A 56,254-nucleotide genomic window follows, 5' to 3' on the forward strand; every position below is an offset into this window, starting at 1 on the left:
GGCATGCCTCGCCCCGGCGTGCGGCCGGCATGCCCCGCTCAGCTCGTGGTGGCATGCTCCATTTCCGGCCCGCCCAGCTCCGGTGTCTCCGGGCTGAGCTGGCGGGTGGTCGGCAGGTCGCGGGCGGGTGGTCGGGTCGGTCGCGGGGGTTGCCTTCCCACCCAGAGCGAGTCGGTGAGCGCGGGGTGCGTTCAGGCGCTACCGTCTCGGGCCATGACTGGTGTTGCGCTGGCCGAGGAGTTGCTGCTCCTCGCGTATGACGATGAATCCGGCAAGGCGACCATGCCCCGGATCAGTCTTGACCTGGGGATGGCCGCCGCCGTCCTGGTCGAGCTGGCCCTTGCCGGCCGGATCGCGTACGTCGACGGGAACCTGGTGGTGACCGACCCGACGCCGGTCGGCGAGCCGATCCTGGACGGGGTGCTGGGCCGGATGGCCGCCGACACCCCGCACAGCCCGTCCTCCTGGGTGCAGCGGCTGCGGCACGGCCTGCGCGACCGCATCCTCGGCGACCTGGTCGACCGTGGCGTGGTGCGTGACGTCGAGGAGACCGAGCTGGACTTCATCGTGGTGCACCGCTACCCGACCACCGACCCGTCCGTGGAGCAGGACAGCCGGCGGCGGCTGGCCGAGGCGCTGGCCGGCGAGCAGTTGCCCGACGAGCGGACGGCGGCGCTGGCCACGCTGGTTGCGGTGCTGCGGATGGAACCGGCGCTCGGCCTGACCGGCAGCGCGGCGCAGGACGCCCGGCGTCGGCTGGAGGAGATCGCGGGCGGGGCCGGTTTCTCCGGCACGATCAGCCTGGAGGAGTCGGTGGTCCGCCCCTCGGTGGCCCTGGTCGTCACCGCCCTCGGTCAGGCCGTCGACCACGCACTCGGCAAGCGCGCCGTGAGCTGACCGCCACCACCGCACGCGACCCCGCTGGTCGCGGAGGAGCCTCGCAGTTTCCTGGTTGTAGTGGCATCCATCCCGCTCGGATGCCACTACAACCAGGAAACTGAGTCGATCATGCAGCGCGGTGCGTGGCGGGCAATGCGGTGCGTGGGCGGTCAATGCAGCGCGGCGCGTGGCGGAGAATGCGGCGCGGCGCGTGGTGGGCGGGGTCAGATGCCGAGGGCGGTGGCGATCTCGGTGCGTAGCGTGGTGAGCGCCGCCGCCGCCCGGGTGCGGGCCGCCGGCACGTCCCCGTCCGCGACCGGCTCCACCACCTCCAGGTACGCCTTGAGCTTCGGCTCGGTGCCCGAGGGGCGGATCACCACCCGGGCGGCGGCGGTACGCAGGATCACCACGTCGGCGGCGGGCAGCAGGTCCTGCGCCTCGGTGACCGGTGCACCGAGCAGCGTGGTCGGGGTGGCCGCCCGGACCCGGGCCATCGCGTCGGCGATGATCCGCAGGTCGTCCACCCGGACCGACAACTGGTCGGTCTGGTGCACGCCGAACTCGGCAGCTAGCTCGTCCAGCCGGTCGGTCAGGGTGCGCCCCTGCGCCTTCAGCCCGGCGGCCAGCTCGGCGACGGTCAGCGCGGCGGTGATGCCGTCCTTGTCGCGTACGTGCTCGGGGGCCACGCAGTAGCCGAGGGCCTCCTCGTAGCCGTACGCCAGCGGCGGCGTCCCACCCCCGGCCCGGACGATCCACTTGAACCCGGTCAACGTCTCGTCGTACGCCCGGCCCCGGGCCGCGCACATCGCCCGGAGCAGGGACGACGACACGATCGTGGTCGCGTACAGGCCGTCGACGCCGCGCCGCATCAGGTGGTCGGCGAGCAGCACCCCCACCTCGTCCCCGCGCAACATCCGCCACCCCGTCCCGGTGCCGGCCGGCTCGCGGACCACCACCGCGCAGCGGTCGGCGTCCGGGTCGTTGGCGATCGCCAGGTCGGCGTCGGTGGCGTCGGCGAGGGCCACCAACCGGTCCACCGCGCCGGGCTCCTCCGGGTTGGGGAAGCTGACGGTGGGGAAGTCCGGGTCCGGTTCCGCCTGGTCGGGCACCACCCCCGGGGTCGGGAAACCCGCCCGGGCGAAGGTCGCGGTCAGCACCGCCGCCCCCACCCCGTGCAATGGCGTGTACGCCACCCGCAGGTCACGTGGTCCGCCCGCTTCGATCACCGCGACGGCCCGTTCCACGTACGCGGCGACCAGGTCGTCGCCGAGCACCTGGCCGGGCGGCCCCAACGGCACCTGCGCCAGCGGGCCGACCGCCCGGATGGCCGCCTCGATGCCGGCGTCGGCGGGCGGCACGATCTGCGCCCCCGCGCCGAGCGCCCCACCGAGCTGGGCACCCAGGTAGACCTTGTAGCCGTTGTCCTGCGGCGGGTTGTGGCTGGCCGTCACCATCACCCCGGCCACCCCGCCGAGCCTGCGCACCGCGTACGCCAGCACGGGGGTGGGCAGCGGCCGGGGCAGCAGCAGCGCCGGCCGGCCCGCGCCGGTGGCGACCTGGGCGGTGCGCTCGGCGAACTCCCGGGAACCGTGCCGGGCGTCGTACCCGATCACCAGCGGACCCTCGCCGCCCTCGGCGGCGAGCCAGCCGACCAGCCCGGCCGCCGCCCGGGTGACCACCGCGAGGTTCATGCCGTTCGGCCCGGCGCGCAGCGGGCCGCGCAGCCCGGCCGTGCCGAAGGTCAGCGGGCCGGCGAACCGGTCGGCCAGCTCCGGCGCGCTGGCCGGCAGCCGGTCGAGCACGGCCCGCAGCTCGTCCCGGCTGGCCGGGTCGGGGTCGTCGTCGAGCCAGCGTCGAGCCTGGTCGCGCATCCGGTCGAGGTCAGTGCTTTCCGCCACCATTGCCTCTTGATAGCACGACGGCGGATCACCGCGTCCGGTCGACCCGGATCACCTTGCCGGGCGGGCCGGTCCGGCCCGCCCCACGAGCCGGCTCAGTCGGCTCTCGCGAGCCGGCTCAGCTGGAGCCGGTGAGCTGGAACGACTTGACCATCTCGTCGAAGATCGGCTTGCTCTCGGCGAACTTGGCGTCGTTGGCGGTGAGGTAGAACGAGTAGACCTTCCCCTCGTGCACCACCCCACGCCACACCCCGTGCCGCTTGTCGCCGCCGTCGCCGCAGGTGTACTCGAACTCGGCGGCCGACTTGCCGGCCAGGTTCTTCTCGCCCATCGCCAGCTGCTCGTAGGGCCTGGCGCAGGAACTCGTCCGCTTGCGGAGGCCGTCCGCTGCCACTTCGACCCAGCGGCTCGAGGAGCCGCCGAACTTCTCGGTGAGGATGCGCACCTTGCGCCCCTTGTCCTGCGGGTCGACGTAGTCGATGTAGACCCCGCCGGTCGCCCGCTGCCAGCCCTTCGGCACGTTCACCCGGATGCCCCGGGCGCTGTGCTCCTGCATCGGCGGCAGCTCGCCGCCACCCGCAGCCGGTGCGCTCGGGCCGGCCTGCGGGGGTGGGGTCGACTCCGGGTCGCCGCCGCTGAACAGCGCCACCGCTCCGATCAGCAACACCACGGCCAGGCCGCCGGCCGCCGCAAGCTGGAGCTTGCGCGGCCAGCCCTTGACCGTGCCGACGAGTCGACCGCCGGCACCCTTCGCCCGGCCGAGCGCGCCACCGTCGGCCCCGCCCGGCGGCGCGGGTGGCGACGTCCACGACTGGCCGGTGCCGGGGATGGACCACTGTCCGCCGTACACCGCCTGGGTCTGCTCGGAGTTGCCGCCACCGCCGTAGATGGCCTGGGTCGGCTCCGCCGTCCCGTAGCCGGCCCGGGCCGGCTCGGGGCCCCCGCCGATGCGCTGGGTGGCGTCGGTGGTGCCGCCACCGATGCGCTGGGTGGCCTCCGGGGCGGCGCTCGGGGTGATCCGCTGGGTGGCCTCCGGCCGGCCGTACGTCCCGGCGGTCGGGCGGGTCGGCAGCGGGTCGACGGTGGGCCCGCCCGATGCCGGCATCGCATCGGTCGGGGTGTGCAGCGGGCCGGCGAACGCGTCGGCGCTGGTGTCGTCGAGGGTGGCGGCCGAGGTCGCCACCGGCTCGGGGCGTTCACCCCGGCGCAGCTTCGCCAGCCGGTCGGTCAGCGACTCACCGGCGGCCAGCATCGCCCGGCCACCGATCTGCCCGCTCGGCTTCGACTCGGCGGGCGGCGCGGTGACGGCCGGCGGCCCCGACGGGCGCTGCACCGGCACCACCGAGTACGGGTCGGTGATCGAGTTGACCGCCGTCGCCGTGCTGGTCAGCGGGCCGGCGAGCAACTCGCGCAGCATCGCCCGCGCAGTGTGCACGTCGAGCCGGCGGGCCGGGTCCTTCTCCAGCAGGCCCATCAGCACCCGGGTCAGCGGGCCGCTGCGCTGCGGGGTGGCCGGCGGGTCCTCGACGACCGCGTGCATGGTCTCGATCGGGTCGCCCTTGTCGAACGGGGGCCGCCCCTCGACCGCCGTGTAGAGGGTCACACCGAGCGAGAACAGGTCGCTGGGCGGGCCGAAATCCTGCCCCATGGCGCGCTCGGGGGAGATGAAGTGCGGCGAGCCGAGCACCATCCCGGGGGTGGTGAGCTGGACGTCGGTGGGCATCCGGGCCACCCCGAAGTCGGTCAGCACACAGCGGCCGTCGGTGCAGATCAGCACGTTCGCCGGCTTGACGTCACGGTGCAGCACCCCGTTGGCGTGCGCCACCTCCAGCGCGCCGAGCAGCGCGATGCCGATCTTGGCGACCGCGCGTCCGGCCACCGGGCCGTCCTCGATCACCATGTCGGCGAGGCTGCGGGCGTCCAGCAGCTCCATCACGATCCACGGCCGGCCACCCTCGGTGACCACGTCGTAGACCTGGACCACGGCCGGGTGCTGGATCGCGGCGGCGGCACGCGCCTCGCGCAGGGTGCGTTCGTACATCGCGTCCCGGTCGCTGGGGGCCAGCCCGGGCGGCAGGACGACCTCCTTGACCGCCACGTCGCGCCGCAGCAGGGTGTCTGTCGCGCGCCAGACCGTGCCCATGCCGCCGTTGCCCACCGAGGAGCGCAACTCGTACCGGCCGCCGATGATGGTGCCGGGTGCTGCGCGTCCGTTGGGAGGACTCACTGGTCCGCCGCTCCACGTCGGGATCTGAGTCACAGGAAAAGCCACCGGGAAAGTCGAGGGGGCTGGGACACAACGTCTCTATCTTGCTGGTTCCGACGCCCGATGCGAAACCCGACGCGGCGGACCTTTGTCCTATCCGACGCTACCGACCGCCATGCCGAACGGTGTGTACCTGGCCGTTCACCTGCCGTCGACCGATGCCGAACCGAGATGTGCGCCATCCCTCACCCCACCGATGCCGCCGCGCGTCCTACCATCCCTGGATGAGTGAAGCGCGGGCGAGCGAGTCGGGGTTCCCCATCAAGGGCGTCTACACGGCTGCGGACCTCCCCCCGGAGCTGGACTCCCGCCTCGGCGAACCGGGCCAGTACCCGTACGCCCGGGGGGTCTACCCGACGATGTACACCTCCCGGCCGTGGACGATGCGCCAGTACGCCGGCTTCGGCACCGCCACCGAGTCCAACGCGCGCTACCACCAGCTGCTGAAGGCCGGCACGATGGGCCTGTCGGTCGCCTTCGACCTGCCCACCCAGATGGGGTACGACTCCGACGACGCCATCGCGAGCGGCGAGGTGGGCAAGGTCGGGGTGGCGATCGACTCCATCGAGGACATGCGGCTGCTCTTCGCCGGCATCCCGCTGGACAAGGTCTCCACCTCGATGACCATCAACGCGCCCGGCTCGGTGCTGCTGCTGCTCTACCAGCTCGTCGCCGAGGAGAACGGCCTGTCCGGCTCGGCGCTCAACGGCACCATCCAGAACGACATCCTCAAGGAGTACATCGCCCGGGGGACGTACATCTTCCCGCCGAAGCCGTCGCTGCGGCTGGTCGCCGACACCTTCGCGTACTGCCGCAAGGAGGTGCCGAAGTGGAACACCATCTCCATCTCCGGCTACCACATGGCGGAGGCCGGGGCGACGCCCGCGCAGGAGATCGCGTTCACCCTGGCCAACGGGGTCGAGTACGTCCGGGCGGCGCTGGCTGCCGGGCTGGCGGTCGACGATTTCGCCCCCCGGTTGTCGTTCTTCTTCGTGGCCCGTACCACCCTGCTGGAGGAGGTCGCGAAGTTCCGCGCCGCCCGGCGGATCTGGGCCCGGCTGCTGCGTGACGACTTCGGCGCGAAGGACCCGAAGTCGATGATGCTGCGGTTCCACACCCAGACGGCGGGGGTGCAGCTGACCGCCCAGCAGCCCGAGGTGAACCTGGTCCGGGTGGCGGTGCAGGGGCTCGCCGCGGTGCTCGGCGGCACCCAGTCGCTGCACACCAACAGCTTCGACGAGGCGATCGCGCTGCCCACCGAGAAGGCCGCCCGGCTGGCGCTGCGTACCCAGCAGGTGCTGGCGTACGAGACGGACCTGACCGCCACCGTCGACCCGTTCGCCGGGTCGTACGTGGTGGAGGCGATGACCGCCGAGATCGAGGCGGCGGTCAACGACCTGATGGACCGGGTCTTCGACCACGGTTCGGCGGTGGACGCGATCGAGGCCGGGTTCCAGAAGCGGGAGATCGAGCAGTCGGCCTACCGGTTCGCCCAGCAGATCGACGCGGGGGAGCGGGTGGTGGTCGGGTTGAACCGCTTCCAGATCGACACCGAGGAGCCGTACGAGCCGCTGCGGGTGGACCCGACGATCGAGGCGACCCAGGCGGAACGGCTGGCCCGGCTGCGGGCCGAGCGGGACGCCGGGGCGGTCGAGCGGGCGCTGGCCGAGCTGCGGGCCGCCGCCGAGGGGGACGAGAACGTGCTCTACCCGATGAAGGAGGCGCTGCGGGCCCGGGCCACGGTGGGTGAGGTCTGCGGGCTGCTGCGCCAGGTCTGGGGGACGTACCGCCCGAGCGACCGTTTCTGACCCCGGTCCGACCGCTGCGGTCCCGGCCGGTGTGCCGCCCGCGACCCGGCGGGTGGGCCGAGCCCCACGTTGATCCGCACGGCGACCTCCGCCGGCAGTCCGCTGCCGGCAGGGGTCGCCGTCGTCGTCCGGTCTGGGCCGCTAGGGGTCGCCAGGCCGACGCGCCCGGGGCTACCGTCGGTGACAGCCTGCGGTGGTGTGCCAGGTCGGCCCGGCAGGCGGCGGGGCGGCTCGGGTGGCCGGGGCGTGCGGTGCGGGGTTCGTGGGTAAACCCGGACGGGTGGACGGGGCGGACAGCATGTCCGCGCGGGCCCGGAGACGCCGTGTCACCGTCGGGCACCGGCTGTTCACCCGGCGGCGTCGGCTAATTGTCGGACCGGCGGTCGACCGGGGCGACCAATGCGACAATTCGGGTACGACGGCCCCGGATCGACGCCGATTTCGCGACCGCCCAATCGGTTACGCGTTGTAGGAGGTGGGGGGCAGATGACGGCGTCCGACCGCGATCTACCTGCTGTCCCGCAGATATTTGACCCCTCCCACCAGGGCTTACGTGACGCTGTGCGCTCCGATCACTACCGTAACGAGGTTGCGCAGCGTCACCGTCGGAGGTCTAGGCTGTCTGCTGTCCTCCCCGATGATCCATCCATTTCTAGTGATCGAGAATTCGACGTGACGAGTGCGTTGACGCTGCCGAACGGCAGCCAGCTGGCGTCGTCCTGGGCGGAGGCGCCGTCCGGGTCCCAGCCCCTGCCCCACGATCTGGATCACCTGCTCGCGCTGCGGGTACCCGGCCTGATCGCCACCCGCCGCCACCTCCACTCCCACCCGGAACTCTCCGGTGAGGAGTTCGAGACGGCGGCGCTGATCGCCCGGGAACTCACCCTCGCCGGGCTGCATCCCCGACTGCTGCCCAAGGGCAACGGGGTGATCTGCGACATCGACGGGCGGCCCGACGGCCCGGTCGTGGCGCTCCGCGCCGACATCGACGCCCTGCCGCTGACCGACGTCAAGGACGTCTCCTACCGGTCCACGGTGGACGGTGTGTGCCACGCCTGCGGCCATGACGTGCACACGGCCGTGCTGCTCGGCGTCGGCATGCTGCTGGCCCAGCTCGCCGACGCCGGCCAGCTCGACGGCCGGGTCCGGATGATCTTCCAGCCGGCGGAGGAGATCCTGCCCTGCGGCTCCCTGGAGGTCATCGAGGCCGGCGGCCTGGACGACGTGGTGCAGATCTTCGCCCTGCACTGTGACCCCAACCAGCCGGTGGGCCGGGTGGGGTTGCGGGTCGGTCCGATCACCGCGGCGGCCGACAACGTCACCGTCAAGCTCACCGGGCCGGGCGGGCACACCGCCCGCCCCCACCTGACCGTCGACCTGGTCGACGCGCTCGGCCGGCTGGTCACCGAGGTCCCGGCCCTGGTCACCCGCCGGGTGCCGGCCAACAGCGGGCTGCTGCTGGTGTTCGGCCACGCCTCGGCCGGCACCCGGTACAACGTCATCCCGTCCGAGGCGTGCGCGGCCGGCACCCTGCGGGTGATGGACCGCGACACCTGGGAACGGGCCCCGGAGATCGTCGCTCAGGTCGTCCGGGACGTCCTCGCGCCCACCGGCGCCACCGTCGACCTGGAATACCTGCGCGGCCGGCCACCCGTCAGCAACGACGCCCGCGCCATCGGCATCCTCACCGCCGCCACCGCCGCCGCGCTCGGCCCGGAGGGGATCGCGGAAACCCCGCAGAGCATGGGCGGCGAGGACTTCTCCTGGTATCTCGAACACGTCCCCGGTGCGCTGGCCCGGCTCGGCGTGGGCCGCGCCGGGGGCCCCACCATGGACCTGCACCGGGCGTCCTTCGACGTCGACGAGCGGGCCATCCCGGTCGGCGTGCGCGTCATGGTGCAGACCGCGCTGCGGGCACTGGCGGCGGCCCGGTAGGAGCCGGCGGGTGACCCCCGCCGCCCGGTCCACCAGGCATCGGTGCGCGTCCCCCGCCGACCGGCCCCGCCGGCGGCGGGGGCTGCCGCCGCCGGCCCCGCCGCCGCAGCACCACCACGAGCGCCGTCACGGGCACCCCGATGATCAGCAGCCAGGGCAGCAGCGCCCCGAGCACAGTGAGCAGTACGCCCATCGAGGCGAGGAAGACGGTCCAGCCGCCGCGCAGGCCCACCATGAACCCGGTCCGGTCCGCCGGTTCGTCGTCGGCCGTCGAGGCGTCCCGGCCGACGAAGGTCACCGTGATCGTGGAGAGCGCGGTCAGGTCGGCCAGCCGACGCTTCTTCGCCTCCAGCGAGGCCAGGTCCGCCTCCCGGCGGGTCACCTCGTTCTCCAACGAGACCAGCTCCGCCACCGTGTCGGCCCGGGCCAGCAGCCGGCGGGCGCTGTCCACCCGGGCCCGCTGGGTGACGATCCGGGCGTCCAGGTCGACGGTCTCCTCGGTGACGTCCTGGGTACGGATCTCCCGGCGCTGCTGCCGACCGTAGGTGGCCAACTCGTCGACGAGCGCGGTGAACTTCGCCGCCGGCACCCGCAGTTGCAGCTCCGCCTGGGCGGACGCGTCGACACTGCGACGCTGGTCGCCGCCGACGAACCCGCCGGTGGCGGTGACCGCGTCCACCGCCCGCCGGGCGGCAGCCTCCACGTCGTCCACCTGCACCCGCATCGTTCCGGTGTAGATGATCGCGCGCTGGTCGACCCGCAGGTCGGCCGCGCCCGTACCGGCCTGTCCGTTCGCCGCGTCGCGGTCCGGCGCCGCGCCGCCCGGTGCCCCCTGCGCCGGCGCCTTCTCCTGCGGCGCGGAACCGGCCGAACTGCCGTCGCGGTCGCCCGCCCCGCACCCGGCCAGCAGCAGCGCCGCCAACCCGATCGCCGCCAGGGCCCGTGCCCCACCGGCCGCTGTCCCCAGTGTCATCCCCGCTCCCGTCGTCGTCCGTCCCCCGGTTCCGGGGCGATAGCTCGGACGCGGCGCACGGCCGCCCCGGTTCCGGCAGACTGCGCTGAGGACATCACGATTCGATAAGCGAGGAGTCACGATGCGGCTCACCAAGTTCTCGCACTCCTGTCTGCGCATCGAACGCGACGGGGCGGTGCTGGTCGTCGATCCGGGCGTGTTCAGCGAGGCGGCGGCGCTGGACGGGGCGGACGCGGTGCTGGTCACCCACGAACACCCCGACCACCTCGACACGGCGGCGCTCGCCCGCCGGCTGGACCGGGAACCCGTCCCGGTGTACGGCCCGGCGGCGCTCGGTGCCGTCCTCGGCGACGCCGCGGCGGCCCTCACCCCGGTCACCCCGGGTGACACGTTCACCGCCGCCGGCATCCCGGTGAGCGCCGTCGGTGGCCGGCACGCCGTGATCCACCCCGACATCCCGGTGGTGGACAACATCGGTTACCTGATCGACGGCACGGTCTACCACCCCGGCGACGCGCTGTACGTCCCCGAGGGGGTCGAGGTGGACACGCTCTTCGCCCCGATCCACGCACCCTGGTCGAAGTTCTCCGAGGTGGTCGACTTCATCCGGGCGGTCGCCCCGCGCCGGGCGTACGCCCTGCACGACGCGCTGCTCAACGACAACGGGTACGGCGTGCTCGACCGGCAGTACACCGCGCTGTCCCGCACCGACTACCAGCGGCTGGAGCCGGGCAGCCGGATCGACGCCTGAGCCGTGGCCGTCGACGAGTCCACGCTGGCCCGGCAGCTCTACCGCACCCCGCCCGACCGGTTCGTGGCCGCCCGGGACGCCGCCGTCGCCGAGGCCCGCCGGGTCGGGGACGTCGCCACCGCCCGGCGGATCGCCGGATGGAAGCGGCCCACGGTGGCGGCCTGGCTGGTGAACCTGCTCGCCCTGGACCGGCCCGAGCTGGTCGCCGACCTCGGGCCGCTGGCCGAGGCGCTGCGCACCGCCCAACGCGATCTCGAGGGTGCCCGGCTGCGGGAGTTGTCCGCCCAGCGGCGGGAACTGGTCGCCGCGCTGGTCACCGAGGTACGCCGGATCGTCGCCGACATTCCCGACGCACCGCCGGCCACCCGACTACCACTGGCCGAGGTCGAGGCCACCCTGCACGCCGCGCTCGCCGACACCGGGGTGGCCGGGCAGGTCCGGTCCGGACGGCTGCTGCGGGCGGTGCACCACTCCGGGTTCGGCGAGGTGCCCCGCCCCCAGCTGCGGCTGGTCACCGGCGGCGTCGCCGAGGAGGCGACCGGTGGCAGGGCGGCGGCTGGTGGTGGCGCGCGGGCGGCCGGGGGTGGGACGGCGGCCGGTGGTGCCGGGGCGGCGGCTGGCCGCGTACCGGCGCGGGAGGCGGACCGGGGCGGTGCGCGACGGGCCCGTGACGAGCGGGTGGCGGCGCGGGCCGCCCAGGCCGAACGGGCCAGGCGTCGCCGCGCGTTGGACCGGGAGTTGGCGGCGGCACGGGCCGCCCAGCGGCAGGCGGAGCAGGACCTGGACGGTGCGGCAACGGCCGAGCGGGCGGGTGCCGACGCGCTCGACCGGATCGAGGGGGAACTGGCCGAACTGGAACGCCGCCGGGCCGCCGCCGAACAGGAGCTGAGCCGGGCCAAACTGGCCCGTCGGGCGGCTGAGCGGGCACTCACCGCCGCCCGCCGCCGCACCGGGGAGGTCGAGGGGGTGATCGAGGCGGCGGACGCCGAGGAGGCGGACCCCACGGCGGACGCTGAGGGGGCAGACTGAACACGATGAATGCGTGCATCGGGCGGTCGGGATGACGCCGGAACAGGTCGCCGCCGGCAGCAAACCCGCCGTGCTGGAGCTGGGGGAGCTGTTCAGCCGCTGCCCGGGGACCCTGCGGCGGGCCAGGACGATGGGCATTCCCGGCTGGGCGTTCTATGTCACCGGGCGGGCCGGCGCGTTGGGTGACATCCGCGCCGAGACGGTGGCGGCGGCGCTGGGGTTCCTCGCCCCGGAGGCCGTCGCCGACGGGTGGGACACCGCCGTGCGGGTGGTCCGACCGTTGGAGGTGGCCACCGCGAACCTGACCGAGTGCTGCCGGTGGGGTGCCCAGCACCTCGACGACCTGCCCGACACACCCCGGCTGACGGCCCTGCTGGAACGGGTGGTGGCCGCCGCCGACGCGACCGGCATGCCGCTCTTCGCGGCCTGGCGGGCCATGCCGCTGCCCGAGCACACCGAGGGGGCCCGCGCTGCCGTGGCACTGCTGCTGTTGCGGGAACACTTCGTCGGGGCCTACCTGCTGGCGGTGCGGGCGGCCGGGATGACACCGCTGGAGGCCGTACTGGCCGGGCCGGAGGGGGAGGCCGGGGCGGCGGCGTGCGGGTGGTCTCCGCCGTACCCGCCGGTCGGGCCGTTGGTGCGGCGTCGGCTCTGGGCCGAGGCGGTGACCGACCGGTTGGCCTCGGCCGGGTTCCGGGCGCTCCCCCCGGCCGAGGGCCGGGAGCTGATCGAGTTGCTCACCGACGTGCGGGCCCGGCTCCGCGCCGAAGCGGACGGCTGACCGATCCCGGCCGGCCCGGCGCGACCGGTCCCGGCGCGGCCCGGTGCGGCCGGTCCCGGCGCGGCCCGGTGCGGCCGGTCCCAGCCGGCCCGGTGCGGTGCGGCCGGTCCCAGCCCGGTCCGGCCCGGCCCGGTGCGAGCGGCAGTTCGGTGCGACCGGTCGGCGACCCGAAAAATCAGCGGCGGGGTGGTGCCCTGGCTGCCAGGATCTGCGGCGTGACGCTCCCCGCCGGCTGGACCGCCCGCCGCCCCACCCTGGACGACGTGCCCGCGCTGCTCGCCGTGGTGCACGCCGCCGACACGTTCGCCATCGGCCACCCCGACTTCGACGCCGACGACGTCCGGGCCGCGCTGACCGCGCCGTTCTTCGACCCGCAGCACGACTCCTGGGTCCTGACCGATCCTGATCAGCAGGTGGTCGGCTGGACCCTTGTCGACAACCCGACCGGGGTGGGCCGCGAATACCTCGACGTCTTCGTCGATCCGGAGCGCGCGACGGAGCAGCGGGCCGTGCTGCTCGACCGGATGCTGCGCCGGATCGCCGAACGCGCCACCGAGCGGGGCCGGCCCGCGCTGACCGTCCGCGCCGCCGCCTGCCCGCCGGAGACCCGCTGGGCCGGTGAGCTGACCGCCGCCGGTTTCACCCGGGCCAAACGGTACCTGCGGATGAGCCGGTCGCTGGCCGACCTGCCCGCCGAGCCGCCACCTCCACCCGGGGTGACCGTCCGGCCGCTGCGCCCCGACGACGAGGCCGACCTACGGTTGTTCCACCGGATCCACGACACGGCGTTCCGGGACACCCCGGACTACGAGCCGATCGGCTTCGAGGGCTGGCGGGACCGGCTCACCGACGGCGGGCGGGTCTGGGACGAGTGGTTCCTCGCCGAGGTCGACGGCGAGCCGGCGGGCGCGCTCAACTCGTCCGACCAGGCGCTGGAACAGGACATGGGCTGGGTGCGCACGCTGTCGGTGCTGCCCGCGTACCGGCGGCGCGGGGTGGGGGCGGCGCTGCTGCGGCGGGCGTTCGCCGTCTACGCGGCCAAGGGCCGGGGTCACGCCGGGCTGGGGTTCGACCTGGCCAACCCCACGACGCCGGTCACCCTCTACCGCGCGGTGGGGCTACGCGAGACCCGCTGGATCGATCTGTACGAGCGGAGCGTGCCCGCCACCTGACCGGCCCGGCACGCGCCGGCCGCCCCGGTGCGTGCCCGGCTGTCCCGGCCGGCCCGGTGTGTGCCGGAGCTGACGCCCGACGGGGTCGCCGTCGGGCGTCAGCGACGCCGGTAGCACACTGGACGGGTGCGACACGCGTTACGCCGAGGCGGTGCCGGTGGGGCGGGACCGCAGCTCGGAGACGTAGTCGTCGGGTGCGCCCGCCTTCTCGGCGGCGTTGGCGATCTCCGACAGGTACCAGGCGGTCGGCAGGCCGCCCTCGTAGCCGTCGAAGACGTACACCCAGGCGGTCACGTCACCGTCCAGCGTCAAGACCCGCACGGTGAGTTTGCGGTACGTGCCGGCGGTGACGCCCTCCAACTCGTCGAGCTGGGCGGCGTCGTACGGGTCGATGTCGTAGAGCGCCACGAAGACCCGGTCGCCCGGGGACTCGACCACGGTGCTGACGGACCCCTCCCAGCCGATCACGTCCTCGCCCGCGAAGGTCAGCCGCCACCCCTCCAGCCAGCCGACGCCCACCATCGGCGAATGCGGACAGTAGGCACGCATCCGGGCAGGGTCCAGGTTTGAGCCGTAGGCCGCGTAGTGACGCACGGCGATGACGATAGCCCGGCAGACGGGTGGGGGAGAATACGACGGTGCGTGTCGCACGGGTTCGGGAGAAGAAAGTCACTGTGAACACCGAGAGAGGGCGAGGGCTGTGAGCCACATCGTGATCATCGGCGGGGGGCCGGCCGGCTACGAGGCGGCCCTGGTCGCCGCCCAGCTGGACGCCGACGTCACCGTGGTGGAGGCCGACGGCGCCGGAGGTGCCTGCGTACTCTCCGACTGTGTCCCGTCGAAGACCTTCATCGCCAGCTCGGAGGTGGTGACCGGCTACCGGGACACCGAGGCGTTCGGCATCCACTCCGACGGCCTGGAGGCGGTCACGGTCGACGCCCGGGCCGTGCACGAGCGGGTGAAGCGGCTCGCCCTGGCCCAGTCCGCCGACATCCACGCCAAGCTGATCAAGGCCGGGGTGACCTTCGTCGCGGGCACCGCCCGACTCGGCGAGGACACCCTGGGTCACACCCACCGGGTCGTCGTCACCCCGACCGACGGTGGCGAGGAATACTCGATCGCCGCGTCCACCGTGCTGGTCGCGACCGGCGCCACCCCGCGTCAGCTGCCCACCGCGTTGCCCGACGGGGAGCGCATCCTCACCTGGCGGCAGGTGTACGACCTGCCCGAGTTGCCCAGCCACCTGATCGTGGTGGGGTCCGGCGTCACCGGTGCCGAGTTCGCCAGCGCCTACCAGGCGATGGGGGTCGAGGTGACGTTGGTCTCCAGCCGGGACCGGGTGATGCCGCACGAGGACGCCGACGCGGCGATGGCCATCGAGCAGGTCTTCCGCAGCCGGGGCATGAGCATCCTCAACAACTCCCGGGCGGACGCGGTCCGGCGTACCGACGACGGGGTGGAGGTGGTCCTCTCCGACGGGCGGGTGGTGACCGGTTCGCACGCCCTGATCGCCGTCGGCTCGATCCCGAACACCGCCGGCCTCGGCCTGGCCGAGTACGGCGTCGAGCTGGCCAAGGGCGGTTACGTCACGGTCGACCGGGTGTCGCGTACCAACGTCCCCGGCATCTACGCCGCCGGCGACTGCACCGGCGTGCTGCCGCTGGCCAGCGTGGCCGCCATGCAGGGCCGGATCGCGATGTGGCACGCCCTCGGCGAGGCGGTCCGGCCGCTGCGGCTGCGGACCGTCGCCGCGAACGTCTTCACCGACCCGGAGCTGGCCACCGTGGGTGTCTCGCAGGACGAGGCGGACGCCGGCCGGACCCTGGCCCGTCAGGTGATGCTGCCGCTGACCGGCAACGCCCGGGCGAAGATGGACGACCTGGCCGACGGCTTCGTCAAACTGTTCTGCCGTCCGTCGACCGGTCAGGTGATCGGCGGGGTGGTGGTGGCCCCCAAGGCCAGCGAGCTGATCCTGCCGATCACGATGGCGATCGAGAACAACCTCACCGTCAACGAGTTGGCCCAGACCATCACCATCTATCCGAGCCTGTCCGGTTCGATCACCGAGGCGGCCCGCCAGCTGATGCTGCACGAACTCGAATGACCCGGTGACCTCGGCGGGCGTCGGTCGAGCAGCTGACCGACGCCCGACCGTGCGACGTCAGCCGCAGTGGAGGCTGACGTGCGTTGCCGGTCGACCGACAAGCCGACCGGCGGTGGCATCTCAGGCCACGTTGAGTTGGATGTTCCCGATGCGGACGACCACGTCCACCTGGCCGCCAAGTCCGGTGACGTACGCGCGAAGGGTCTCCAGGCTGGTGTGTTCGCCGGTCTCGATCTGGCTGATCCTGGCCTGGGACAGGCCGGATGCTTCGGCGAGTTGCTGCTGGGTCATGCCGAGCTGCCGGCGGATCTCGGCCAGTTGCGCGCCGCTCACCGAGGCGAGCATCTTTTCGCGGAACCGGCTGCGCCGGGCGATCCGCTCGGGGTCCTCCCAGGAGGGGTCCAGCTCGCGGGCCTTGGCTTTGACCTCACGCCAGTCGGATCCGTTGCTCATCGTCCACCTCAGGATGCAGTCTGATGTCCCACACCCCGTCAATATAAGCAAACCTTATGCCGGTGGGGATGTGGACGCGCTCAGGTCGGTGCGGGTGTCCCGGCTGGCGGCGCGGGCGCTGAGCAGGGTCATCGTCCAGCCGGCCGCCCCGAACCCGACCGCCGCTGCTGCCGCGACCAGCCCCAACCGCCAGGCCGATCCGGTGAGCGCGGTGCCACCGAGGTGGCCCACCATGGCCCCGTAACTGGCCCAGCCGACGGCGGCCAGCGCCTCGTAGCAGAGGAACAGCCGGTAGGGGTAGCGGCTGCGGCCGGCGGAGAAGCAGGCCGCCATCCGGCCGCCGGGCACGAACCGGCAGAGCAGGATGGTCAGCGGTCCGGGGCGGCGCAGCCCCCGGGTGACCCGACCGGCGACCCGACGGGCCCGACCGGGTGCGACGTGCCGGGCCTGTCGCCGGTCCGGGGCGCTGCGGCCGAGCAGGTAGCAGGCGAGGTCGCCGACGAAGACGCCGAGCGCCCCGACGCCGATGGTCAACGGCAGGCTCAGCCCACCCACCACGGTGAGCGCACCGCCGGTGATCATGACGGCCTGGGTGGGGATGACCGGCACGAAGGCGTCCGCGACGAGCAGGCCCATCAGCAGCAGGTACGCCAGCAGGGGCGATGCGACGTCAGTGAGTAGCTCGGGCACGACTGCCACCTCGCCGGTCAGGGCCGATTCCAGGCACCGAGCCTCCCGGTGGCTTCGCCCGCACCGGCGACCGGACCGGCCGGTGGTGACCACGGACACCACCGGTGCCTGCTGGGGAGACCGCGCGACTGCGCGCCGTGTGCCACCGGTAGCAGCGGGGAGGGCCGCCTGCCGTCTGCCGCTCGCGGTCCGCCGTTCGCCGCTCGCCGCCCGGAGGGGGTCGGCGGATCGTCGGTCGTCGGCGTACCGTTGGGTACGCGGCCCCCCACCCGTCGGGTCCCCCGTTCCTGACGAGCGGGCCGCCGTGGGTCGCCGGCAGGTCCCGTGCCGGCGACCCTCCTAATCTCCGCCCCGGTGAACCCGGACAGCCGCGTGCTGACCAGCGGGAACGCCACACCGGTGAGCGTCGGATCCGGTCCGGTCCCCCGCTCTGCGCCGGCCACGGATGATGATCGTTGATCATGACGGCTGTCGATTCTGACGATGGCAACTGAGCCAACCGTATCGCCGTCACCGGCCCGGACCCGGTGATTGACCCCAGCCGCGCGGCGACGACCCGGCGGGTCGGACCGGTGCCGCCGGCCCGGCCCCGGCTGCGCCGGTCACCCGCACCCGGTCGAGCCGGGCACCCTCCCCCTTCCCGGCGGTCGGCCGCGCGGGTCGTACGACGTCTCACGGCCGTCACAGCGGCGTCGCGCCGCTACCGGCCGACCGGTGATCATCGTTCGGACACACCGGCTGTCGGCCCGGGGACACGACGCCCCACCCGCCGGTGTCGCCCGGATAGCGTTCCGGGCTCAACCGACATTCCTTTCGGAGGCTCGTAGATGGTTTCCATCCTGGTGCGGGGCGCGCTCGCCGTGACCCTGGCGCTCGGCAGCACCCTCGTCGTCGTGACCGGCCCGGCCGAGGCGGCGGCGACGAAGTACAAGAACTGCACCGAACTGAACAAGAAGTACAAGCACGGGGTGGGCAAGAAGGGCGCGAAGGACAAGGTCCGGGGCAGCACCAAGCCGGTCACGAACTTCACCGTGTCGGATTCGGTCTACGCGAAGAACACCCACCTGGACCGGGACAAGGACAAGGTCGCCTGCGAGAAGCGCTGACCGTGCCGCAGCGGATCGCAGGGCCGGACCGCAGCGCCGGACCGCAGCGCCGGACCGCGCCGCGCCGCGCGCCGTGCCGGACAGCGCGGGGCCGGGGGGACCGCGCGCCGCAGGCCGGTCGGCCGTAAAGCGTTCGCCCCGGGCGTCGCCGGGCTCGTACGGTGACGGTATGCGCAGTGCTGTGGTGACCACGACGCCGGGAGATCCCGGCGTGCCGCACTGACGTTCACCGTCGACGAGGCCCCGGGCGATCCGCCCGGGGCCTCGTGGCGTCGCGGGCACGGTCGCCTCCGGGTCGTACCCGATCAAGGAGCGCGACATGATCGACCACCGTAGGCTCGGCCGGGAGCTGGACCTGTTCGTCTCCGATCCGCTCGCGGGGGCCGGGCTGCCGATCTGGCTGCCGGCCGGCGCGGCGGCCCGGCACGCCGTCGAGGAGTACGTCCGCGAGCTGGAACGCCGGGCCGGCTACCAGCACGTCTACTCGCCACCGCTGGGCCGGCGCGAGTTGTTCGCGCTGTCCGGGCACCTCGGCCACTTCGCCGACGAGATGTTCCCACCGATGCGGCTGGGCGACGACGAGTTGCTGCTCCGGCCGGCGCTCTGCCCGCACCACGCGCTGGTCTACCGGGCCCGGGGCCGCTCCTACCGGGAGTTACCGCTGCGCGTCGGCGAGCTGGGCGGGATGTACCGGGCGGAACGGTCCGGGGTGCTCGGCGGGCTGGCCCGGGTGCGGGCCATCTCGCTCAACGACGCGCACAACTTCTGCACCCTGGAGCAGGTCGGCGACGAGGTGCGGGAGATCCTGCGGCTGATCCGCCAGGCGCACGTGGCGCTCGGCGTCCGCCCGGCCGGGTTCCGGTTGTCGCTGCGCGGGCCGGGCGCGAAGTACGTCGGGGACGACGCGTCCTGGGCGCGCGCCGAGGAGCTGCTCCGGGCCGCCCTCGACGGGGTGGACCACGTGGAGGTCCCCGGTGAGGCCGCCTTCTACGGCCCGAAGATCGACATCCAGATCGTCGACGCGGCAGGCCGGGAGTCGACCATCTCCACCGTGCAGATCGACTTCGACAAGCCGGAGAAGTTCGACCTGTCGTACACCGATGCGGCGGGTGCCCGACGACGACCGGTGCTGGTGCACCGCAGCCTGGTCGGGAGCATGGAGCGGCTGTTCGCCTATCTGATCGAGGCGCACGAGGGTGCCTTCCCGCCCTGGTACGCCCCGGTGCAGCTGCTGCTCCTGCCGGTCGACGCCGGGCAGGTCGACGCGGTGGACCGGGTGGCCCGCCGGGCGGTCGACGCCGGGCTGCGGGTCGAGGTGGACGCGGGCGGTTCGCTGGGTGCCCGGGTCCGCGACGCGGCCCGCCGCCGGGTGCCGTACGTCGGGGTGGTCGGGGCCCGCGAGGCCGCCGCCGACGCGGTGGCCCTGCGGCTGCGCGACGGTCGCAGCCTCGACCCGATGCCGGCGGCGGACGCGGTGCGGCTGATCGGCGCGGTGGTCGCGGCCCGCTCGGCGCAGCTGCTCCCCGCCGGCTGACGGTGCGGGGGCCGGGGGGTCGTCCCCCCGGCCCCCGCACCGGTCTGTCACTCAGCCCCGGGCCGCTGCCGGCGCAACCTCGTCGTCGACCACCGCCGCGGCGAACTGCGCCTGATAGAGCCGGTGGTACGCCCCCCGCGCGGCGAGCAGTTGCTGGTGGGTGCCCTGCTCGACGATCCGCCCGTCCTCCATCATCAGGATCAGGTGGGCGTCGCGGATCGTGGACAGTCGGTGCGCGATGACGAAGCTGGTCCGGTCGGAGCGCAGCGCCGCCATCGCCCGTTGCAGCAGCACCTCGGTACGGGTGTCCACCGAGCTGGTCGCCTCGTCCAGGATCAGCAGCGACGGCTCCGCCAGGAACGCCCGCGCGATGGTGATGAGCTGCTTCTCCCCGGCGCTGACGTTGCTGCCCTCCTCGTCGATGACGGTGTCGTACCCGTCGGGGAGGCTACGGACGAACCGGTCCACGAAGGTGGCCCGCGCGGCGGCGAGGATCTCCTCCTCGGTGGCGTCCGGCCGGCCGTAGGCGATGTTGTCCCGGATGGTGCCGCCGAACAGCCAGGTGTCCTGGAGCACCATGCCGATCCGGCCGCGCAGGTCGTCGCGGCGCAGCGTGGTGATGTCCACCCCGTCGAGGGTGATCCGCCCGGCGTCCAGTTCGTAGAAGCGCATCACCAGGTTGACCAGGGTGGTCTTGCCGGCGCCGGTGGGGCCGACGATGGCGACGGTGTGGCCGGGCTCGGCGACCAGCGACAGGTCGTCGATCAGCGGCTTGTCCGGGTCGTACCGGAAGGAGATGTTCTCGAACTCGACCCGGCCGTGCGGTTCGACGACCCGGGCCGGCGTGGCCGGGTCGGGGCTCTGCTCGTCGGCGTCGAGGACGGCGAACACCCGTTCGGCGGAGGCCACCCCGGACTGGAGCAGGTTCGCCATCGAGGCGAGCTGGGTGAGCGGCTGGGTGAACTGCCGCGAGTACTGGATGAACGCCTGCACGTCACCGAGGCTCATCGACCCGGAGGCCACCCGCAGCCCGCCGACCACGGCGATCGCCACGTAGCTGAGGTTCCCGACGAACATCATCGCCGGCATGATGATCCCGGAGATGAACTGGGCGCCGAAGCTGGCCCGGAACAACTCCTCGTTCTTGGCGTGGAAGGTGGCCTCCACCTCCGGGGAGCGACCGAAGACCTTGACCAGTTCGTGGCCGGTGAACGCCTCCTCGATCTGACCGTTCAGCTCGCCGGTGTGGGTCCACTGGGCGATGAACTTCTGCTGCGACCGCTTGGCGATCTGCTGCGTCACGATCACCGACAGCGGCACCGCGACCAGCGCGACCAGCGCCAGCAGCGGCGAGATCCAGAACATCATCGCCAGTACGCCGACCACGGTCAGCAGCGAGGTGAGCAGTTGGCTCAGCGTCTGCGACAGGGTCTGCGAGATGTTGTCGATGTCGTTGGTGACCCGGCTGAGCAGCTCGCCGCGCGGCTGCCGGTCGAAGTAGGGCAGCGGCAGCCGGTTGAGTTTCTCCTCCACCTCGGCACGCAACCGCAGCACGGTGGCCTGCACCACCCCGTTGAGCAGCCAGCCCTGCCACCACATCAGCAGGCTGGCGGCGACATAGAGGCCGAGGGCGAACAGCAGCGTCCGGCCGAGGGCGTCGAAGTCGATGCCGGCCCCGGGGACCACGTCCATCCGGGCGACCATGTCGGCGAGGTTGTCGTTGCCGGCGGCCCGCATCCCGGACACCGCCTGGTCGACGGTGGTGCCCGCAGGCAACTGCCGGCCGATCACCCCGGCGAAGATGATGTCGGTGGCGTGGCCGAGGATCTTCGGCCCGATCACGCTGAACCCGACGCTGGTCACCGCCAGGGCGATGATGCCGGTCAGCGTCACCCGGTGCGGTCGCAGCCGGCCGAGCAGCCGGCGGGCCGACGGCCCGAAGTTCATCGACTTCTCCGCCGGCATGCCGGCGCTCATCCACGGCGGCCCGCCGGTGCGCCGGCCGGCCGCCGGCAGCCGCTTCGGCGTGGTCTCCTCCGGGGCCTTCTTCTGCTCGGGTACGGCGGTCATGCCGGCACCCCCGTCGTCTGCTGGGACGCCACGATCTCGGCGTACGTGGGACAGTCGTCGAGTAGTTCGTCGTGGCGGCCCATCCCGACCACGCCTCCGTCCTCCAGCACGATGATCTGGTCGGCGTCGATGATCGTGGAGACCCGTTGGGCGACGATCACCACTGCGGCGTCGGCGGTGACCGGGCGCAGCGCGGCCCGCAACCGGGCGTCGGTGCCCAGGTCGAGCGCCGAGAACGAGTCGTCGAACAGGTAGATCTCCGGCTTGCGGACGAGCGCCCGCGCGATGGCGAGGCGTTGCCGCTGCCCGCCGGAGACGTTCGTCCCGCCCTGCGTGATCGGGGCGTCCAGCCCGCCGGTCATCTGGGCCACGAAGTCCCGGGCCTGGGCGATCTCCAACGCCGTCCACAGCTCGTCGTCGGTGGCGTCCGGGTTGCCGTAGCGCAGGTTGCTGGCCACCGTGCCGGTGAACAGGTAGGGCTTCTGCGGCACCAGGCCGATCCGCCGCCACAGCTCCTCGGGGGCCAGTTCGCGGACGTCGACCCCGTCGACCAGCACTGTGCCGGCGGTCGGGTCGACCAGCCGGGGGATCAGGGTCAGCAGGGTGGTCTTGCCGGCGCCGGTCGACCCGATCACGGCGGTGGTCCGCCCGGGGGTGGCCCGGAACGAGATGTCGTGCAGCACCGGCGCGCTGGCCCCCGGGTACTGGAAGGCCACGCCGCGCAGCTCCAGCTCACCGTGGCCGTCGACCCGGGTGACCGGGTCGGCCGGTGGCACCACAGTGGACTCGGTGTCCAGCACCTCGGTGACGCGTTCGGCGCAGACCGCCGCGCGCGGCACCATCATCAGCATGAAGGTGGCCATCATGACGGCCATCAGGATCTGCATCAGGTACGCCAGGAAGGCGGTCAGCGCGCCGATCTGGATCTGCCCGGAGTCGACCCGCTGCGCCCCGAACCACAGCACGGCGACGCTGGAGACGTTGAGCACCAGCATCACCACCGGGAAGATCAGCGCCATCAGCCGACCGACCCGCAGGGCGGTGGCGGTCAGGTCGGCGTTGGCCACCCCGAACCGCTGCGTCTCGTACGGCTCGCGGACGAACGCCCGGACCACCCGGATGCCGGTGATCTGCTCGCGGAGCACCCGGTTGACCGTGTCGATGCGGGTCTGCATGAGCCGGAACCCGGGCACCATCTGGCGGATGACCAGGCCCAGCGCGATGGCGAGCACCGGCACGCTGACCAGCATCAGCCAGGACAGGCCGATGTCCTCCCGCAGCGCCATCACCACCCCGCCGACGCTCATGATCGGCGCGGCGACCAGCATGGTGCAGCTCATCAGCACGAGCATCTGCACCTGTTGCACGTCGTTGGTGTTGCGGGTGATCAGCGAGGGTGCGCCGAAGCGGGCCACCTCGCGGGCGGAGAACCGGTTGACCTGCCTGAAGATCGCCGCGCGGACGTCCCGGCCGAAGGCCATCGCGGTACGCGCGCCGAAGTAGACCGCCGTCACCGCGCAGGCGATCTGGAGCAGGCTGACCAGCAGCATCCAACCGCCGGTACGGATGATGTAGTCGGTGTCGCCCCGGGCCACCCCCAGGTCGATGATGTCGGCGTTGAGGCTCGGCAGGTAGAGCGAGGCCATCGTGCCGACGAACTGGAGCAGCACCACCGCGCCCAGCGGCCGGTGGTAGGGCCGCAGGTAGCGGCGCAGCAGACTGATCAGCACGGATGGCTCCCGGGCCTCGGGTCGTCGGTCGTGTCCTGGTGCTGTGTTGTCAACCTCTTGTCCTCCCCGTCGGACATGGTCGTGATGACCTCGATCAGAAAATCCCGGATCACCGCGCGTCGGGCCGGGTCGGCGTCGACGGAGGTGAGCGGGGTGTCGGTGCGCATCCGGTCGACCAGGGAGCGGGTGTGTTCCCGCCCCTTGTCGGTCAGCGCCAGTCGGACGGTCCGCCGGTCGGCGTCGTCGCGGCGGCGCTCGACGAAGCCGTCCCGTTCGAGGGTGTCGACGATCCCGGTGAGGGTGGCGGGCCGGACGAAGCAGCGGTCGGCGACGTCCCGGTGGGTGGCGTCGTCGAGATGGGTCAGGGTGAACAGCACCCGCATCCCGGCCGGGGTGAGGCCGTGGTGTTCGGCCAGGTAACGACCCCAGTGCTGGTCGACGAGGTGGCCGGCGACCGACAGCAGCCGCCCGAGCGGCACGCTGCGGAGCACGTCGGGATAGGCAGCCAGTGGTTCCATCTGCACGCTGAGTATGTTAGCCCCCAGACCGTCAGGGGCCAAACGAAATGGCCAGGGCTGCTCCGACGTACAGGATCTGGAGCGCCGTACGCGGACCGAGCGGGGTGACGGGTCGACCGGCCAGGGTCAGGCCGCGTCGGGCCGCCGAGACGTTCGCGGGGAACATCGCCACCATCATCAGGGCCAGGCCGGCGGCGACCGGGCGGGCGGTGACCGGGATCAGCAGGCCCACCGCGCCCGCCAGCTCCAGCACTCCGGTCATGGTGGCCAGAGCGCCGGGGAAGGGCAGGCGGGGTGGGACCATGGCGATCAGACCCTCCCGGCGGGGCGAGGTGAAGTGGGCGAAACCGGTCAGCATGAAAAGTAGTGCCAGGCCGACGCGGAGCGCGGGGTGCCAGCCGTCGAGCGCGTCCACGCCCGCCAGGCCGACCAGGCGTGCGACGGCGGTGCCGACGAGCAGAGCGATGAACGGAACCATGCGAACCTCCTGAGGCGCAAATCTTTATATTGCCAAGATAGCCGCCCCGATCGCTTTCTTGTCAACGTAAAGATACGATCGTGTCATGACCGTCACCCGCGCCTACCACCACGGAGATCTGCCTCGCGCCCTGCTCACGGCGGCGGTGGCGGCGATCGAAGAATCCGGCCCGGCGGCGCTCAGCCTGCGCGACCTCGCCCGCCGCGCGGGCGTCTCGCACGCCGCCCCGACCCACCACTTCGGTGACAAGGCCGGGTTGCTCACCGCCCTCGCCGTCGAGGGGTTCGACCTGCTGGCCGCCGCGCTGACCGCAGCCGGTGGCGACCTGCTCGACGTCGGGGTGGCCTACGTGGACTTCGCCGTCAGTCACCGGGCGCACTTCGAGGTGATGTTCCGACCCGAACTGTACCGGGCCGACGCCCCCGAGGTGCGGGCCGCCCGGGAGCGCGCGGGTGCGGCGCTGCACCTCGGCGTGGCGGCCCTGCCACCGCACCGGGCCGAGCCGGGCGAGTCACGGACGGACGCGTTGGCCGCCTGGTCGATCGTGCACGGCTTCGCCACGCTCTGGCTCTCCGGCGCGCTACCCCCCGACGTCGACGCCGACCCCCGCGCCGCCGCCCGCACCGTAATCCGCCACCTAATCCCCCCACCCTGACCCACCCACCCCCACCCCCACCCCCACCCCGCCCCACCCCACCCCCGCCCCCGCCCCCGCCCCCGCCCCCGGGCGAGTTGATCAAGAGGTTTACGTCACCCCGTCCACCCCAGCTGACGCAAACCTCTTGATCACCCCACCGTCTGAGTGTCTGAGTCGGTGATCAAGAGATTCGCGTCAGGAATTCCGTTGCCGGTGACGTAAACCTCTTGATCACCCGAGCAGAGCGGGTTGGTGAGGTGGTGATCAAGAAGTTTGCGTCGGGAATCTGGCGGTGGGTGACGCAAACCTCTTGATCAACTCGCCCGGGGGCGGGGCGGGGCGGGGCGGGGGGGTGGGGGCGAGGGGCGGGGGTGGGGGTGGGTGGGGGCGAGGGGCGGGGGTGGGGGTGGGTGGGAGGGGGAGGGGGGTTACCAGCTGGTGGGGAGGGGCATGCCTTCGGTGTAGCCGGCGTGGCTCTGGACGCCGACCAGGGCGCGTTCGTGGAACTCGTCGAGGGTGCGGGCGCCGGCGTAGGTGCAGGCGCTGCGTACCCCGGAGATGATCTCGTCGATCAGGTCCTCGACACCGGGGCGGGCCGGGTCCAGGTACATCCGGGCGGTGGAGATGCCCTCCTCGAAGATCGCCTTACGGGCCCGGTCGAAGGCGCTGTCCTCGGCGGTCCGGGCGCTGACCGCGCGCGACGAGGCCATCCCGAAGCTCTCCTTGTAGCGTCGCCCGTCGGGCTCGGTGTAGAGGTCACCCGGTGACTCGTAGGTGCCGGCGAACCAGGAGCCCACCATCACGTTGGACGCCCCGGCGGCCAGCGCCAGCGCCACGTCCCGGGGGTGGCGTACCCCGCCGTCGGCCCAGACGTGCCGGCCGAGGGCGCGGGCCGCCGCCGCGCAGTCCAGCACGGCGGAGAACTGGGGTCGGCCGACCCCGGTCATCATCCGGGTGGTGCACATCGCGCCCGGCCCCACCCCGACCTTGATGATGTCCGCGCCCGCCTCGACCAGGTCGCGTACCCCCTCGGAGGTGACCACGTTGCCGGCGGCCACCGGGACCGGGGGGTCGAGTTTGCGGACCGCCCGCAACGCGGACATCATCCGTTCCTGGTGCCCGTGCGCGGTGTCCACCACGAGGGTGTCGACGCCCGCCGCGAGCAGCGCCTCGGCCTTTCCGGTGACGTCACCGTTGATGCCGACCGCCGCCGCGATGCGCAGCCGCCCCCGGTCGTCGACGGCCGGCCGGTAGAGGGTGGCCCGCAGCGCGCCCTGCCGGGTGAGCACCCCGACCAGGCGACCGTCGTCGTCGACCACCGGGGCCAGTCGCCGCCGTCCCGCGTTGAGCCGTTCGAATCCGGTACGCGGGTCCGCGTCGGCCGGCACCGTGTGCAGCTCGGTCGACATCACGTGTTGGAGCTGGGCGAACCGGTCCACCTCGTGGGTGTCCGCCTCGGTGACCACCCCCACCGGCCGACCGGCCTCGTCGACCACCACCACCGCGCCGTGGGACTTCTTGGGCAGCAGGTGGATGGCGTCGCCGACGGTGTCGGTCGGGCCGAGCGTGATCGGGGTGTCGTGCACCAGGTGCCGCTGCTTGACCCAGTCGACCACGGTGGCGACCACCTCGATCGGGATGTCCTGCGGGATGACCGCGATCGCGCCGCGCCGGGCCACCGTCTCGGCCATCCGCCGGCCGGCCACCGCCGTCATGTTCGCCACCACCAGCGGGATGGTGGTGCCGGTGCCGTCACCGGTGGACAGGTCGACGTCGAGCCGCGAACCGACCTCGGACCGGGCCGGGGCCATGAAGACGTCGTTGTAGGTCAGGTCGTGCGCGGGCACCGCGCCATGAAGGAACCTCACCCCGCCATCATTCCCGCTTCCGCCCCGTCCCGCCGCCGTCGGTGGCCCAGACCACCCCACCGCTGCGGGGGCCGTCCGGCGGCGGGGGGCCGGGGATCTGCCGGCCCACCGGGGGTACGGCCGGAAGGCGGAACAGGCGGCGGGCCGTGGAGCGGGTCAGGCGATGGTGCAGATCGCCGCGCCGGCGGTGAGCACCTCACCGACCTTGGCGGCGAGCCCCGCGACCGTGCCCGCCTTGTGCGCGTGCAACGGCTGCTCCATCTTCATCGCCTCCAGGACGACGACCAGGTCCCCCTCGGCGACGGTGTCCCCGTCCGCGACGGCGATCTTGACGATGGTGCCCTGCATGGGGGAGGTGAGCGCGTCGCCGCTGACCGCCGTACCCGTGCCGGTGCCGCCACCGCGACGGGCCGGCCGGCGGGCGGCGGGGGCGGCGGTGGTCGTACCCCCGGTGAGGCCGGCGGGGAGGGTGACCTCCAGCCGCTTGCCGCCCACCTCGACCACGACGGTCTCGCGTGCCGCCGCCGTCTCGGCGGGGCCGGCGGTCGGGGTGAACGCCGGGACGGTGTTGTCGAACTCGGTCTCGATCCATCGGGTGTGCACGGTGAACGGCTCGGTGGTGAACGCCGGGTCGCGGACGACGAGGCGGTGGAACGGCAGCGCGGTGGCCATCCCCTCGACGACCATCTCGTCGAGCACCCGGCGGGCCCGTTCGATCGCCTCGGCGCGGGTCTCGCCGGTGACGATCACCTTGGCCAGCAGCGAGTCGAAGTTGCCGCCGATCACGTCGCCGGCGCTGACCCCGGTGTCGACCCGGACGCCGGGGCCGGTGGGCAGCCGCAGCGCGGTGATGGTGCCGGGGGCGGGCAGGAAGTTGCGGCCCGGGTCCTCGCCGTTGATCCGGAACTCGATGGCGTGCCCGCGCGGGGTCGGGTCCGCGGTGAACCGCAGTTTCTCGCCGTCGGCGATCCGGAACTGTTCGCGGACCAGGTCGACGCCGGCGGTCTCCTCGGTTACCGGGTGCTCCACCTGGAGCCGGGTGTTGACCTCCAGGAAGGAGACGGTGCCGTCGCCGCCGACCAGGTATTCGACCGTGCCGGCACCGTGGTAGCCGGCCTCCCGGCAGATCGCCTTGGCGCTGTCGTGGATCTGGTTGCGCTGCGCGTCGGTGAGGAACGGCGCGGGGGCCTCCTCGACCAGCTTCTGGTGCCGGCGTTGCAGGGAGCAGTCCCGGGTGCCGACCACGACGACGTTGCCGTGCCGGTCGGCCAGCACCTGCGCCTCGACGTGCCGGGGCTGGTCGAGGTAGCGCTCGACGAAGCACTCGCCCCGGCCGAACGCGGCGACTGCCTCCCGGGTTGCCGACTCGAACAGGTGGGGGATCTCCTCCAGGGTGCGGGCCACCTTGAGGCCCCGCCCGCCCCCGCCGAAGGCGGCCTTGATGGCGACCGGCAGGCCGTGTTCGACGGCGAAGGCGGTCACCTCGTCGGCGTCGGCGACCGGGTCGGCGGTGCCGGGGACCAGGGGTGCACCGGCCCGTTGGGCGAGGTGCCGGGCAGTGACCTTGTCACCGAGGTCGCGGATCGCCTGCGGGGTCGGACCGATCCAGGTCAGGCCCGCGTCCAGCACGGCCTGGGCGAAGTCGGCGTTCTCGGAGAGGAAGCCGTAACCCGGGTGTACGGCGTCCGCGCCGGCCCGCCGGGCCACCTCGATCAGCTTGTCGATGCGCAGGTAGCTGTCGGCGGCGGTGTCGCCACCGAGGGCGTACGCCTCGTCGGCGAGGGTGGTGTGCAGGGCGTCCCGGTCGGAGTCCGCGTAGACGGCGACGCTGCCCAGACCCGCGTCGCGGCAGGCCCGGATGACGCGGACGGCGATCTCTCCACGGTTGGCGATGAGTACCTTGCGCACCTTGGTGCTCCTCCCGGGGTCGTTGCCTCGGGAGTGTATCGGCAGCCCGGAGGCCCCCTAACGATCATTCAGTGTGGGATGCCGCACTGTGGTCGCGGTCGACTAGTCAAACTTGGTTATTACGCTTGTACGGTGTCTGCGACTCGGTTGATGATCCTGGGGCTGGTTCGGTGGATGCAGCCCGTGCACGGCTACGACGTACGCCGCGAGCTGTTGAGCTGGGGTGCCGACAAGTGGGCGAACGTGCAGCCCGGCTCGATCTACCACGCGTTGCGCAAGCTGACCGAGGAGGGCCTGTTGCGGGCGGTCGCCACCGAGCAGGTCGGTGCCCGTCCGGCGCGCACCACCTACGAGGTGACGCCCAAGGGGGGCGAGGAGTTCGAGACGTTGCTGCGGGCGCAGTGGTGGCAGCTGCACGAGGTGCCGGACCCGTTCGCGGCGGCCTTCTCGTTCCTGCCGGCGATGCCCCGCGAGGAGGCGGCGGCGGCGCTGCGCAACCGGGCGAACCTGCTGCGCGCCGGTGTCGAGTCGATGCGTGCCTCGTTGGACTCCGACTGGGTGCGCGACAGCAAGCCGGTGCACGTGACCTGGATGTTCGAGCTGTGGCTGGCCCGGGCCGAGGCGGAGATGGCGTGGTGCGGGCGGATCGCCGAGCGGATCGACTCCGGGGTGTCGTACCTGCCTGCTGGGCTGACGGGGGAGGGCGTCTGGCCCGGCTGGACCGACGGCGCTCCGCAGCGCGGCACGGCCGAGGGTGCTCTGCCGCCCGGCACGACCGACGGTGCTCCGCCGCCCGTCGAGAAAAGCAATAATCAACGTTGACCATAGAAGCTATATCGCGTTAGCCTGCTTCCGGCCCGTTGCGGGAGTGCGCCGCATGGCGTCACGGGGGCAGACGACGGCCGGCACCACCCGGCCCGGACGACCAGGAGCAGAGATGATCGAGACCAGAGGGCTGCGGAAGTCGTTCCGCTCCCGGCAGGGTCGGGAGACGAAAACGGTCGACGCCGTCCGGGGGGTGAACCTCCAGGTCCCGGCGGGAGAGATCTTCGGTTTCCTCGGCCCCAACGGCGCCGGCAAGACCACCACCCTGCGGATGCTCGCCACGCTCATCGAGCCGGACGGCGGCGAGGCCACCATCGCCGGTGCCGACCTGCGCAAGGACCCGGCCGAGGTACGCCGCCGGATCGGCTACGTCGCCCAGGGCGGCAGCACCTGGGACGAGAGCACCGCCCGCGAGGAACTCGTCCTGCACGCCCGGATGTACGGCATCGGCAAGGCCGACGCGCACCGCCGCGCGGTCCGCGCCCTGGAGGCCTTCCAGCTCACCGAGTACGCGGACCGCAAGTGCAAGACCTACTCGGGCGGCCAGCGGCGACGGGTGGAGATCGCCCTCGGCATCATCCACGAGCCGAAGATCGTCTTTCTCGACGAGCCGACCACCGGCCTCGACCCGCAGAGCCGCGCGCACATGTGGGACGAGATCCGCCGGCTGCGTACCGAGGGGATGACCGTCTTCATCACCACGCACTACCTCGACGAGGCCGACGCGCTCTGCGACCGGATCGCGATCATGGACCACGGCGAGGTGGTCGCCGAGGGCACCCCGGCCGAGCTGAAGCGGGAGATCTCCGGCGACGTCGTGCTCGTCGGACTCGACGTGGCGAGCACCCCGCAGGCCGCCGAACTCCTCGACAGCGAGGAATACCTCAACAAGCTGGAGACCGTCGACGAGGGCGGGCTGCGCCTCTACGTCGACGAGGGCACCACCGCCATCCCGCAGGTCCTGCGCCGGCTCGACCACGCCGGGCTGGTCATGAGCTCCATCGAGCTGCACCGCCCCAGCCTCGACGACGTCTTCCTCACCAAGACCGGCCGCTCGCTGCGCGAGTCCTGAGACACCGGAGACCACGGATGAAATTCGCCCGCGACACCTGGCTGATCTTCCAACGCCAACTTCAACTGCTGCTGCGCAACCCGGTCTGGGTCTTCGTCGGCGTCTTCCAGCCGGTGATGTACCTGCTGCTCTTCGCCCCGCTGCTCAAGCCGGCGCTGAACGCGCCCACCCAGGCCGCCGCCTACAAGATCTTCGTACCGGGCCTGCTGGTGCTGCTGGCCATCTTCGGCGGACTGTTCCAGGGCTTCGGCCTGATCGCCGAACTGCGCGCCGGGGTAATCGAGCGGTCCCGGGTCACCCCGATCAGCCGGCTCGCCCTGCTGCTCGGCCGCTCCCTGCGCGACGTCGTCTCGCTGATCGTGCAGGCGATCATCATCACCCTGCTGGCGCTCCTGTTCGACCTGCGGGTCTTCATCGGGGACCTGCTGCTGGCGTACCTGATGCTGGCCCTGATCGCGCTGATGACCTCGGCCGTCTCGTACGGCGTCGCACTCAAGGTCAAGAGCGAGGACGCGCTCGCCCCGTTGATGAACACCGTGGCCCAGCCGGTGCTGCTGCTCTCCGGCATCCTGCTGCCGCTCACCTTCGCCCCCGGCTGGCTCCAGGGGGTCGCCGAGTGGAACCCGTTCTCCTGGGCGGTCGACGGCACCCGGGCGTTGTTCGCCGGTGACCTCGCCAACGACAAGGTGTGGCAGGGGCTGGGCATCATCGCGGTGCTCGCCGCCGCCGGGGTCTTCTGGGCGGCCCGACAGTTCGCCCGCAGCGTCCGCTGACGATCCCCACCCCGGCGAGGCCCGGTCACGGGCTCGTCGCGTCAGACCGTCGCCCCACCTCCCCACGACTCCCCACCTCCCCACGGCATCCCGGCCGGATGCCGTGGGGAGGTGATCGACTGTGTGCCGCCGAGCGGTATCGGTGCGAGGTGGACACCGCAACATCGGCCCAGGGGAGCCGAACTCGCCATTCCCCCGGCCGGCCGGTCAGTGCACCCGGGCGAGGGTGACGCCGTCGGCCAGGGGGAGCAGCACCGCGTCGACACGTACGTCGGCGAGCACCTCGTCGTTGAAAGCGGCGATCGCCCGGTCGGCGGCGTCACGGGGGGCGAGCACCCGGCCGCCGCGCAGGGTGTTGTCGACCGCGATGACCGCGCCGGGCCGCATCCTCGGCACCAACTCCGCCCAGTACACCGGGTAGCCGGTCTTGTCGGCGTCGATGAAGGCGAAGTCCAGGTAACGCTCGTGCGGCAACTCCCGCAGCGTCTCCGCAGCCGGGCCGATGCGCAACTCGATCCGGTCGGCCACCCCGGCGCGCTGCCAGTAGGACCGGGCGATACCGGTGAACTCCTCCGAAATGTCGAAGCAGGTGAGCCGACCGTCCTCGGGCAGCCCACGGGCGATCGCCAGCGACGACAGCCCGGTGAACGTGCCCACCTCGACGGCCTGCCGGGCACCCAGCAGCCGGGTCAGGAAGGTGAGGAACGCCGCCTGCTCCGGCGCCACCTGCATCTCGGCGTGCGCCGGCAGCACCGCGCGGGTCTCCTCAGCCAGATCGCGGATGATCTCGTCCGGCGGAGACCCGTGGGCGACGAGGTAGGCGTGCAGTTCCGGCGTCAGCGGCAGCGACTTCGTGGTCATGACCGGACGTTAGCCCAGCGGCTCGATCTCCTGGGCGCCCGGCGCGACCTTCGACCACAGGTCGGTGATGCTCAGCTCCAGATCGCGCAACAACCCACGGAGCAGCGGCAACGACAACCCGACCACCGTTCCCGGATCACCCTCGATCCCGTTCAGGAACGCCCCGCCCAACCCGTCGATGGTGAACGCCCCCGCCACCGCCAACGGCTCACCCGTGGCCACGTACGCGGCGATCTCCGCATCGGTGACGTCCGCGAAGTGCACGACCGTCGAGGCCACCGCCTCCGCGCGGGACTCACGCACCACGTCGAGCAGACAGTGCCCGGTGTGCAACACCCCGCTGCGCCCACGCATCCGCTCCCACCGTCGGGTGGCGTCGGCCGCATCCGCCGGCTTGCCGAGAATCTCACCGTCGAACGCGAGCACCGAGTCGCACCCCAACACCAGAGTCCGCTCGTCCGCAATGGTACGCAGCCGGTCGGACACCGCCTGCGCCTTCAGCCGGGCCAACTCCAGGCAGAGATCCTCGGCCCGATCCGCGACCACCTGGGACTCGTCGACCCCACTCACCAGTACGTCCGGCTCGATCCCGGCGGCCTGGAGCAACTTGCGGCGGGCGGGGCTCTGCGAGGCGAGTACGAGGCGCAGCGGCAAAGAATTGGACACGGGCCGACGCTACCGGCTGATCCGTGGTGGCGGGTCGTCGGCACGTCGGCGACGACGCCACACCAGGAACCCGCACCCGGCAGCCACGATCACCCCCAACGTCGCCCACCCCCGTGCGGCGGCACCGCCATCGTCGTTCCCACCGGACGATGACGTGGCTGCGCTCGTCGTCCCTGCCTGCGGGGGAGCGGCGGTGACGCTCTCGAAGCCGAGGGGTGGGACATCGGCGGTGAGCGCGGCCACCAGGTCGATGACGCCATAGCCGTACTCGTCGTCCCGGCCGGGAGGACCTTTGTCGACAGCTGTGGCCGTCAGCCGGTGTACGACCTCGGCGGCGGGAAGGTAGGGGTACTTCGAGCGGACCAGCGCCGCCGCCCCGGCAACAATGGCCGTCGCATCGGACGTACCGGTTCCCTTGCGGTACTTGCCGTTGATGCTGGTGCTGTAGATGTCGACAGCCGGCGCAACAACATCAACCTCGGGACCACTCACAGAAATAGAAGCATGTTCCCCTTTTTGGTCCACTCCGCCTACGGCGACAACTCCGGCAACGGAGGCGGGATAGCCCACCCTTGCATCATCGGGAAGATTGCCGGCGGCGGCTACAACAACAATGTCGGAAGTAAGGGCGCGGGCGACCATCTGGTCCAGGTAGGGGCTTCTGCTGCCGACACTGGAGATGCATATTATATTGGCTCTGTGCTCAATTGCGAAATTGATTCCGTCGGCAAGGGAGTCTGGGGTGCCATCACCTTTCGGAGGGAAGGAAAGAATGGGAATTACCTTCGCCTCTGGTGCAATTCCGAGTGCCCCCGTGCCGTTTCGTTGGCCGTGTGCTGCGACTAATCCCGCCATTCCGGTGCCGTGGCTATCGCGGTCGCTCTGACCGTTCCCAAATCCTCCGGGAATCGTATCAGTTCCTGCGAGCATGTTTCCTTTTAAGTCTGGATGGGGGGAAACTCCGGTATCTATAACAGCAACCACCGATCCGCTGCCCTGGTTTATTCGGTGTGCGTCAACCGCCTTCACGAATTTCAGATGCCATTGGTCGCCACGTATTAAGTCCGTCCCCTTGGGTGTTGCGGTCGCAGGTGTCGACACTGCCAAGATGCTGAACACTTGTGCCAACGCAAGGAGGCGCGGGAAGCAAATCCTCCTGCTGATACTTGTCATCGGTTAAAGCCGATGGCGGGGCCAGGGTCGATTGGTCCCTCCTCTTCTGGAGGATTGACCACTGGTGGCACCCCTTTTTCGGTCGCCCATGGATGGCTGGGATCCCACTGGGGAGATGAACCTGTGTGTGTGGTCTCATCCCTAGTTGAAGGGTTGTTAAATCCACCCATCTTGGTTCCACCGCCGACGGGTGGGAAGCCGCCGAGTCCACCGAATTGACTGCCCCTACCCCCACCGGGCCTTGTTCCGGCACCCCCTGTCGGGGCAAGGCCGGCACCGCCGCCGCCAATGACCCCGCCAACTGGATTAATTCGTCGGTGGGTGCCGTTCGTGACTGGCGGGCCTATTGCTGCTCCGGGCGTGCCGCCAATGACGCCGCTGTGGGGCGTAGTTCTCGGTGGATTGCCTGTATGGGGGCCTAGGCTTCTGTCGGTAGCGGGAAGCCTGCTCGCGGGGATTTGACGTCCTTGTGTATTTCCCGCCCCATTGAATGGCTCTGTTGGCCTTGTTGTTGCTAATGTCGGCGGAATGCCAAAACCTGGCTGAGGATTTTTGGCGCCTATGTGGTTTGCAGGGTTGGCTTCCTGAATCGGGTTCGGCGACAACGAGCCAACAGTGCCGCCGAGCGTGGGGCCGCCATTCGAATGTGATGCAAGCTGGCCCGTCTTTGCGGTTTTGGCTCCCTTGGGTTTAGGGGGTGCTGCTGCAGGTTGCCCTACTGGCATGGGAGTGATCGGGGGGATTATTGGTATTGGGGTAGAGCTGCCATAAGTATCCGGATTGCCAAGGTCGCGAGGGGTACGTACTGGTGGAGGTTTTTGGAGCATTGCTTGGGCTTGTTGGAGTTCACCACTGAGCCCGAACATGATCCCGCGTGCTTGCACGTTCAACCGCTCCAGGTCGCCATCGCTCACCGGTGGGTCCACCACCCGGCTGCCCATCGCCGCCTTGGGGTCGGCCAGTGTGGCTTCGTACCCCCGCTTCTGCTGGAGCTTCGTCGCGTACTCGTCGTGCAGCCGCTTCAGTTGCGGTCTGGTGCTGTCGATGGCGCGGGCGGCGGCGGCGAGGGCGTCGTGGTTGGCGGCGGCGGTGTCGTGGGTGTGCTGCACCCTGCTGATCAGCTCGTCCAGTTCACCGAGGTACGCCTTGGCGGCGTCGTTGGTGGCGGGTGGCCATGCCTCGGCGAGGCCGCTGCGGTACTGCTGGAGTCTCCGCAGATGAGCCTGGGCGAGGTCGCAGACCTTGCGCCATCCCGCGACGTGTTTCCAGTGCCCCTGGGTCTCCTGGTCCTGGAGGCAGGCCCACATGCTGAGCACGTCCATGAGTTGCCAGTCGGTGAGGCCGGAGGTGCGGCCGCTGCCCCGTTCGATCACGGCAGCACCACCGGGCCCGGATTTTCGGGGCTGTTGGGCGCGGGAGCGGTCCACGAGGAACGGCCGGTGAGAGTGGATGCGGTGACCTGTGCGCCGTGCAGGGCGCGTTCGACGTCGGTCACCCGGGCGTGGGCGAAGGCGTCGGCACCCTGGTAGTCGGTGGCGATCCGGTTGGCGGCGGTCGCCAGCCGGCCGGTGGCGCCGGCCAGGCCGTGCACCAGGTCGGAGGTGGCCTGCTGGGTCTCCCAGTGCGCTTGGAGGAAGTGCACCAGCTCGATGAACGCGTCGCACGGGTTGGGTACGGCGGCGGTCATGTCGTCGGCGATGTAGCGCAGGTGTGGCGTGTAGTTCCGTTCGACCTCGGCCTGGAGTTGGTCGGCGAACTCCCGCATCTGTCGGATGTCGGCCTCGATGCCGCCGTAGTTGCCCAGCCAAGAAGCTGGGCGGCCCTCCTCAGGGATCACTGGTCCTCCCGAACGTCACGACACCGTCTCCCAGAGTGAGGCTAGTGGCTGTTCGGCGATCCCGGCAGCCCCGGCACTGGCCCCGGCCGCCCTCCGCCAGTCAGCAGCCCGGCACTGGCTCCGGCCGTCCTCGGCCAGTCAGCAGCCCCGGACGGCCGCCGTCGGCCGCCGGCCGTCGGCCGGCAAGCCTGGCCCGGTGGCGTCGGCTGTCAGCGGGGCAGGCCGGAGGTGCGCCAGGCGTCACGACCGGGCACCGGGACCACGCCGACCGGACGGGCGCTACGGGCCCACGTGGACCCTACGGCGGGCCTGGGTGTGCCGGCCGGCCGGGAACGGAGGGTGATCGCGCCCACGAGCGCGGCCAGTTCCTCGGCGGTGGGAACCCCCCGGACTACCCGGAACAGCGGCTCTTCGGCAGACATGTCGCCAGGGTACGCGTCGACAAGTTGACCCACGTCGCACAGTGGCGTGCCGGCGGTGTGCGCGTTGGTGCGGCCGGGTACCGTCTCACCGATGTCTGACGTGCCTTCCCAACTCGTCGCTGACCGGTACCGGCTGCTCGCGCCGCTCGGTCAGGGTGGCATGGGCCGGGTCTGGAGGGCACGTGACGAGGTGCTGCACCGGGACGTCGCCATCAAGGAGTTGGTCCCGCCGCCCAGCCTGACCGACGACGAGCGGCGCGAGATGCGGGAGCGGTCGCTGCGTGAGGCGCGGGCGATCGCCCGGCTCAACCACGTCAACGTGGTGCGCATCTTCGACGTGCTGCGTACCGACGGTGACCCGTGGATCGTCATGGAGTACGTGGCGTCGAGGTCGTTGCAGGACACCCTCGCCGAGGACGGCCCGGTGCCCCCGGCCCGCGCGGTGGAGATCGGCCTGGGCGTGCTGGGCGCGCTGAAGTCCGCCCACAAGGCCGGGGTGATGCACCGGGACGTCAAGCCGGGCAACGTGCTGCTCGGCACCGACGGTCGGGTGGTGCTGACCGATTTCGGACTGGCCACCATTCCCGGCGACCCGAACGTCACCCGGACGGGAATGGTGCTGGGCTCGCCCGCGTACATCGCGCCGGAGCGGGCCCGCGACGGCACCGCCGGGCCGGAGGCGGACCTCTGGTCGTTGGGGGCGACGCTCTACGCGGCCGTGGAGGGCAAGTCGCCGTACGCCCGGCCGTCGGCGATCGGCACCCTGGCCGCGCTGGCCACGGAGCCGCTGCCGCCGGCCAGGAACGCCGGCCCGTTGAAGCCGGTGCTGACCGGCCTGCTCCGCAAGGACCCGACCGAGCGGATCACCGCCGAGGTCGCGGAGCGCATGCTGCGCCGGGCCGCCGGCAAGCGCGCCAGGGGCATCTCACTGCTCGACGGGGTACGCCGGCCGGGGCCGAACGGCCCACGTGAGCCGCGTACGCCGGTGGTGCCGGCACCCCGCCCGGCGCAGGGCGGGGGCGCGAAGACCTCGTCGTCCCTGGCCGCCGCGGCGGGGGCCGCCACCGGCACCGCGGCGGCGAAGGCGGCGTCGGACAGTGCCGCCGCGCGGGCCACGGCGGGTGGTGCCACCGCTACGGGTGGCGCTGCGGAGGCGACTGTCGTCACCGGGGCGTCGACCACGGGTGCGGACGTCACCACGAAGATGTCGGCCGGTGCGGACGCCGGGCCCACCACGAAGGTCACCCCACCGGGTGATGTCGACGACGCGCCGACCAGCATGGTGCAGTCGGCCGGGACTACGCCCACCGGTGGGGCCGCCGCGTCGGTGGCTGCGGATGCCGCACCGACCGGTGGGGTCGTCCCGTCGAGCGACGCGGACGCCGCACCGACCACCCGGGTCCCCGGGTCGACGCCTGCGGAAACCGCGCCGACCGGGAAGGCCGGTGTGCCGACCGATGCCGGGCCGTCGGGCGCGGTCGCCCCGGCGGCCCGCGCCGGCCTCGACCCGGGCCCGCCGGCCAACCCCACCGCCGTGCTGGACACGCCGGTCAGCCCGTCCGCCGGGTCCGCCGGAGTCGCCTCCGTCCCGGTGTACGACGAGACGCCACCGGACCACAAGCGACGTAACCTGCTGATCGGCGCGCTGGTCGCGGTGCTGCTGGTGGGATTGGCGCTGGCCGTCCCATTGCTGACCAGCTCCGACGAGCCGGGGGACGGTACCCCGCAGGCCGACCCGACGAGCGTCGCCGCGTCCTCCGCCGCCCCGACGTCGGCTCCGGCGGCTCCGCCCCCGACCAGCGCCGCGTCCAGCCCGACGCCGTCGGCCACCCCTTCCACCGACCCGAACGCGCTGCCTGAGGGTTGGGAGATGTACCAGGGGCCGACGTTCAAGGTCCCGGTGCCGAAGGGCTGGCGGCGCAGCGTCCGTTCCGACGCGGTGGTCATCACCGAGCCGAACGGGGTGCGGGAACTGTTCATCCAGTGGACGTCCAGCCCGCTCAAGGATGCGGTCGCCGACTGGAAGAACAAGGAACCGGACCGGAAGAAGTACGTCAACAACTACCAGTACCTCGACATCAAGGCGTGCGGCGGTTACCGCACCTGCGCCGACTGGGACTGGTTGGAGAGCCGGGACAACACCCGCATCCACGTCCGCAACCGGGGTTTCGTCACCGCCACCAACCGGGGCTACGGGCTGCGGTGGGAGGTGGCGGCGAAGGACTGGAACGCCAACCTGGACAACTTCGCCCTGATCACCAGCCGGTTCGTGCCGGACCGGAATAACTGACCCGGGGGATTCCCGCCGGGGGTGAAATCGTTTCGCATGACTTTCCGTCATCCGGGGTATCTGACCCGGGACGACGGAAGGAGGTAGCGAGATGAGTTACCGACGCAGGGATGCCCGGCCGAGACTGGCACTGTGGATGCTCGTCGCCCTCGGCGATGTCGTCCTGCTGCTGTTGAGCGCCGGCGTGGCCGCGCTGGTCGTGTCGATCGCCGTCGTGACGGTCGCCGCCGCCGGGGTCGCCGCCTGGCGGCTGAGCCGACGGACCGCGACGCCCGCCGCCACGGATGCCGTGACCATGCCGTTGACCAGCCGGAAGAGCGCCTGACCCGACGGGGTCCACGAACCGCGACGGCGGCAGCCGGACCAGCCATCGACCCTACGGTGATGACCGGTCCCGCTGCCGCCGAGCCGGCTGCGGGGGCGGTCAGGTGTTGTTCGCGAGCGCGACCAGCCGGGACCGGGTGCCGTTCCAGTAGTTGCGGTCGACGTTGCCGCTGATCCCGGAGACGCTGCCGGTGCTGGTGTACTGCCAGAAGCTCCAGACCGAGGCGCCGGCCGGCAGGGTGCCGGGCGCGCTCGCCCAGCGGGCCACCCAGAGCGGGTGGTTGGCCCACGGGGCCGTCCAACTGCCGGTGCACTGGTTCCACCAGCTCGTGGTGGTGTAGATGACCGCGTACCGGCCGGTGCGGGAGCGGTAGGTGTTGAGGAAGTCCTGGATCCAGTTGCGCATCCCGGTGGTGGACAGCCCGTAGCAGGTGCCGCCGCTGTACGGGTTGGCCTCGACGTCGAGCGCGGCCGGCAGGGTGCGGCTGTCCGCCGACCAGGCCCCGCCGTTGCTGGCGAGGTAGTTGGCCTGGGTGGCGCCGGAGGAGATGTTCGGCCGGGCGAAGTGGTACGCGCCCCGGATCACCCCGGCGTTGTAGGCGTTGACGTAGTTGGTGTTGAAGTCCGGGTCCTTGTAGCTCGTACCCTCGGTGGCCTTGATGAAGGCGAACTCGATTCCGGCGTTGCGGGCGCTGCTCCAGTTGATGGAGCCCTGGTAGTGGGAGACGTCGACGCCGGCGGTGGTGGCGGCGGCCGCGGGTGCGGCCGTGACGACGAGGGCCGCGGCCGCGGTGGCGGCGACGGTGAGACCGGCGGCGAACAGCCGGCGCAACGACACTCTGGTACGGGTCATGGATTCCTCCAGGGACGCCAATCGATTGACGCCAATCTTTGGAGATTCCTGCCCTTGATCGCAAGAGGTCCTAAGGAAACTTTCATCGACAACGGTCGAGTCGACCTGCGGTGATCCGAACCGGTCAGGGCAGGCCAGGGGCGGTATCAGGCAGCGGGCCGGCTCAGCGCAGCGCGGCCGGATCGAGCTGCCACCGGAACGGTTCGGCCAGGGTGAGCGTCTCGCCGGCCTTCGCCACCTGGTCCTCCACGTAGTGCCTGCCGTCGAGCCGGTGCAGTCGCAACGAGTGGGCGTCGCCGTCCTGCTCGACCAGCAAATACCACGGGATGCCGGCGAGCGCGTAGAGCTGCATCTTGACCAGACGGTCGGCGGCGGCGTTGCCCGGGGAGACGATCTCGCAGACCAGCGCCACCTCACCGGCCTCGACCAGCGTGCCCTCGTCGTCGGTGTCGGCGACCACCACGTCGGGAATGACGATCCGGTCCACCCCGAGCCGCACGTTCACCGCCTCGAACACCAGCAGCCGACCCGCCGCAGCCTCGGCGCTGTTGGCCAGCAGGCGGGACACCCGCTGGTGCCGCTTGCTCGGAGCAGGGCTCACGATCAGGCTCCCGTCGAGCAGTTCGATCCGGTTCGGGGTGTCGCCCATGGCGAGGTAGTCGGCCTCGGTCCAGAGGCCGACGTGGTGTTCCAGGGGAGCCGCGCTCACCGGCCCTCACCTCCCGTTCCGCTCGCCGCCCGGTCAGTCTCACACGATACGAGGCGACGAGCGTCGAGCGACATGAACCGGGCCGGGTAGGCTCCCCGGCCATGGTGTCGATCGACGGGCTGGGCGACCTCTGGGACCGGCTGTTCAGCGCCCAACCCGACCCGCCGCCCCTGCTGGTGGTGCTCACCGCCCTGGCCGCGCTGGCGGTCGTCGCGGTCCGGTCGTCCTGGCGGGTCGCCCGCAACGCGGTGACCATCGCCCACGAGGGGGGTCACGCCCTGGCGGCGCTGCTCACCGGGCGGCGGCTGCACGGCATCCGGCTGCACTCGGACACCTCCGGCCTCACCCTCAGCGCCGGCCGCCCCACCGGCCCCGGCATGATCCTCACCCTGCTCGCCGGGTACGTCGCGCCGTCGCTGGTCGGCCTGGGTGGTGCCTGGCTGCTCGGTGGCAACCGGATCACCCTGCTGCTCTGGGTCGCGGTGGCACTGCTGCTCGCCATGCTGCTGCTGGTCCGCAACGTCTTCGGGATGCTCTCCCTGCTGGTCACCGGCGGGGTGGTGCTGCTGGTCTCCTGGTACGCCACCCCGCAGGTGCAGGCCGTGTTCGCCTGGACCTCGGTCTGGTTCCTGCTGATCGGCGGCGTCCGGCCGGTCTTCGAGCTGCAACGGCTGCGCAGCCGGGGCCGGATGCCCGAGTCCGACGCCGACCAGCTGGCCCACCTGACGCCCTTCCCGGCGTTGCTCTGGGTGGTCGTCTTCGGGCTGGTCAACCTGTTCGCCCTCGCCGTCGGCGCGGTCCTGCTCGCCGGGCCGCTGCTCACCAGGGCCGGCATTCCGCTCTGAGGCCGTCCACCCGGGCCGCTCCACCGCGACCGCACCTCCAGCGGCATCCCGCGTCGAGCCGTCGGGGTCCGTGCGGTGCGCGCACCTGCGGGCGACGCCGGGTCGCCGACCTGGCCGGATGCGGGCAGAATCGGTCCGATGCGATACGTGATCATCGGAGCGGGCGCGGTCGGCGGCACCATCGGCGTACTGCTGGGAGAGGCCGGGCGCGACGTCACACTGGTGGCTCGGGGCGCGCACCTGGACGCGATCCGCCGCCGGGGGCTCACGCTGCGTACCCCCGACCGGTCGCTGACCTGGCGTGGGCCGGCCACCGGCGGGCCGGGCCCGGAGCCGCTGCCGGCCGACACCGCCCTGGTACTGACCGTCAAGTCGCAGCACACCTGGGCCGCCCTGGACGCCTGGGCGGACACCCCGGTCGTCGGCGGTGGCACGGCCGGGCAACGGTTGCCACTGTTCACCGCGCAGAACGGGGTGGCGAACGAGCCGACCGCGCTGCGCCTGTTCGCCCATGTCCACCCGGTCTGCGTGTGGTTGCCGGCGACCCATCTCGACCCGGGACGGGTGATCGCCAGTGGTCACCCGTACCCGGGGATGTTGCACCTGGGCCGCTATCCGGCCGGTGCCGACGAGACCGACGTGGCGGTGTCGGCGGACCTGACCGCCGCCGGCTTCGTCGCCCCGGTGCGGCCCGACGTGATGCGGTGGAAGTACGGCAAGCTGTTGAACAACCTCGGCAACGGGGTGCAGGCCCTGCTCGGTGGCGACCTTCCCGGCTGGCTGCTCGACCGGGTCCGGGCCGAGGGCGTCGCCGTGCTCGCCGCCGCCGGCATCGCGCACTCCAGCGAGGACGAGGAACGGACCGAGCGGGGTGACCGGGTCGGCACCCGGCCGGTCGACGGGCAACCCCGCAGCGGCAGCTCGACCTGGCAGAGCCTGACCCGGGCGGCGGGTTCCACCGAGGCCGACCACCTCAACGGTGAGATCGTGCAGCTCGGCCGCCGGCACGGGGTGCCCACGCCGGCCAACACCGCCGTGCAGATCGCGGTCCGCCGGCTGGCGCGGGAACGACTGCCCGCCGGCACCTTCCCGCTGGCCGAACTGACCGACCTGGTGCAGCGACCAGAATGATCGGCTGACCACGCAACCCACCGGTGTGCGGCGCGCGTGTCACCTGCGACCGCCACGGGGAGGTACCAGGGTGCCGGACGTCGACGGGTTCGACGAGTTCTACCGGGGCAGCCGACACCGGCTGCTCGGCTTCGTCTGCGCGCTCACCGGCAACCTGGCCGAGGCGCAGGACGCCGTGCAGGAGGCGTACGTGCGGGCCTGGCAACGCTGGTCGACGGTGAGCGGGTACGACGACCCGGAAGCCTGGGTACGGGTGGTGGCCTCCAGGATCGCGGTCAGCCGTTGGCGCAGCCTGCGCAGTCGGGCCCGCGCCTACCTGCGGCACGGGGCGACCGAGAGCGTGCCCGGCCCCGGCACCGACACCCTGGAAGTGGTCGCCGCCCTGCGGCAACTGCCCGAGGAACAGCGCATCGCGCTCGCCCTGTACTACCTGGTCGGCATGCCCGTCGCCGAGGTGGCCCGGCAGACCGCAGCCCCGGTGGGCACGGTCAAGGCCCGGCTCTCCCGGGGACGTGCCGCGCTCGCCGGGCTGCTCACCGTTGCTGACCTGGAGGAGGTCTGATGGCTGAGGATCCGACCTTCGTCGACCGGCTGCACCGGGACCTGCGTACGGTCCACTGGCCCGAGCCGGCGGAGATCCGGGCCCGCGCCCGTCGCCGGGCCCGTCGGACGGCGGGGCTGTCGGCGGTGACGGTGCTCGTGGTGCTGGCCGGCTCCGCCGCGCTGGTGACCGGGCGGTCCGCCGGGCTGCCGTCACCCACCGCCCCGGTGGCGGCCTCGGACTCCGCACCGGTCGTCTACCCGGCCCGGACGGAGATCCCCCTCGCCGCCCTGCTGACCCCCGCCGACCTGCCCGTGCGGACCGGGGAGGGGCTGGGCGGGACGGGGCTGGCCGAGACCGTCCAGGTCGACCCGCTGCTCGAATCGTGCGGGCGGGAACGTGCGGTCGCCGCCCAACTGCCGGTGTCCCGCGCCTCCCGTTCACAGACCCTGCTGCGTCCCGGAGCCCGCACCGACGTCCCGGTCGCCCAGGTGCTGAGCCAGGACGTCTACCGGATCGACCCACCCCGGGGCCGGTGGCTGTTCGGGGAGATCTACCGGCTGCTCGACGCCTGCGCGACGTGGACCCTCGGCGCGTCCCTGCTGACCGCCGATCAGCAGCCGGCCCGCACCGGGCAGGAGCACCGCTGGGAGCCCGCGGCGAGAGACTTCGCCGGTGACCAGTCGGTGCTGCTGCGGCACGTGACGTCGCAGCCCCGGGCGCAGGCCGACGGGGAGCCGGCCGGCCGGCCGGCAGCCGTCGAGGCGACCCTGGTGGTCCGGGTCGGTGACCTGGTGACCGTGGTCGCGCCCGCCCCGGAAACGGTCGCCGACCGGGTCGACGGCACCGGTCCGGAGCTGACCCAGGCCGCCCTCGTCGCGTTGGGCGGGAGAGCCGCGAAACGCCTCTGCCCGGCCACCGACTCGCCCTGCTGACCGGCCCGGGTTCCCCCGGCCCTGCTGACCGGCCTGCGGGCTGCCGGCCCTTACCGGCCCGCTTGCCCCCGGCGGGGGTCCTGCTCTGCTGCCCGGTGCGCGCCAGGGCGGCTGCCCGGTCCACCGTCGGCACGTCCGGGGCCGGGTCGGCTACAGCGGGATGTTGCCGTGCTTCTTCGGCGGCAACGTCTCCCGCTTGGTCCGCAGCACCCGCAGCGCCCGGACGATCTGGGTCCGGGTCTCGTGCGGCGGGATCACCGCGTCGACGTACCCGCGCTCGGCGGCGACGTACGGGTTGGCCAGGGTGTCCTCGTACTCGGCGATCCGCTCGGCCCGGACGGCGGCGGGGTCCTCGGCGGCGGCCAGCTCCTGCCGGTAGAGGATGTTCACCGCGCCCTGCGCACCCATCACCGCGATCTGCGCCGTCGGCCAGGCGAAGTTCAGGTCCGCCCCGAGATGCTTGGAGCCCATCACGTCGTACGCCCCGCCGTACGCCTTGCGGGTGATCACGGTGACCTTCGGCACGGTCGCCTCGGCGTACGCGTAGAGCAGCTTCGCGCCCCGGCGGATGATGCCATCCCACTCCTGGCCGGTGCCGGGCAGGAACCCGGGAACGTCCACGAAGGTCAGCACCGGGATGTTGAACGCGTCGCAGGTACGCACGAACCGGGCCGCCTTCTCCGAGGCGGCGATGTCGAGGGTGCCGGCGAAGTGCATCGGCTGGTTGGCGACCACCCCCACCGGGCGGCCCTCCACCCGGCCGTAGCCGACCACGATGTTCTGCGCGTAGAGCGGCTGCACCTCCAGGAACTCGCCGTCGTCGAGGACGTGCTCGACGACCCGGTGCATGTCGTACGGCTGGTTGGCCGAGTCGGGGACCAGGGTGTCCAGTTCCCGGTCGGCGTCGGTGACGTCGAGGTCGGCCGGCGCGTCGAGGACCACCGGTTCGTCCAGGTTGTTCGACGGCAGGTAGGACAGCAGCGCCTTGACGTAGTCGATCGCGTCGTCCTCGTCGGTGGCCAGGTAGTGCGCGTTGCCGCTGCGCGTGTTGTGGGTACGCGCGCCACCCAGCTCCTCCATCGCCACGTCCTCGCCGGTGACCGTCTTGATGACGTCCGGGCCGGTGATGAACATGTGCGAGGTCTGGTCGACCATCACGGTGAAGTCGGTGACCGCCGGGGAGTAGACGGCGCCACCCGCGCACGGACCCATGATCAGCGAAACCTGGGGGATGACCCCGCTGGCCCGTACGTTGCGGAAGAAGATCTCGCCGTAGAGGCCGAGCGAGACGACGCCCTCCTGGATGCGCGCGCCACCGGAGTCGTTGATCCCGACCACCGGGCAGCCGATCTTCATGGCCAGGTCCATCACCTTGACGATCTTTTCGCCGAAGACCTCGCCGAGGGAGCCGCCGAAGACGGTGAAGTCCTGCGCGAAGACGCAGACCTGCCGGCCGTCCACGGTGCCGTAACCGGTGACCACCCCGTCGCCGTACGGGCGGGTGCGGTCCAGGCCGAAATTGGTGGACCGGTGCCGGGCGAACTCGTCCAGCTCGACGAAGGAGCCCTCGTCGAGCAGCAGCTCGATCCGCTCCCGGGCGGTCTTCTTGCCCCGCGCGTGCTGCTTCTCCACCCCGCGCGCGCCCGCGTGGACCGCCTCGTCGACCCGTCGCTCCAGGTCCGCCAGCTTGCCCGCGGTGCTGTGGATGTTGGTCCCGGTCTCGGTAGTCACCCTGGGAATATAACGATGGTTCAGGCCGACGCCGCTGTGCAGTACGCCTCAGTAGCTTCCGGCGGAGGCTGGCCGGGCGGCGGCGTCGACCCCGGCCCGTAGGCTGGCGGGATGCCGGGTTCGCCGTACACCGATCTGGATCGACCGCCGCTGTCGGCGGCGCGGCTGTCCCGGGCGTTGACCGCGCCGCTGGGCCCCTGGCGGCGGCTGGACCTGCGGTCGGAGACCGGCTCGACCAACGCCGACGTGGCCGACGCCGCGCGGGCCGGCGAGCCGGAGGGCCTGGTCGTGGTCGCCGAGCGGCAGACCGCCGGCCGGGGCCGACGCGGTCGGGTCTGGCAGTCACCGCCGCGGGCGGGCCTCGCGACCAGCGTCCTGCTGCGGCCCGGAGAGGCCGTCACCGAGCGCGACTGGCCGCCCGCGCCCCCGACCGGGTACGGCTGGCTGCCGCTGCTCGCCGGTGTCGCGCTGGTCGAGGCGGTGTCCCGGCTGGCCGAGCTGGACGCCGGGTTGAAGTGGCCCAACGACCTGCTGGTCGGCGAGGCCAAGTGCGCCGGCATCCTGGCCGAGGCGGTGCCGGCGGCCGGGTCGGCCGAGCCACCCGCGATCGTGCTCGGCATCGGCCTGAACGTGACGCTGCGCGCCGACGAACTGCCGGAGAACCCCACCGGCCTGCCGGCCACCTCGCTGCAACTGGCCGGGGCCACCGCGACCGACCGTGATCCGCTGCTACGGGCCCTGCTGCGCGGCCTCGCCGACTGGTACGACAGGTGGCGGGCGGCCGGCGGTGACGCCGACGCGTGCGGCCTGCGGGAGGCGTACCTGGTCTCCTGCGCCACGGTGGGCCGGCAGGTGCGGGTGCTGCTGCCCGACGGTTCCGCGTTGACCGGGCTCGCCACCGGGGTGGATCCCGACGGGCACCTGCTGGTCGACACCGCTGCCGGTCAGCGGCGGCTGGCCGCCGGGGACGTGCTGCACCTGCGCTGACCGGGCCGTCTGCGGTCGGTTCGTGCGTGGGGTGCACGGCGGGCCGCCCGGCTGATCCGGCGGGTCGTGTCGACCGGTTACGGTCAGCGCGTCCGGTTGTCGGCTAGGAGGTTCCCGTGGCGTTCCCCGAAGACGTGCTCACCGAGGACGAGCACGTCGTCCTGCACCTGCACCCGCACTGGAAGGCGCTGCTGCGGCCGGTCCTGGTGCTGGTCATCGGTGTCGCGGCGGTGGTGGCGGGCTGGCTCCTGCTGCCCGACGGCGACGGTGGCGCGCTGGTGCTCGCCGTGGTCGCCGGTCTGTTCCTGATCGCGGTGCTCTGGCTGGGGTTGTGGCCGTTCCTGGTCTGGCGCAGCACGCACTACCTGTTCACCAACGAGCGGGTGCTGCTCCAGGAGGGGGTCTTCTCCCGGCACCGGCGGGACCTGCCGCTGGCCCGGATCAACGACCACTCGATGACCCAGCGGTTCACCGAACGGCTGCTGGGGTGCGGCACGCTCACCATCGAGTCGGCCGGCGAGCGGGGGCAGTCGGTGCTCGTCGACGTGCCCCGGGTCGACCGGGTGCAGACCACCCTCTACGAGCTGGTGGAGGCGCAGCACGACAAGCACACGCTTGGCGACGGGGAGATGCGCGACATCCTGGCCGACATGCGGGAGGGCAAGCCGCTGCGCGACACCACCGGCTGACCCGGGCGGGGGTGCGCGACGGCCCCGGGGCGTTCCCGGGGCCGTACCGGTCGGATCGCGGGACCGGGTCGGTCAGGCGCGTGGCGCGCGGTTGGTGCCGGCGTGCAGCTCGGTGGGCAGTTTCGCGTTCAGGTCACCGCCGGCCGCCGTCCGGCCGACGCCGCTGCTTCCGCCCCGGGCCTGTGTGAACACCGTTTCGGTGGCCGGCGCGGGGGTGCGCGGCGGTTCGGCGGCGGGTCGGAGCGTGGGGCCGGTGGTCGGGCCGGGTCGTGGTTCCGGCTGGGCCTGGGCCTCCTCCAGCTCGCTGACCGATTCGGCCAGTTCGGCCACCGGGTCCAGTTCGGCCATGGTGTCCCACTCGTCCCGCTTGATGGCGTGCCAGCTCTCCTCGGCGTGCCGGGGGACCGGCTGGAAGACGAAGGTCCGGTAGGACCAGAACCGGAACAGGGTGGCGAGCAGTACGCCGCCGGTCTTCGCCACGTTGAGCGCGAGCAGGCTGTTGAACCCCAGGCCGTACTTGGCGGCGGCGAGCACGCCCAGTTCGATGATCAGGCCGGCGCCGTTGAACAGAAAGAAAAGGGCGTATTCGCGCTTAAGTGCTGATTTGGGACGATCCCGGTACGTCCAGTGACGATTCATCAGATACGACGTGATAGTCGCCACGATGGTGGCGATGACCGTCGCCTTCAGTTGACCGTCGACAAAGACCGTGAGTGCCAGGGCATTGAACACCGCGTAATTGATGACGGTGTTGACGCCCCCGACGATGCCGAATTTGAGCGCCTCGCGGATGAACTTCTGCCAGCGCTCGGGCAGCAGACGGACAAGACGCATGCGCAACACCTTAGGGCAGTGGACGATGCCGGAGGCTCCGGCTGGACGGGGAGGGCGACCGCTCACGACCCGGGCGACGGGTCGTCGGTGGTCGCCTCCGGAAGCGGGGGAGTTCCCGCTTCGACGAAGACGAACCGTCGGTACGACCAGAACCGGAACAGCGTGCCGAGCGCGGTGCCGACCACGTAGCTGGCGATGTTGTCGGCCAACGGGGTGCGGAAGACGTCGGGCCAGATGCTGCCCAGGCCGTAGCGGCTGCCCGCCAGGCAGGCCACCGCGATGCCCAGGCCGACCGCGTTGAAGAAGAAGAACAGCGCGTACTCGCGGGCCGGGTTGGAGCGGACCCGGTGCCGCCAGGTCCAGAACCGGTTGCCGACGAACGCGACAGTCGCCGCGATCACCGTGGAGATGACCCGGGCGGTCACCGGCTCCATCCCGCGGGCCAGCGTGAGGAAGTTGAACAGCGCGAAGTCGACCAGGAAGGCCACCCCGCCCACGGTGGCGAACTTGCTCAACTCGCGGATGAGGTGACCGAACCGGTCCAGCAGCGAACGGACCAGACCCGGGCGGGTCTGTGGGGTCCCCGGTTGGTCCCCGGTCATCGTCGCGGCCACCTCGCGAGCGTACCGGTTGCCGGCTGATCGGACGGGGCACCACCGGCGACCTGTCGCGCGCCGCGCGCCGATCCGCCCGGACGCCCGGTTTCTCCGTCGCCGGCCGTCCGTTCTCGCGGTCACCGGCAGTTCGCCTGAGGATTTGCGTGAAACTGCGCGTGAAAGCGGGTATCAGCTCGTGTTACCGCAGCCGGGCGGCACCTTGTGCAGTTGTTCACAACCAGTCCCACTGACTCGCGGGTCCGCCCGGTTTACGCTGAGGCCAATCCCAGGTTTCCACGAAGGCGACGCGGCCCGCGTCCGCCGAGACTCGTGCATCCCATAAATCGGTCAGCGTCGACCACAAGGAGATGAGTCATGGTTGCTCCGGCTACTGTGCGGGGGATCGATCAGGCCCCCACGACCCACCCCAAGCTGCTCGCCTGGGTCCGGGAGATCGCGGAACTGACGACCCCGGACCGGGTGGTCTGGGTGGACGGAACCGACGAGGAGTGGCGGCGTCTCACCGACGAACTCGTCGACAGCGGGACCCTGATCCGGCTCAACCCGGAAAAGAAGCCGAACTCCTTCTACGCCCGCACCGACCCCACGGACGTCGCCCGGGTCGAGGAGCGCACCTTCATCTGCTCGGTGGACGAAGCGGACGCCGGCCCCACCAACAACTGGATGGCGCCGGCCGAGATGAAGCGGACGATGACCGAGTTGTACCGGGGTGCGATGCGCGGCCGGACGATGTACGTCATCCCGTTCTGCATGGGCCCGGTCGAGGCCGAGAACCCGATGTTCGGCGTCGAGATCACCGACAGCCCGTACGTGGTCGCCTCGATGCGGATCATGACCCGGATGGGTGCCGCCGTGCTGGAGGCGATGGGCGACGACGCCGACTTCGTGCACGCGCTGCACTCCATCGGCGCCCCGCTCGCCCCCGGCCAGTCCGACGTGGCCTGGCCGTGCAACGAGACGAAGTACATCTCGCACTTCCCGGAGAGCCGGGAGATCTGGTCCTACGGCTCCGGCTACGGCGGCAACTCGCTGCTGGGCAAGAAGTGCTACTCGCTGCGGATCGCCAGCGTGATGGGGCGGGACGAGGGCTGGCTCGCCGAGCACATGCTGATCCTCAAGATCACCTCGCCGGAGGGGAAGGTCTACCACGTGGCGGGCGCGTTCCCGTCCGCCTGCGGCAAGACCAACCTGGCCATGCTGGAGCCGACCATCCCCGGTTGGAAGGTCGAGACCATCGGCGACGACATCGCCTGGATGCGGTTCGGCCCCGACGGTCGCCTCTACGCGGTCAACCCGGAGTACGGCCTGTTCGGCGTCGCCCCGGGCACCGACTGGAAGACCAACGCCAACGCGATGCGCACGCTGGACCGGGGCAACTCCGTGTTCACCAACGTCGCCCTCACCGACGACGGTGACATCTGGTGGGAGGGCATGGGTGAGCCGCCGGCCCACCTGACCGACTGGAAGGGCAACGACTGGACGCCGGAGAGCGAGCAGCTCTCCTCCCACGCGAACAGCCGGTTCTGCACCCCGATCACCCAGTGCCCGATCCTGGCCGACGACTACTTCGACCCCAACGGGGTACCGATCGACGCGATCCTGTTCGGCGGGCGTCGCCGGGACACCATCCCGCTGGTCACCGAGGCCCGCGACTGGGTGCACGGGGTCTACCTGGGGGCGACGCTCTCCTCGGAGACCACCGCCGCCGCGTCCGGCGCGGTCGGCGTGGTGCGCCGCGACCCGATGGCGATGCTGCCGTTCATCGGCTACCACGCCGGTGACTACTTCAACCACTGGATCGAGATGGGCAAGGGCGTCGACGGGGACGCCGCCAAGCTGCCGAAGATCTACTACGTGAACTGGTTCCGCAAGGACGCCGAGGGCAACTTCCTCTGGCCCGGCTTCGGCGAGAACTCGCGCGTGCTGAAGTGGGTCGTCGAGCGGCTCGAGGGCACCGCCGCCGCGGTGGAGACCCCGATCGGCATGGTGCCGACCGCCGACGCGCTGGACGTCGAGGGGCTCGACATGACCCCCGAGGACGTCCGGATCGCCCTGAAGGTCGACCCCGAGGAGTGGCGCAACGAGTTGCCGCTGGTCACCGAGTGGTTCGAGAAGTTCGGTGACAAGCTGCCCGCCGTCCTGTGGTCGGAGCTGGACGCGCTGCGCGCCCGGCTCGACGCGGAGCAGCCGCGGTAACCAGACACCGGGCAGCCTCCGTCGCGGCGCAGCGGTGACAGGTGTGCCGGAGGCCCGTTGCGGGCAACATCACCAACCATGAGGACGGCCGCCGTGACCCCGCAGGTCCGGCGGCCGTCCGCCGTCCGGGTGTTGACCGTCCTGCTGGCGTCGACCGCCGCCGCCACCGTCGTGGTCGAGCTGCTCAACTGGTGGTACGCCCCGGAGCAGGAGTTCGGCCTCGCGGTACGCACCGGCTGGGCGATGCTGCGCTCGTTGGGTTTCCTGGTGCTGATCGGGCAGGTGACCCGGGGACGGGCCGGGGCGAAGCCGTTCGGGCTGATCCTCGCCGTGACCACCGTCTTCGCGGTCGGCCGGCTGGTGGTGCCCCGGCAGGGCGTGCCGCCGCTGCCCGGCCTGCTCGGCTTCGCCGTGCTCACCGCGCTCTGCGTCGCCGTGGTCGTGCTGCTCTACCGCTGCGACGCGGTCACCGGGCATCTGGTGCGCCACCGCCGGGGCCTGGTGGTCGAGGACGGGACGATCGCCTGGCGGGAGGTCGCCCCGAAACGCCCCCAGGTCACCGGTTGGCTGCTCACCGCCCGGGTGGCCGCCTTCACCTACAGTCCGCTGATGCTGGTGCCCGCCCTGGTGGCCGGCGGCGCGGTGCTGGACGGCCGGCTCGCCGCCGTACCGGTGGTGCTGCTCTGGTTCGGTGGCGGCATCGTGGTCAGCTATCTGGTGCTGTTCTGTACGGCGTTCCTGATGCGTGGCCGACCCTGGGCCCGCCGCCTGCTGGTGACGGTCACCCTGGGCGTCCTCGCGGTCAACGTCCCCCTGTGCTGGTGGCTCCTCGGCCTGGACGGCCTGGTCCGCGACGGCGCCCCCCTCCTGGCGGCGGCCTCCCTCACCCTCTATTCCCTCCACCGCGCCACCCCCGCCCCCGAGGGCCCGCCCGGGTGATCAAGAGGTTTCGGTCAGCGGCAGGCGGTGGGATGGCGTATTTCTCTTGATCACGCCCGTAGTGCGCCCACCGAGGCACTGATATTCGGTGCGGGTCGCTACGCTGCAGGGTGATGACTCTGCGGAACCTTATCTACTCCGTCTACGAGCGCCGGTTGACGGCCAGGCTCGCAGGTCGGCCGGTGCCCCGGCACGTGGGCGTGATGTGCGACGGCAATCGTCGGTGGGCGCGGGAGATGGGCCTCGTCGATCCGAACGACGGGCACCGGATGGGTGCCGAGCGGATCAAGGAGTTGCTGCGCTGGTGTGACGCGGCCGGGGTGGGTCACGTCACCCTCTGGTTGCTCTCCACCGACAACCTGTCCAGGCCGGCGGAGGAACTCGACCCGCTGCTCCAGATCATCGAGGATCTGACCACCGAGCTGGCCGAGGAGGGCAACCCCTGGCGGCTGCGGATGGTCGGCGCGCTCGACGTGCTGCCGACCCAGCACGCCCAGGCGCTCAAGGCCGCCGAGGAACGCACCCGGGAGCGCAGCGGCGGCGCCCAGGTCAACATCGCCGTCGGGTACGGCGGCCGGCGCGAGATCGCCGACGCGGTCCGTTCGCTGCTGGTGGAGCACGCCGCCAAGGGCGGCACCATCGAGGAACTGGCCAACTCGTTGGACGTGGACCACATCTCGGAGCACCTCTACACCCGGGGCCTGCCCGACCCGGATCTGATCATCCGGACCAGCGGCGAGCAGCGCCTGTCGGGCTTCATGCTCTGGCAGTCGGCGCACTCGGAGTTCTACTTCTGCGAGCTGAACTGGCCGGACTTCCGGCGGGTCGACTTCCTCCGCGCCCTGCGCTCCTACGGCACCCGGCAACGCCGCTACGGCACCTGACCCACCGACGCGACCGGGCGGGCCGTCCATGGCACCCCCGGAGAACGCCCGCGCGGCTGCGGTCAGGTCAGGTGGTGTACGGCCCGGGTGAGGAAGTCGCCCAGCGCGGCGGGCGAGTCGATGGTGAGGTCGGCGGCCTCGGCGACCTCACGGCCGGTCTCCGGATTGGCCACCGCCACGCAGACGCCGAGGAAACCGGGGTCGGCGGCGGACCGGGCGCGCAGTGCCGCGAACGCCTTGATGTCGGAGACGTCGTCGCCGAAGTACCAGGCGCCACCGGCGTCCCGGACCACCTCGCCGATGACCAGCCCCTTGTCCCGGTCGACGGGGGGCTTGAGCTCCAGCACCATCCGGCCCGCCTGCACCCGCAGCCCGAGCCGTTCGGCCTGGGCCCGGCCCCACTGCTCGACCGTCGGGCCGAGCTGCTGGGCGGTACGCCAGTGCAGCGCGACGCTCAGCCGCTTGAACTCCACCAGCGCTCCGGCGGGCAGTTCGGCGCGGGCCAGGTCGGCCAGTTCGGCCATGGTGGGCACCCAGGGCAGCGCGGCGGGTTCGGTGACCGTCTCGCCGCCGGAGTGGCTGTGCTCCAGGCCGTAGAGGCCGTAGAGGTCGATCCCGCTGAGGCCACCGAGGTGGTCGCGAAGGAAGTCGACGGGGCGGGCGGAGACGATCGCCACCCGCTGCACCACCGGGGCCAGCGCCTCCAACGCGGCGAGCACCTTGGGGGCGGGGCGTACCGCGGTGGGATCGTCGTCGACCGGCGCGAGGGTGCCGTCGAAGTCGAAGAAGAGGACGGTGTCGGCGGCCCGCTCGGCGGTGGTACGCCAGGCGTGCTCAGCATCCAGCGGAATCGGTGGCTGCTGGTTACCCAGATTCAACGACGGCACGCGCGACAGCGTACCCCGGGGGTGGTGGCTGATTCGTGGCTTCGGAGTGGCTTCTTGACACCGGCGGGATGGGCTGATCGTGGTGCGCCTCAGCGCTCGGCGGCTCCCCGGCCGCGTCGTCCCAACGGCACCACTGTGGCCTGCCGGCCCTGGTTGAGCAGGTAACCCTCGACGAAACCGGTGTTCCGGTCGCCGGTGCGGGCCTCGATCTCGTTGAGCCGCGCCACCATGAAGTCGGTGAGCGCGCTGACCCGGTCGTCGAGTCGGTCGTGCAGTTCGGCGACCACCGCCAGGACGACGGCGGTGCCGGCGGCGGTGAGGGCGAAGAGGTTGACGACCAGCGGAATCTGCCCGCCGGGGCCCAGGCCGACCACCAGGTTCGCGGTCACGCACGCGGTCAGGGAGACTGCCGCGACCACGACTGCCCACCATTTCAGGGTCATGGACAGACCCCTCCTTCTGTCCCGCAGGGCTGAGTTCGGCCTTGTCCCGTCCCCCCGCCGACGACGAGCCCAAGCAGTACGGATACGGACGCTAGCGTGCCCGTTGCGGCCCCGGAGCGAAACGGTCGGGTCTGCTCAGGCGTTCTTTCGCCATCTGAGGAACTACCCGGCCTGCTCGCCTCCATTTCGGACATCGAGGGGGAGCGTAGGGCGGTATGCGAGATAACGAATGGTTTCCCGGATGTGGAACTTCTCCGCGTCCGACACGGCGGGATCGACCAGCCGGCGCAGCAACGCCTCGACGTCCGGGTCCATCGGAGGGGTGTTCGCCGCACCCCGGGGAGCGGCGGCCCGGTCCCAGCCGAGGGCGGTGAAGGCGGCGGCGGGGTTGAGGCCGAGCCCCTCACAGAACGCCACCACCCGTTCGGCCTCCGGGTCGCTGGCCCAGTCGCCGCGGACCCACCGGTTGATCGTCTGGCGGGAGACGCCGGTGCGGCGGGAGACCTCGGTGCCGGTCCAGGCCCGCATGGCCCGGGCGTCGTCGAGCGCCCGGCGAACGAAGGTGGCGAATGCGATCTTCCGGGCGGGGGCGGTCTCGGTCACCCCGTGACGGTACGGCCGTAACGCCCGTCCGGGGTGCCCGGGGCGGATCTTTGTCACGCATGTGAGACGCACTCATCGTGCGGCCCGACGCCTGCCGATTCCTCGCTTCATGGGTGTTTACCTGGGCATAATAGCTGCGTTGCGGGTCGGGGGGAACCGGGCAAAAAGCTGATACTGTCACGCTCATGGGACATTCTACGGTTTGTCACGTGCTTGAGACGATCACTGCTCACATGCGTCACGCGTCCGGTGCCAGGGGGGCGCGGTGACCGAACTCACGACCCGCGCCCAGGCGTTCGGCCTGATCGCGGAGGGGGTCGCCGCAGGACTCAGCGCACCCTGGCGGCTCTACCTGGCCCGCGGTTGCCGCTACCTGTCCCTGAGCGTCGGCGACCGGGACGAGTGGAACGCCTGGCGGACCCATCTGGGCTGCCCGGAGATGAGCGTCCGGGTCTACGACGCCGGGGGCGAGATCCGACGGTCCTCAATGGCCGAGGTCGTCCTGGACGGCTGCCGGATCAGCGTGGAGCTGGTCGAGGAGGTCAGCACCGAGGACCTGGAACGGTTGCTGGTCGTCGATCCGAGCCCGGCCGAGCCGGAGGACCGGTGATCCGGCCGACGCGGCCCACCGGAGCCGCCCGATGAGCCCGCTTCTCGCCGTGTTCCTCGTCCTCGTGCTGGGTGCGACCAGTTACGCCGCCGGTCGGTTGCACGGCCAGCTGAGCTATCGGATCGGCTACCGCTTCGGCTATCGGCAGGGCTACTTCGACGGGGACCGGGGCGCCTGGAACCGGCGTCGGCGTGACGCCCAGGCGGTGCTCGCCTCGGCGCTCGCCGTCCCAGCTGGGACGGCTGCGGCTGCGGGACCGTCCGCCCCGGCGGTCCGCCAGGGCACCACCTACGCCGGCTCCTCGTTCACCGCCCCGCCGGGCCCGGTCGCCGTCCGTCCTGCCCCGATGGCCGCCCCGCCGGGGCCGGTCGCTGCCCGTCCGGGGCCGGTCACCGGTCGGCACCCGACCGGCACGCTGGTTCGCCGGACCGGCTGAACCGCAGGGGCCACCTTCGTCGGTCACGGCGGACGCGGCCCAGCAGTTGGCTCGTCACCCTCCACGGCGTCGTCGACGATGTCGACCGCGTCGGACGGGTGACGCGGTTCCACCGGCCGGGATGCGCGCAGGGGGCTGGCATCCCGGCCGGTCCGCCGTCGGCCACCGCACCGGGGGCGGATCCTCGTCTGCCTCTAGCCGAGGCGGCCCGACGCCGCTAGCGTCTAGGCATGACCCGGGGTTTTCCCGGGTCAGCCGGCCGCCCGGATCTGCGACCTCGCGCACGGGGTTCCGCATCCGACCCCGTGTCCCCGGGCACCGGAGGAGGCGGAACGCGGATGGCGGATGCCCGTCCGTCGGAGCAGGCCTGTGACGACTCGCCGTACGCCCGCCGGTGTCGACCAGATCCCGGCCGCGACTGCCACGACCCGCCGATCCACCCGGAGCCGCCGTACGACGGCCGCTGCTCCGCCCGGCCCCGAGGAGCCCGGACCAAGCGGCCAGGTGTTCGTCCTGGACACGTCGGTGCTCCTGTCCGACCCGGCGGCCTTCC

Annotated in this window: 55 protein-coding genes (1 of these 55 running past the window's edge); 29 read left to right on the forward strand and 26 right to left on the reverse strand. The window is 71.9% G+C overall.

Annotated elements, in window-relative coordinates:
* The first annotated feature begins 213 nt into the window (after positions 1–213).
* The gene (locus AB0K25_RS17955) at positions 214–897 is read left to right on the forward strand and encodes a GPP34 family phosphoprotein (RefSeq protein WP_208568622.1); all 684 of its coding nucleotides are present in this window, start codon (positions 214–216) and stop codon (positions 895–897) included.
* A 206-nt stretch (positions 898–1,103) separates the two neighbouring features.
* Here the strand turns inward: AB0K25_RS17955 and AB0K25_RS17960 are convergent, their stop codons facing one another.
* Together AB0K25_RS17960 and AB0K25_RS17965 are read right to left on the reverse strand one after the other, a co-directional pair.
* The gene (locus AB0K25_RS17960; RefSeq protein WP_363821238.1) at positions 1,104–2,780 is read right to left on the reverse strand and encodes a phospho-sugar mutase; all 1,677 of its coding nucleotides are present in this window, start codon (positions 2,778–2,780) and stop codon (positions 1,104–1,106) included.
* A gap of 115 nt (positions 2,781–2,895) precedes the next feature.
* The gene (locus AB0K25_RS17965) at positions 2,896–5,037 is read right to left on the reverse strand and encodes a serine/threonine-protein kinase (protein ID WP_219470661.1); all 2,142 of its coding nucleotides are present in this window, start codon (positions 5,035–5,037) and stop codon (positions 2,896–2,898) included.
* Between the two features lie 230 nt (positions 5,038–5,267).
* Between AB0K25_RS17965 and AB0K25_RS17970 the strand changes: the two genes are divergently transcribed.
* Positions 5,268–6,851, forward strand: coding sequence for a methylmalonyl-CoA mutase family protein (locus AB0K25_RS17970; RefSeq protein ID WP_219467006.1), 1,584 nt, complete (start codon positions 5,268–5,270; stop codon positions 6,849–6,851).
* Positions 6,852–7,523: 672 nt separating this feature from the next.
* Positions 7,524–8,786, forward strand: a complete 1,263-nt coding sequence (locus AB0K25_RS17975) for an amidohydrolase (RefSeq protein WP_208568617.1) — start codon at positions 7,524–7,526, stop codon at positions 8,784–8,786.
* Here AB0K25_RS17975 and AB0K25_RS17980 read toward each other — a convergent pair.
* Positions 8,743–9,759, reverse strand: a complete 1,017-nt coding sequence (locus AB0K25_RS17980; protein ID WP_219467009.1) for a DUF4349 domain-containing protein — start codon at positions 9,757–9,759, stop codon at positions 8,743–8,745. The genes AB0K25_RS17975 and AB0K25_RS17980 overlap by 44 nt on opposite strands.
* Positions 9,760–9,880: 121 nt before the next feature.
* Between AB0K25_RS17980 and AB0K25_RS17985 the strand changes: the two genes are divergently transcribed.
* From AB0K25_RS17985 to AB0K25_RS18000, 4 genes are all read left to right on the forward strand, one after another.
* On the forward strand, positions 9,881–10,510 hold the full coding sequence (locus AB0K25_RS17985) for an MBL fold metallo-hydrolase (protein ID WP_219467010.1): 630 nt from the start codon (positions 9,881–9,883) through the stop codon (positions 10,508–10,510).
* Between the two features lie 3 nt (positions 10,511–10,513).
* On the forward strand, positions 10,514–11,539 hold the full coding sequence (locus AB0K25_RS17990; protein WP_363821241.1) for a hypothetical protein: 1,026 nt from the start codon (positions 10,514–10,516) through the stop codon (positions 11,537–11,539).
* A gap of 31 nt (positions 11,540–11,570) precedes the next feature.
* Positions 11,571–12,320, forward strand: a complete 750-nt coding sequence (locus tag AB0K25_RS17995) for a hypothetical protein (RefSeq protein ID WP_208568668.1) — start codon at positions 11,571–11,573, stop codon at positions 12,318–12,320.
* 215 nt (positions 12,321–12,535) lie between these two features.
* Complete coding sequence (locus AB0K25_RS18000) at positions 12,536–13,492, forward strand: GNAT family N-acetyltransferase (RefSeq protein ID WP_208568613.1); 957 nt, start codon at positions 12,536–12,538, stop codon at positions 13,490–13,492.
* Between the two features lie 138 nt (positions 13,493–13,630).
* On the opposite strand, the gene AB0K25_RS18005 is transcribed toward AB0K25_RS18000, so the two are convergent.
* Positions 13,631–14,086, reverse strand: a complete 456-nt coding sequence (locus AB0K25_RS18005; RefSeq protein WP_208568612.1) for a gamma-glutamylcyclotransferase — start codon at positions 14,084–14,086, stop codon at positions 13,631–13,633.
* 106 nt (positions 14,087–14,192) lie between these two features.
* On the opposite strand from AB0K25_RS18005, the gene AB0K25_RS18010 reads away from it, so the two are divergent.
* Positions 14,193–15,596, forward strand: a complete 1,404-nt coding sequence (locus tag AB0K25_RS18010; protein ID WP_219467012.1) for an NAD(P)H-quinone dehydrogenase — start codon at positions 14,193–14,195, stop codon at positions 15,594–15,596.
* Between the two features lie 120 nt (positions 15,597–15,716).
* Here AB0K25_RS18010 and AB0K25_RS18015 read toward each other — a convergent pair whose 3' ends face one another.
* Complete coding sequence (locus tag AB0K25_RS18015; protein WP_219467021.1) at positions 15,717–16,049, reverse strand: helix-turn-helix transcriptional regulator; 333 nt, start codon at positions 16,047–16,049, stop codon at positions 15,717–15,719.
* A gap of 54 nt (positions 16,050–16,103) precedes the next feature.
* Positions 16,104–16,739 carry a DedA family protein gene (locus AB0K25_RS18020; RefSeq protein WP_219467023.1) on the reverse strand — a complete coding sequence of 212 codons (636 nt, stop codon included), beginning with the start codon at positions 16,737–16,739 and terminating at the stop codon, positions 16,104–16,106.
* An 827-nt stretch (positions 16,740–17,566) separates the two neighbouring features.
* Between AB0K25_RS18020 and AB0K25_RS18025 the strand changes: the two genes are divergently transcribed.
* Both AB0K25_RS18025 and thrS read left to right on the forward strand, forming a co-directional pair.
* Entirely contained in the window at positions 17,567–17,845 is a 279-nt protein-coding gene (locus tag AB0K25_RS18025) for an excalibur calcium-binding domain-containing protein (RefSeq protein ID WP_208568609.1), read from the forward strand.
* 319 nt (positions 17,846–18,164) lie between these two features.
* The gene (gene thrS, locus AB0K25_RS18030; RefSeq protein ID WP_363821246.1) at positions 18,165–19,379 is read left to right on the forward strand and encodes a threonine--tRNA ligase; all 1,215 of its coding nucleotides are present in this window, start codon (positions 18,165–18,167) and stop codon (positions 19,377–19,379) included.
* Positions 19,380–19,430: 51 nt separating this feature from the next.
* Here the strand turns inward: thrS and AB0K25_RS18035 are convergent, their stop codons facing one another.
* The 4 genes from AB0K25_RS18035 to AB0K25_RS18050 are packed head-to-tail and all read right to left on the reverse strand — an operon-like array spanning position 19,431 to position 24,175.
* Positions 19,431–21,449, reverse strand: a complete 2,019-nt coding sequence (locus AB0K25_RS18035; RefSeq protein ID WP_363821248.1) for an ABC transporter ATP-binding protein — start codon at positions 21,447–21,449, stop codon at positions 19,431–19,433.
* Positions 21,446–23,179 (reverse strand): ABC transporter ATP-binding protein, encoded by a 1,734-nt coding sequence (locus tag AB0K25_RS18040; protein ID WP_219467029.1) that lies wholly within the window; start codon positions 23,177–23,179, stop codon positions 21,446–21,448. The genes AB0K25_RS18035 and AB0K25_RS18040 overlap by 4 nt, the downstream gene beginning before the upstream one ends.
* A complete protein-coding gene (locus AB0K25_RS18045; protein ID WP_219470663.1) occupies positions 23,173–23,697 on the reverse strand; it encodes a MarR family winged helix-turn-helix transcriptional regulator in 525 nt (174 codons plus the stop codon). Before AB0K25_RS18045 ends, AB0K25_RS18040 begins: the two co-directional genes overlap by 7 nt.
* Positions 23,698–23,728: 31 nt before the next feature.
* Complete coding sequence (locus tag AB0K25_RS18050) at positions 23,729–24,175, reverse strand: DoxX family membrane protein (protein ID WP_219467032.1); 447 nt, start codon at positions 24,173–24,175, stop codon at positions 23,729–23,731.
* A gap of 85 nt (positions 24,176–24,260) precedes the next feature.
* Between AB0K25_RS18050 and AB0K25_RS18055 the strand changes: the two genes are divergently transcribed.
* On the forward strand, positions 24,261–24,830 hold the full coding sequence (locus tag AB0K25_RS18055) for a TetR/AcrR family transcriptional regulator (RefSeq protein WP_363821251.1): 570 nt from the start codon (positions 24,261–24,263) through the stop codon (positions 24,828–24,830).
* 410 nt (positions 24,831–25,240) lie between these two features.
* Here the strand turns inward: AB0K25_RS18055 and AB0K25_RS18060 are convergent, their stop codons facing one another.
* Complete coding sequence (locus AB0K25_RS18060) at positions 25,241–26,680, reverse strand: GuaB1 family IMP dehydrogenase-related protein (RefSeq protein ID WP_219467038.1); 1,440 nt, start codon at positions 26,678–26,680, stop codon at positions 25,241–25,243.
* Between the two features lie 156 nt (positions 26,681–26,836).
* Entirely contained in the window at positions 26,837–28,588 is a 1,752-nt protein-coding gene (locus AB0K25_RS18065) for a biotin carboxylase N-terminal domain-containing protein (protein WP_363821253.1), read from the reverse strand.
* A 132-nt stretch (positions 28,589–28,720) separates the two neighbouring features.
* Between AB0K25_RS18065 and AB0K25_RS18070 the strand changes: the two genes are divergently transcribed.
* The 4 genes from AB0K25_RS18070 to AB0K25_RS18085 all read left to right on the forward strand — a co-directional run bounded on the left by AB0K25_RS18070 (position 28,721) and on the right by AB0K25_RS18085 (position 31,488).
* Positions 28,721–29,410: a PadR family transcriptional regulator gene (locus AB0K25_RS18070; protein WP_363821256.1), complete on the forward strand. Its 690-nt coding sequence runs from the start codon at positions 28,721–28,723 to the stop codon at positions 29,408–29,410.
* Positions 29,411–29,525: 115 nt separating this feature from the next.
* Positions 29,526–30,485, forward strand: coding sequence for an ATP-binding cassette domain-containing protein (locus AB0K25_RS18075; RefSeq protein ID WP_208568601.1), 960 nt, complete (start codon positions 29,526–29,528; stop codon positions 30,483–30,485).
* Positions 30,486–30,502: 17 nt separating this feature from the next.
* Positions 30,503–31,258 carry an ABC transporter permease gene (locus AB0K25_RS18080; RefSeq protein ID WP_208568600.1) on the forward strand — a complete coding sequence of 252 codons (756 nt, stop codon included), beginning with the start codon at positions 30,503–30,505 and terminating at the stop codon, positions 31,256–31,258.
* Complete coding sequence (locus AB0K25_RS18085) at positions 31,174–31,488, forward strand: DUF3079 domain-containing protein (RefSeq protein ID WP_357536227.1); 315 nt, start codon at positions 31,174–31,176, stop codon at positions 31,486–31,488. Before AB0K25_RS18080 ends, AB0K25_RS18085 begins: the two co-directional genes overlap by 85 nt.
* On the opposite strand, the gene AB0K25_RS18090 is transcribed toward AB0K25_RS18085, so the two are convergent.
* From AB0K25_RS18090 to AB0K25_RS18115, 6 genes are all read right to left on the reverse strand, one after another.
* Positions 31,466–32,119, reverse strand: coding sequence for an O-methyltransferase (locus AB0K25_RS18090; RefSeq protein ID WP_219467063.1), 654 nt, complete (start codon positions 32,117–32,119; stop codon positions 31,466–31,468). The genes AB0K25_RS18085 and AB0K25_RS18090 overlap by 23 nt on opposite strands.
* Positions 32,120–32,128: 9 nt before the next feature.
* Positions 32,129–32,785, reverse strand: a complete 657-nt coding sequence (locus AB0K25_RS18095; RefSeq protein ID WP_363821259.1) for a Maf family protein — start codon at positions 32,783–32,785, stop codon at positions 32,129–32,131.
* 9 nt (positions 32,786–32,794) lie between these two features.
* Positions 32,795–33,958 (reverse strand): S8 family serine peptidase, encoded by a 1,164-nt coding sequence (locus AB0K25_RS18100; RefSeq protein WP_363821262.1) that lies wholly within the window; start codon positions 33,956–33,958, stop codon positions 32,795–32,797.
* Positions 33,955–35,331, reverse strand: a complete 1,377-nt coding sequence (locus AB0K25_RS18105; RefSeq protein WP_363821264.1) for a hypothetical protein — start codon at positions 35,329–35,331, stop codon at positions 33,955–33,957. The genes AB0K25_RS18100 and AB0K25_RS18105 overlap by 4 nt, the downstream gene beginning before the upstream one ends.
* The gene (locus AB0K25_RS18110) at positions 35,328–35,795 is read right to left on the reverse strand and encodes a hypothetical protein (RefSeq protein ID WP_363821266.1); all 468 of its coding nucleotides are present in this window, start codon (positions 35,793–35,795) and stop codon (positions 35,328–35,330) included. The genes AB0K25_RS18105 and AB0K25_RS18110 overlap by 4 nt, the downstream gene beginning before the upstream one ends.
* Before the next feature lie 209 nt (positions 35,796–36,004).
* A complete protein-coding gene (locus AB0K25_RS18115) occupies positions 36,005–36,217 on the reverse strand; it encodes an acyl-CoA carboxylase subunit epsilon (RefSeq protein WP_363821269.1) in 213 nt (70 codons plus the stop codon).
* Between the two features lie 91 nt (positions 36,218–36,308).
* On the opposite strand from AB0K25_RS18115, the gene AB0K25_RS18120 reads away from it, so the two are divergent.
* Positions 36,309–38,507 (forward strand): protein kinase, encoded by a 2,199-nt coding sequence (locus AB0K25_RS18120; protein WP_363821271.1) that lies wholly within the window; start codon positions 36,309–36,311, stop codon positions 38,505–38,507.
* A 91-nt stretch (positions 38,508–38,598) separates the two neighbouring features.
* Complete coding sequence (locus AB0K25_RS18125; RefSeq protein ID WP_219467080.1) at positions 38,599–38,832, forward strand: hypothetical protein; 234 nt, start codon at positions 38,599–38,601, stop codon at positions 38,830–38,832.
* 99 nt (positions 38,833–38,931) lie between these two features.
* Here the strand turns inward: AB0K25_RS18125 and AB0K25_RS18130 are convergent, their stop codons facing one another.
* The gene (locus tag AB0K25_RS18130) at positions 38,932–39,684 is read right to left on the reverse strand and encodes a GH25 family lysozyme (protein ID WP_363821273.1); all 753 of its coding nucleotides are present in this window, start codon (positions 39,682–39,684) and stop codon (positions 38,932–38,934) included.
* A 163-nt stretch (positions 39,685–39,847) separates the two neighbouring features.
* On the reverse strand, positions 39,848–40,393 hold the full coding sequence (locus AB0K25_RS18135) for a Uma2 family endonuclease (RefSeq protein ID WP_363821276.1): 546 nt from the start codon (positions 40,391–40,393) through the stop codon (positions 39,848–39,850).
* 101 nt (positions 40,394–40,494) lie between these two features.
* Between AB0K25_RS18135 and AB0K25_RS18140 the strand changes: the two genes are divergently transcribed.
* From AB0K25_RS18140 to AB0K25_RS18155, 4 genes are all read left to right on the forward strand, one after another.
* The gene (locus tag AB0K25_RS18140; protein WP_363821278.1) at positions 40,495–41,238 is read left to right on the forward strand and encodes a M50 family metallopeptidase; all 744 of its coding nucleotides are present in this window, start codon (positions 40,495–40,497) and stop codon (positions 41,236–41,238) included.
* A 138-nt stretch (positions 41,239–41,376) separates the two neighbouring features.
* Entirely contained in the window at positions 41,377–42,369 is a 993-nt protein-coding gene (locus AB0K25_RS18145) for a 2-dehydropantoate 2-reductase N-terminal domain-containing protein (protein WP_219467089.1), read from the forward strand.
* 70 nt (positions 42,370–42,439) lie between these two features.
* Positions 42,440–42,931 (forward strand): SigE family RNA polymerase sigma factor, encoded by a 492-nt coding sequence (locus tag AB0K25_RS18150; protein WP_208568590.1) that lies wholly within the window; start codon positions 42,440–42,442, stop codon positions 42,929–42,931.
* Positions 42,931–43,845: a hypothetical protein gene (locus AB0K25_RS18155; RefSeq protein WP_363821282.1), complete on the forward strand. Its 915-nt coding sequence runs from the start codon at positions 42,931–42,933 to the stop codon at positions 43,843–43,845. The genes AB0K25_RS18150 and AB0K25_RS18155 overlap by 1 nt, the downstream gene beginning before the upstream one ends.
* 150 nt (positions 43,846–43,995) lie before the next feature.
* Here AB0K25_RS18155 and AB0K25_RS18160 read toward each other — a convergent pair whose 3' ends face one another.
* Complete coding sequence (locus AB0K25_RS18160) at positions 43,996–45,576, reverse strand: acyl-CoA carboxylase subunit beta (RefSeq protein ID WP_219467094.1); 1,581 nt, start codon at positions 45,574–45,576, stop codon at positions 43,996–43,998.
* A 111-nt stretch (positions 45,577–45,687) separates the two neighbouring features.
* On the opposite strand from AB0K25_RS18160, the gene AB0K25_RS18165 reads away from it, so the two are divergent.
* Entirely contained in the window at positions 45,688–46,563 is an 876-nt protein-coding gene (locus AB0K25_RS18165; protein WP_219467098.1) for a biotin--[acetyl-CoA-carboxylase] ligase, read from the forward strand.
* A gap of 116 nt (positions 46,564–46,679) precedes the next feature.
* Positions 46,680–47,252, forward strand: a complete 573-nt coding sequence (locus AB0K25_RS18170; RefSeq protein ID WP_208568586.1) for a PH domain-containing protein — start codon at positions 46,680–46,682, stop codon at positions 47,250–47,252.
* Between the two features lie 72 nt (positions 47,253–47,324).
* Here AB0K25_RS18170 and AB0K25_RS18175 read toward each other — a convergent pair whose 3' ends face one another.
* Together AB0K25_RS18175 and AB0K25_RS18180 are read right to left on the reverse strand one after the other, a co-directional pair.
* Positions 47,325–48,086: a GtrA family protein gene (locus tag AB0K25_RS18175; protein WP_219470669.1), complete on the reverse strand. Its 762-nt coding sequence runs from the start codon at positions 48,084–48,086 to the stop codon at positions 47,325–47,327.
* Between the two features lie 62 nt (positions 48,087–48,148).
* Positions 48,149–48,688: a GtrA family protein gene (locus AB0K25_RS18180; protein WP_208568665.1), complete on the reverse strand. Its 540-nt coding sequence runs from the start codon at positions 48,686–48,688 to the stop codon at positions 48,149–48,151.
* 369 nt (positions 48,689–49,057) lie between these two features.
* On the opposite strand from AB0K25_RS18180, the gene AB0K25_RS18185 reads away from it, so the two are divergent.
* The 3 genes from AB0K25_RS18185 to AB0K25_RS18195 all read left to right on the forward strand — a co-directional run bounded on the left by AB0K25_RS18185 (position 49,058) and on the right by AB0K25_RS18195 (position 52,722).
* Entirely contained in the window at positions 49,058–50,899 is a 1,842-nt protein-coding gene (locus tag AB0K25_RS18185) for a phosphoenolpyruvate carboxykinase (GTP) (RefSeq protein WP_219467102.1), read from the forward strand.
* 78 nt (positions 50,900–50,977) lie between these two features.
* Positions 50,978–51,838 carry a hypothetical protein gene (locus AB0K25_RS18190; protein ID WP_357536240.1) on the forward strand — a complete coding sequence of 287 codons (861 nt, stop codon included), beginning with the start codon at positions 50,978–50,980 and terminating at the stop codon, positions 51,836–51,838.
* A 113-nt stretch (positions 51,839–51,951) separates the two neighbouring features.
* Positions 51,952–52,722 (forward strand): isoprenyl transferase, encoded by a 771-nt coding sequence (locus tag AB0K25_RS18195; RefSeq protein ID WP_208568582.1) that lies wholly within the window; start codon positions 51,952–51,954, stop codon positions 52,720–52,722.
* A gap of 62 nt (positions 52,723–52,784) precedes the next feature.
* On the opposite strand, the gene otsB is transcribed toward AB0K25_RS18195, so the two are convergent.
* The 3 genes from otsB to AB0K25_RS18210 form a co-directional block, all read right to left on the reverse strand.
* Positions 52,785–53,609: a trehalose-phosphatase gene (gene otsB / locus AB0K25_RS18200; protein ID WP_208568581.1), complete on the reverse strand. Its 825-nt coding sequence runs from the start codon at positions 53,607–53,609 to the stop codon at positions 52,785–52,787.
* An 89-nt stretch (positions 53,610–53,698) separates the two neighbouring features.
* A complete protein-coding gene (locus tag AB0K25_RS18205; RefSeq protein ID WP_219467108.1) occupies positions 53,699–54,052 on the reverse strand; it encodes a hypothetical protein in 354 nt (117 codons plus the stop codon).
* Between the two features lie 162 nt (positions 54,053–54,214).
* Positions 54,215–54,655 carry an XRE family transcriptional regulator gene (locus tag AB0K25_RS18210; RefSeq protein WP_208568579.1) on the reverse strand — a complete coding sequence of 147 codons (441 nt, stop codon included), beginning with the start codon at positions 54,653–54,655 and terminating at the stop codon, positions 54,215–54,217.
* A 265-nt stretch (positions 54,656–54,920) separates the two neighbouring features.
* On the opposite strand from AB0K25_RS18210, the gene AB0K25_RS18215 reads away from it, so the two are divergent.
* The 3 genes from AB0K25_RS18215 to AB0K25_RS18225 all read left to right on the forward strand — a co-directional run.
* Positions 54,921–55,265 carry a hypothetical protein gene (locus AB0K25_RS18215; protein WP_208568578.1) on the forward strand — a complete coding sequence of 115 codons (345 nt, stop codon included), beginning with the start codon at positions 54,921–54,923 and terminating at the stop codon, positions 55,263–55,265.
* 31 nt (positions 55,266–55,296) lie between these two features.
* Positions 55,297–55,701, forward strand: coding sequence for a hypothetical protein (locus AB0K25_RS18220; RefSeq protein WP_219467110.1), 405 nt, complete (start codon positions 55,297–55,299; stop codon positions 55,699–55,701).
* A gap of 369 nt (positions 55,702–56,070) precedes the next feature.
* On the forward strand, positions 56,071–56,254 hold the beginning of the coding sequence (locus AB0K25_RS18225) for a PhoH family protein (protein ID WP_219467112.1). The gene runs 1,232 nt beyond the window's last position; only the first 184 of its 1,416 coding nucleotides appear in the window; it begins with the start codon at positions 56,071–56,073; its stop codon lies beyond the right edge, outside the window.

It is taken from the genome of Micromonospora sp. NPDC049257 (assembly GCF_040678915.1).
GTDB classification, from domain to species: Bacteria; Actinomycetota; Actinomycetes; order Mycobacteriales; family Micromonosporaceae; genus Micromonospora; species Micromonospora antibiotica.

Excerpts from the sequence above, each read along its gene's own strand:
- AB0K25_RS18090 (WP_219467063.1), bottom strand. The coding sequence starts at position 32,119 with ATGACCACGAAGTCGCTGCCGCTGACGCCGGAACTGCACGCCTACCTC.
- AB0K25_RS18180 (WP_208568665.1), bottom strand. The coding sequence starts at position 48,688 with ATGACCGGGGACCAACCGGGGACCCCACAGACCCGCCCGGGTCTGGTC.
- AB0K25_RS18220 (WP_219467110.1), top strand. The coding sequence starts at position 55,297 with ATGAGCCCGCTTCTCGCCGTGTTCCTCGTCCTCGTGCTGGGTGCGACC.
- AB0K25_RS18140 (WP_363821278.1), top strand. The coding sequence starts at position 40,495 with ATGGTGTCGATCGACGGGCTGGGCGACCTCTGGGACCGGCTGTTCAGC.
- AB0K25_RS18165 (WP_219467098.1), top strand. The coding sequence starts at position 45,688 with ATGCCGGGTTCGCCGTACACCGATCTGGATCGACCGCCGCTGTCGGCG.
- AB0K25_RS17985 (WP_219467010.1), top strand. The coding sequence starts at position 9,881 with ATGCGGCTCACCAAGTTCTCGCACTCCTGTCTGCGCATCGAACGCGAC.
- AB0K25_RS18175 (WP_219470669.1), bottom strand. The coding sequence starts at position 48,086 with ATGCGTCTTGTCCGTCTGCTGCCCGAGCGCTGGCAGAAGTTCATCCGC.
- AB0K25_RS17995 (WP_208568668.1), top strand. The coding sequence starts at position 11,571 with ATGACGCCGGAACAGGTCGCCGCCGGCAGCAAACCCGCCGTGCTGGAG.
- AB0K25_RS18130 (WP_363821273.1), bottom strand. The coding sequence starts at position 39,684 with ATGACCCGTACCAGAGTGTCGTTGCGCCGGCTGTTCGCCGCCGGTCTC.
- AB0K25_RS18185 (WP_219467102.1), top strand. The coding sequence starts at position 49,058 with ATGGTTGCTCCGGCTACTGTGCGGGGGATCGATCAGGCCCCCACGACC.
- AB0K25_RS18190 (WP_357536240.1), top strand. The coding sequence starts at position 50,978 with ATGAGGACGGCCGCCGTGACCCCGCAGGTCCGGCGGCCGTCCGCCGTC.
- AB0K25_RS18115 (WP_363821269.1), bottom strand. The coding sequence starts at position 36,217 with ATGTCTGCCGAAGAGCCGCTGTTCCGGGTAGTCCGGGGGGTTCCCACC.
- AB0K25_RS18045 (WP_219470663.1), bottom strand. The coding sequence starts at position 23,697 with ATGGAACCACTGGCTGCCTATCCCGACGTGCTCCGCAGCGTGCCGCTC.
- AB0K25_RS18055 (WP_363821251.1), top strand. The coding sequence starts at position 24,261 with ATGACCGTCACCCGCGCCTACCACCACGGAGATCTGCCTCGCGCCCTG.
- AB0K25_RS18120 (WP_363821271.1), top strand. The coding sequence starts at position 36,309 with ATGTCTGACGTGCCTTCCCAACTCGTCGCTGACCGGTACCGGCTGCTC.
- AB0K25_RS17980 (WP_219467009.1), bottom strand. The coding sequence starts at position 9,759 with ATGACACTGGGGACAGCGGCCGGTGGGGCACGGGCCCTGGCGGCGATC.
- AB0K25_RS18205 (WP_219467108.1), bottom strand. The coding sequence starts at position 54,052 with ATGACCCTGAAATGGTGGGCAGTCGTGGTCGCGGCAGTCTCCCTGACC.
- AB0K25_RS18155 (WP_363821282.1), top strand. The coding sequence starts at position 42,931 with ATGGCTGAGGATCCGACCTTCGTCGACCGGCTGCACCGGGACCTGCGT.
- AB0K25_RS18195 (WP_208568582.1), top strand. The coding sequence starts at position 51,952 with ATGACTCTGCGGAACCTTATCTACTCCGTCTACGAGCGCCGGTTGACG.
- thrS (WP_363821246.1), top strand. The coding sequence starts at position 18,165 with ATGATCGACCACCGTAGGCTCGGCCGGGAGCTGGACCTGTTCGTCTCC.
- AB0K25_RS17960 (WP_363821238.1), bottom strand. The coding sequence starts at position 2,780 with ATGGTGGCGGAAAGCACTGACCTCGACCGGATGCGCGACCAGGCTCGA.
- AB0K25_RS18050 (WP_219467032.1), bottom strand. The coding sequence starts at position 24,175 with ATGGTTCCGTTCATCGCTCTGCTCGTCGGCACCGCCGTCGCACGCCTG.
- AB0K25_RS18075 (WP_208568601.1), top strand. The coding sequence starts at position 29,526 with ATGATCGAGACCAGAGGGCTGCGGAAGTCGTTCCGCTCCCGGCAGGGT.
- AB0K25_RS18125 (WP_219467080.1), top strand. The coding sequence starts at position 38,599 with ATGAGTTACCGACGCAGGGATGCCCGGCCGAGACTGGCACTGTGGATG.
- AB0K25_RS18015 (WP_219467021.1), bottom strand. The coding sequence starts at position 16,049 with ATGAGCAACGGATCCGACTGGCGTGAGGTCAAAGCCAAGGCCCGCGAG.
- AB0K25_RS18080 (WP_208568600.1), top strand. The coding sequence starts at position 30,503 with ATGAAATTCGCCCGCGACACCTGGCTGATCTTCCAACGCCAACTTCAA.
- AB0K25_RS18145 (WP_219467089.1), top strand. The coding sequence starts at position 41,377 with ATGCGATACGTGATCATCGGAGCGGGCGCGGTCGGCGGCACCATCGGC.
- AB0K25_RS18025 (WP_208568609.1), top strand. The coding sequence starts at position 17,567 with ATGGTTTCCATCCTGGTGCGGGGCGCGCTCGCCGTGACCCTGGCGCTC.
- AB0K25_RS17970 (WP_219467006.1), top strand. The coding sequence starts at position 5,268 with ATGAGTGAAGCGCGGGCGAGCGAGTCGGGGTTCCCCATCAAGGGCGTC.
- AB0K25_RS17955 (WP_208568622.1), top strand. The coding sequence starts at position 214 with ATGACTGGTGTTGCGCTGGCCGAGGAGTTGCTGCTCCTCGCGTATGAC.
- AB0K25_RS18100 (WP_363821262.1), bottom strand. The coding sequence starts at position 33,958 with ATGACAAGTATCAGCAGGAGGATTTGCTTCCCGCGCCTCCTTGCGTTG.
- AB0K25_RS18035 (WP_363821248.1), bottom strand. The coding sequence starts at position 21,449 with ATGACCGCCGTACCCGAGCAGAAGAAGGCCCCGGAGGAGACCACGCCG.